The following is a 57671-nucleotide window of genomic DNA, read 5'->3' on the forward strand; positions in this document are numbered from 1 at the left end:
GCCATCACGAGGTAGCCCGGGTGGCCGCCGCCCACGCGCGTGGTCTTCATCCGCCGTGAGGCCGCGAGGTCGGCCGGGCCGAGCGAGATGCCCTGCATGCGCGGTGACGCGACGGCGATCTCCTCGACGTTCGCGACGCCCGCCGCGGTCTCCAGGATCGCGTGGACGAGAATCGGCCGCTGCAGCTCCGCGCGCGCCTCCAGCTGGGCGAGCAGCCGGTCGACGTAGGCGATGTCCCACGGACCCTCGACCTTCGGGATCATCACGACGTCGAGCACGTCGCCGATCTCGGTGACCAACGTCACGAGGTCGTCGAGCACCCACGGCGACTCCAGCGCGTTGACGCGCACCCACAGGGGCGTGCCACCCAGGTTGGCGGAGCGGCCCACCTCGACCAGCCCGGTGCGCGCCGCCTCCTTGCGGTCGGCCGCCACCGCGTCCTCCAGATTTGCCAGCAGGATGTCGGCCGAACGCGCCATCTCCGGTACGCGGGCGCGCAGCTTCTCGTTGGACGGATCGAAGAAGTGGATCATCCGCGACGGGGTCGTCGGGATCTCCCTGACCGGTGCGGGGGCGCCGACGGCGAGCGGCGCGAAGAACGACCGAGGGCTGCGCATCAGGGGCATCATGCCGTGCCATGAGCCCAGTCGACACCGATGGACCGACGCGCGAGGCCTCCGGCGCGCACCCGTACGGCCGCTACCTGGAGGAATTCGAGGTCGGCGCCGTCTACAAGCACTGGCCGGCGAAGACGGTCACCGAAGCCGATGACCACCTCTTCTGCCTGCTGACGATGAATCACCACCCGTTGCACATCAACGATGTCTACGCAGCCCAGTCCCAGCAGGGCCGCAACGTGGTCGTCGGCCCGTACGTCTACAGCCTCGCGCTCGGCATGAGCGTCTCCGACATCTCCGGCAAGGCGATCGCGAACCTCGCCACCGAAGCGCTCAGCCATCCGGCGCCGGTGTTCCACGGCGACACCCTGTTTGCCGAGACGGAAGTCCTGGAAATCACCCCCTCGAGGTCAAAGCCGGATCGCGGAACGGTGAAGGTCCACACCCGCGTCCTCAACCAGGACGGAACGCTTGTGGCGGAGTTCAAGCGCCTTGTGCTCGTGCCCAAGAAGCAAGTTTGAACGTCACTGGCAAAACCTCGCAGAGCGGGCCACCCAATTGTCTGGTGGTGTTCGCGGGTAGCTTCCCCTAAGCTGGAGAAGGCGGAGTGATCGTTTTGGCGCGTCGGCGTTCTCGGCGCGGCGAATCGGTCTTCGCATTCCGTGAAGGTTTGTACTGACCAAACAAACCCTAGAGAGGCTGATCTCACCAGTGGCCATCGAGACGTCCGTCCCCACCAAGCACGCAAAGCTCCTGGCATGGGTGGAGGAGGTGGCCGAGCTCGCGCAGCCGGCCGCCATCCACTGGTGCGACGGCTCGGCGCAGGAGTACGACAGCCTCTGCGCCGAGCTCGTGGAAGCGGGGACGTTCGAGAAGCTCTCGGAGGCCAAGCGGCCGAACTCCTACCTCTCTCGCAGCGACCCCAACGACGTCGCGCGCGTCGAGGACCGCACCTTCATCTGCAGCGAGAAGGAAGCGGACGCCGGCCCGACCAACAACTGGCGCGACCCGGCCGAGATGCGCGAGGTCCTCAAGGACAAGTTCGCCGGCGCCATGCGCGGCCGCACGATGTACGTGGTGCCCTTCAGCATGGGTCCGCTCGGCTCGCCGATCGCCGAGATCGGCATCCAGCTCACCGACAGCGCCTACGTGGCCGTCTCGATGCGGATCATGACCCGCATGGGCAAGGGCGCGCTGGAGGTGCTCGGCGACAGCGGCGACTTCGTCCCCTGCCTGCACACGACGGGCTCCCCGCTCGAGGAGGGCGAGACCTCGGGCCGCTGGCCGTGCAACGAGGAGAAGTACATCGTCCACTTCCCCGAGACGCGCGAGATCTGGTCCTACGGCTCGGGCTACGGCGGCAACGCGCTGCTGGGCAAGAAGTGCTTCGCGCTGCGTATCGCGAGCGTCATCGCGCGCGACGAGGGCTGGCTCGCCGAGCACATGCTCATCCTCAAGCTCACGAGCCCGGAGGGGAAGGTCAAGTACGTCGCGGGCGCGTTCCCGAGCGCGTGCGGCAAGACCAACCTGGCCATGCTCGTGCCGACGATCGAGGACTGGAAGGTCGAGACGATCGGCGACGACATCGCGTGGATGAAGTTCGGCGACGACGGCAAGCTGTACGCCGTCAACCCCGAGTACGGGTTCTTCGGCGTCGCGCCCAACACGGCGCGCAAGACGAACCCGAACGCGATGGACACGGTGGAGCGCAACACCATCTTCACCAACTGCGCGCTGACCGACGACGGCGACGTCTGGTGGGAGGGCATGTCCGGCGAGACGCCCGAGCACCTGATCGACTGGAAGGGCAACGACTGGACGCCCGAGCACAACGACGGCCCGGCGGCGCACCCGAACGCCCGCTTCACGACGCCCGCCGCGCAGTGCCCGAGCATCGCCGACGAGTGGGAGGACCCGAACGGCGTGCCGATCGACGCCTTCCTGTTCGGCGGCCGCCGCTCCTCCGGCGCGCCGCTCGTGCGCGAGGCCTTCGACTGGGAGCACGGCGTGTTCCTGGGCGCGACGATGGCGTCCGAGAAGACGGCCGCGGCGGCCGGCAAGGGCGTCGGCGAGCTGCGCTTCGACCCGTTCGCGATGCTGCCGTTCTGCGGCTACCACATGGCCGACTACTTCCAGCACTGGCTGGACATGGCCGACCATAAGAAGGCCCAGCTGCCGAAGATCTTCCACGTCAACTGGTTCCGCAAGGACGACGACGGCAAGTTCCTGTGGCCGGGCTTCGGCGAGAACTCGCGCGTGCTGGCCTGGATCTTCCGGCGCTGCGACGACGAGGCCGAGGCGTTCGAGACCCCGCTCGGCTACGTCCCCGAGCCCGAGCACCTCGAGCTCGGCGGTCTGGACCGCCGGCGCGTGGCCGACGCGCTGTCAGTCGACCTTGACGAGGCGCGCTCCGAGCTGGACCAGACGCAGGCCCATCTGGCCCAGTTCGGCGACAAATTGCCCGAGGAGATCACCGCGCAGTTCAACGCGTTGAAGGAGCGCCTGAGCTAGCGTGCAGGCATGAGCCTCGCGGAGGAGACCGAGGCCGGCCCCGACGATTACCGCGAACGTCTACTCGATCTCGCCGAGTCCAACGGCGGCGAGATCGCGCGCGCCTTCGCGGGCGCCTACGTCCGCCGGCTGTCCACCGATGGCAGCATCTCGCCCGAGCACCTGTGGGCGGAGATCCACGGTGTCCTGAAGTTCGCGGACACCCGCGGCCACAAGCCGGTCGCCGTGCGCGCGTTCAACCCGACGCTGGCCGACGACGGCTACGAGCCGCTCGGCAGCGTGCTGGAGACCAACAGCGACGACTGGCCGTTCCTGGTCGACAGCGTGAGCGCGGCGCTGGAGGCGCGCGGCGAGCACGTCGCGCGGCTCGTGCACCCGATCATCGGCATCGCGCGCGAGAACGGCGCGATCAGCTCCGTCAGCCACGCGCGCAACGCGGCGCACCGCGAGTCGGTGATGCACTTCGACCTGACCCGCCGCCTCACCGCGCACGAGTTGGAGGAGCTGCAGACCGACGTCGAGACCGTCCTGCACGCCGTTCGCAGCACCGTCACCGACTTCGGCGCGATGACCCAGCGCGTGGAGTCGATGATCTCGCTCGCGCGCAAGGCGTCAACGCGCTATGACAGCGACGAGATCCGCGAGGCGGTCGACTTTCTCGCCTGGCTGCTGCGCGGCAATTTCGTCCTGCTCGGCGCGCGCGAGTACGAGATCACGGGCGACGCCTACCGCTGCGTGCCCGGTTCCGGCCTCGGCATCCTCGCCGACGAGGAGCGCTCGGCCTACAGCACGCCCGTGCCCCTGTCGGAGCTGCCGGAGGCGCTGCGCGTGCTGGCGACCAGCGGCGAGCTGCTGATCGTCGACAAGGCCAACGCGCGCTCGCCCGTGCACCGGCACGAGCGCATGGACTACGTCGGCGTGCGCCGCATCACGCCGGACGGCGAGATCGCCGGCGAGGCGCGCCTGCTGGGCCTGTTCACGAGCAAGGCCTACACCGAGCCGGCGTCGGAGACCCCCGTCCTGCACCGCAAGCTGCGGCGCGTGCTCGAGGCCGAGGACCTGATCGAGGGCTCCCACGACTACAAGTCCGCCGTCTCGCTGTTCGACACCTTCCCCAAGGACGAGCTGTTCGCCGCGCCCGTGGACGACCTTCGCCGCGCGGTGGTCGCCCTGCTCGCGCTGGAGGGAACGGACCGCGTACGGCTGCTCGGCCGCCGCGCCCGCGACGGCCGCAGCGCCGCGTTCATCCTCGCCCTCCCGCGCGACCGCTACCGCGCGCTGCTGGTCGAGCGCGTCACGCGGCTGTTCAAGCGCCGCTTCAAAACGAAGGACGTCGAGGCCCAGCACATGCTCGGCGAGGGCGGCAGCCGCGTGCGCGTGCACTTCCTCGTGCACGCGCCGGACGGGCTGCCGGAGATCGCGAACGCCGAGCTCGAGCGCGAGGTGGTGCAGCTCGCGCGCACGTGGGACGACGCGCTGTCCGCGGCCCTGGCCGAGCGCTTCGGCCCGGCCCGCGGCCGGCTGCTGCGCTCCATCTGGGCCGCGCACCTGCCCGAGCACTACAAGGGCTACACGTCGCCGCAGGTCGGCGCGCTGGACATCGCGCTGCTCGAGCAACTGTCCGAGCAGGGTCCGTTCCTCGTGTCGCTGCAGCCGCTCGCCGCGCACACGCGCATCGCGCTCTACAAACGGGGCCCGAAGGTCGAGCTGGGCGAGGCGCTACCGATGCTCGAGGACCTCGGGCTGCGCGTGATCGAGGAGATCTCCACCCGGCTGACCGGCGAGGACGAGACGTGGGTGCAGGAGTTCCGCGTGCTCGGGCCGGACGGCTCCCCGCTCGACCTCGATGCCGTCGGGAACCGCGTCGCGGAGCTGCTCGCCGCCGTCCATCGCGGCGCCGCCGAGACCGACAACCTCAACCGGCTCGTGATCACGGCCGGGCTGGACCGGCGCCAGGTCGCGATCCTGCGCGCGTACCGCAAGTACCGTCAGCGCGTCGGCACGCGCTTCACCGAGAGCTACCAGAACGACGTGCTGGTGGCCAACAGCGCGCTCACGGCCAAGCTCGTGCGCTTCTTCGAGCTGCGCTTCGACCCCGAGCTGGAGACCGACGAGGAGGCCGAGGCCGCGCTACGCGAGGAGATCCTCGCCGATCTCGAGGAGGTCGCCTCGCTCGACCACGACCGCATCCTGCGCAACCAGCTGACCGTGATCGAGGCGACACTGCGCACCAACGCCTACAACAGCGACCGCGAGGCGCTGGCGTTCAAGATCCGGTCGGCCGACGTGCCGGCGGTCCCGCAGCCCGCGCCCTACCGCGAGATCTACGTCTACTCGCCGGACGTGGAGGGCATCCACCTGCGCGGCGGGCCGATCGCCCGCGGCGGGCTGCGCTGGTCGGACCGGCAGGACTACCGCACCGAGGTCTTCGGGCTGATGCGCGCGCAGCTGACCAAGAACGCCGTCATCGTGCCCGCGGGCGCGAAGGGCGGCTTCTACATCAAGCGCGGCGACGACGTGGAGCGCCACTACGTCACGTTCATCCGCTCACTGCTCTCTGTCACCGACAACCTCGTGGACGGGATGGTCGTGCCGCCGCCCGCGGTGCGCGTGCGTGACGGCGACGACACCTACCTGGTCGTCGCGGCCGACAAGGGCACCGCGACCTTCTCCGACACCGCGAACCGCGTCTCCCGGGAGTACGGGTTCTGGCTGGACGACGCGTTCGCGAGCGGCGGCTCGGCCGGCTACGACCACAAGGCGCTCGGCATCACGGCCAAGGGCGCGTGGGAGTCGGTCAAGCGCCACTTCAAGGAGCTCGGCGTCGACACCCAGCGCGACGAGTTCACCGTCGTCGGGATCGGCGACATGAGCGGTGACGTGTTCGGCAACGGCATGCTGCTCAGCGACCGCATACGGCTCGTGGCCGCGTACGACCATCGCCACGTCTTCATCGACCCGTCGCCGGACGCCGCGCGCGGCTTCGAGGAGCGCAAGCGGCTGTTCGAGACGCCGCGCTCCTCCTGGGACGACTACGCGCGCGAGTTGATCTCCGAGGGCGGTGGCGTCTACCCGCGCACGGCGAAGTCGATCACGTTGAGCCCGCAGGCGCGTGAAGCGCTGGGCGTCGAGGAGGAGCGCCTGGCGCCCACCGACGTCATCCGCGCGATCCTGCGCGCGCCGGTGGACCTGCTGTGGAACGGCGGGATCGGGACCGTGGTCAAGGCGAGCACCGAGACCGATGCCGACGCTGCGGACCGCTCCTCCGACGCCATCCGCGTCAACGCGGACGAGCTGCGCGCGAAGGTCGTGGGTGAGGGCGGCAATCTCGGCTTCACGCGCCGCGCGCGCGTCGAGTACGCGTCCGCCGGCGGGCGCATCAACGCCGACTTCATCGACAACTCGGCCGGCGTGGACTGCTCCGACCACGAGGTCAACCTGAAGATCCTGCTCGGCCTGGCCGAGCGCGCCGGCGAGCTCACGCGCGAGGAGCGCGACGAGCTGTTGTTCCAGGTCACCGACGACGTCGTCGCGCACGTCCTGTACGACTCCTTCCAGCAGGCGCAAATCATCGCCCAGGAAGTCGACCGGTCGGCGTCGCGGCTGTTCGCCTACGAGGACCTGATGGTCCAGCTCGAGGAGTTCGGCATGCTCTCGCGCGCGGCCGAGGACCTGCCGGGCTCGGAGGAGATCGGAGAGCGCCGGCGGGCCGGCCGCGGCATGGAGCGGCCCGAGCTCGCGACCCTGCTCGCCTACTCCAAGCGCCTGCTGGCCCGCGCGCTGGAGGAGTCCGACTTCGTCGACGAGCCGTGGCTGGAGCGCGACCTGCGCGCGTACTTCCCTGCGCCGGTCGTCAAGCGCTTCGGCCACTTGATCGCCGAGCACCCGCTGCGCACGCAGCTGATCTGCATGGTCAACGCCAACGCGATCGTCAACGCGCTCGGCCCGACCTTCATGTCCCAGCTGGTGGCCGAGCGCGGCGCCGTGCCGGCGGACGTGGTGCGCGCGTTCCGGATCGCGCGCGAGGTGACCGGCGCGGACGCGCGCTGGGAGGTTGTCGAGCGCCTGGACGCCGGCTCCCGCGACGCGCAGCTCGAGCTGATGGGCAGCATCGACTCCCTCGTGGAGGCCACGACCCGCTGGTATCTCACCTGGGAGCCCGAGGGCGAGATCGCCGCGACGATCGCCGCCGGCCGGGACGGCTTCGAGCGGCTCGCCGCCGCCCTCGGCGAGCTGGGGTCCGAGGAGCGCAGGCGCCGCCGCGAGCAGACGGTGGAGCGGCTGGTCGGCGCGGGTGTGCCCGAGCCGCTGGCCCAGGCCCACGCGCTGCGCCCCGAGCTGCGCTACGCGCCGGACATGGTGTGGGTCGCGGGCGCGACGGGGCAGCCGATCGAGCGGGTCGCCGAGGTCTTCTTCGACGTTGGCGCCGAGCTGCGCCTGGACTGGATCGAGGGCGAGCTGGACCGCATCCCGGCGCCCACCCGCATGCAGCGCTGGGCGCTCCAGGCCGTGCGTGAGGACGCCGCGCAGATGCGCCGCGAGCTGGCCGGCGCGGTGCTGGCCGAGTCCGACGGCGACGTCGACGCCTACCTGCAGGAGCGCGGCGCGGCCCTGCGCCGGTTCACGAGCTTCCTGCGCTCTCTGACCCGGGAGGGCGAGCCGGACCTGGCGGGCCTCACCCTCGCGGTCCGGCAGCTGCGCGCGCTCGCCGGTTGATCCCGTGGTCTGAGTCGTTGCCGGCGTTGCCCTGCGTGGAGACGTAGCGGCCGGCGCGCACGCCGGCGACGGCCTCGCGCATCGGCTCGTAGGCGTCCGGCTTGCCCTTGCAGACCTGCTGGACGCCGAGGAAGATGCTCGTCGCCGCGCGCAGGCGGCTCATGCGCTCGAAGCGCTCGGTGTCGGCGAGGGCGAAGTAGGCGCGCTTGCCGAAGCGGTTGACGTGGCGCTCGTCGCCGCACGTGAACTCGTACGGGTGCGCGGTGACGAGCTCCAGCCGCGCCTCGTAGTCGATCTGGGTGCGCGGCGGCTCGGCGGCGCCGCAGCCGGCGAGCACCAGCAGCGCGAGGCTAGTCGCGACCGTGCGCATCCATGAAGATCTCCACGGGCCCGCGCGCGGCTCTGGCGAAGTGCTGGTCGAGGAACTCCGTGTTGGGGATCATCGCGTCGAAGTCCTTCCAGATGCGATCGTCCTCGACGCAGCTGTACTTGCGGCAGACCGACGGGCGCTCCTCGTAGATCGTGCAGAAGTGGGTCTCCTCGTGGGACTTGTGGCAGTAGCCGCCGGAGCCCTGGCGGTTGAAGTACGGGCGGCCGAGGTCCCACTTGAGCGGCCCACCGCGCTCGATCTCGTCCACGGTGAGCGGGAAGCTGAAGCTGCAGCAGGCGCCGCGGCAGTAGGGGATCCGGGCCTCGCAGTCGACTTCCAGGCCGGGGTCGACCAGGTCCTCCGGCGTGTCCTTTCGGACCTTGATCCCGACATCGACGTTCCGGCCGCTCTTGTGGGTCTCCGTGCGGACCGTCTCCACCATCGCGAGGAGCTCCTGGCCGTCGAGCAGCCCGTTCTGGACGAGCAGCGCGGCGAGCCCGTTGGCGAGCGCGTTGGCGTCGTCGACGTGTTGCGCAGTCTGGGTTATGGCGCTGTGGACGAACTGGTTGCCCCGGTCGACCTGGCGTTCGAGCTCGTTCAGCGGTTCGGCCATGTGCACGACCCTAGTCCCGCCCGGCGCTAACGTCCACCGCCGTGTACGACATCGTCGTCTTCGGCGCGACCGGGTTCGTCGGCCGGCTGATCGCGGAGTACCTGGACTCCACGGACGCGGACGTGGCGCTCGCGGGCCGCTCGCGGGAGAAGCTCGAGGCGCTCGGGATCGACCGGCCGCTGATCGTCGCCGACGCCGACGACCCGGCCGCGCTGGCGCGCAGCGCGCGGGTGGTGGCGACGACCGTCGGGCCCTACCGCAAGGGCGGGCTCAAGCTCGTCGACGCGTGTGTGGAGGCGGGCACCGCATACTGCGACCTGACGGGCGAGATCCTGTTCGCGCACGAGGCGATCGCGCGCCACGAAGCGGCGCGGGCGTCGGGTGCGCGGATCGTCCTCTCGTGCGGGTTCGACTCGATCCCGTCGGACCTCGGCACGTTCCTGCTGCACCAGGCGGCGGGCGAGCTGGGCGAGACGACGCTGGTCGTGAAGGCGCTGCGCGGCGGCGCGTCCGGCGGAACGCTCGCGTCGATGAAGGGCCAGGTCGACGAGATGCGCGGTGACCGCGCCGCGCGCAAGGTGGTCCTCACGCCCAACTCCCTCGGCGGCACCGACCGCTCGCGCGACGTGCGCTCGGTCATGCGCGACCCCGAGCACGGCTGGGTCGGCCCGTTCGTGATGGCGTCCTACAACACGCGGATCGTGCGGCGGTCCTCGGAGCTGCTCGGCTACGGGCCCGCCTTCACCTACCGCGAGGTGTCCGCGTACGGGAACCCGCTGGTGGCCGCCGGCTTCACCGCCGGCCTCGGCGCACTGGCCGGCGGCCTGGCGTTCCCGCCGACCCGCTTCCTGCTCGACCGGGTCCTGCCCGGTCCGGGCGACGGACCGTCGGAGAAGGCCCGCGCCAACGGCCACTTCAAGGTCGAGGTCCACGGCGCCGGGCATGTCGCCACGGTCGCCGCCAAGGGCGATCCCGGCTACGCCGCGACGGCCGTGATGATGGGCGAGAGCGCGCTCACGCTGGCACGCACCGAGGGGGAAGGCGGGGTGCTGACGCCGGCCGCGGCGATGAGTGACGCGCTCGTCGAGCGGCTCCGTCGCGCCGGGATGACGCTCGCGGTCAAATCGTTCACATAATCCGCACGCTGCGGCGTAGGCTTGCGTTCCTGATTTCCAGACGATCAGGAGGGTTCATGGAGCGACGAGTGCCGATGGTCGCGGCAGTGGGAGCCGCGGCTGCGCTCGCGGTCGGGCTGGCAGCGCCGTGGAGCGGGGCCGACGCGAACGGGGGATGGCAGGACGGCCGCGACCAGAGTGGCAAGCTGCTCTTCTTCGCCGCTGACGGCCTGACGCAGGACCGGCTCGAGGACTTCGCCGACCAGGGCGTGACGCCGGGCTTCGCGAAGCTGCTGCGCCAGGGCGCGCGCGCCGACGGCCACGGCCTGCTCACGCAGGCGCCGCCGAACACCGGCGCGGGCTGGTTCACGCTGGCCACCGGCGCGTGGCCGGGCGTTCACGGATCGACGAACAACACCTTCCACACCAACAACACGGCGTACAACCCGGCCAGCCCGAACAACACCGGCTTCAGGGGGTCGCGCTCGTTCTCCAGCCCGGGCGTGCTCCAGGCCGAGACGCTCGCCCAGGCGGCCGAGCGCGGCGGCAAGAAGGTCGCCCAGATCGAGTGGGCCGGCGGGCGCAGCGGCGCCATCAACGGCCCGACGGTCGACTACCGCAGCTTCTTCTCCGGTCGCGGCGTGGCCACGAACTACATTGCGCCGTCCGACAGTGAGTCGTTCACGCGCCAGTTCGGCCTGCAGTTCGACCACCCGCAGGGCTTCGCCGGCAACGCGCCGTTCCCGGGCGCCGCGCCGGCCAGCGCGACCGGCTGGACCAGCGTCCCGCGCTCGTTCAGCGCCCCGAAGGAGATGCGCCTGCGCGTCATCGACTTCGGCACGGACAAGTACGGCCTCAACGCGTACATCTACGACTCCACCAACGACCGGCGCACGAACTACGACCGCGTCCTGTTCAGCCGCACCAAGAGCGGCGCGAAAGCCGACCGGGTCGCCGACCTGGCCGAGGGCGAACCGTTCGCGGACGTGAAGGTCAAGATCGTCGGCGGCGCCAACGAGGGCAAGACGGCCTCGTTCCTGGTCAAGGTCGAGCGGCTACGCAAGGACCTTTCGCAGGTGCGCCTGTTCCACACGTCGGTCACGCGCGCGCTGGCCACGTGGAACGGCTTCTCCGAGCCGGGCTTCACCGGCTCCTTCGAGGACTACATCGCCGAGAAGTTCCCCTCCTCGCAGGCCGGCGACTTCGCCGTGCTCGAGGCGGGCATCGTGTCCGAGGACACCTACATCGAGCAGAGCGAGTACTGGGCCGAGCTCTACCAACCGCTCGCCGAGTACGTGATCACCAAGTACCAGCCGGACCTCGCGCTCGTCGGCGACCCGCGCACGGACGAGATCCAGCACCAGTTCCTGGGCCTGGTCACGAAGAAGCTGCCCAACGGCGCGCGCAACCCGGCCTACGACGACACGAACGTCGACGGCTACAAGGACAACCGCGTCAAGCAGCGCGAGCGCTACATCCGCGACGCCTACAGGGGCGCGGACAAGACGATGCGCCTGGCGCAGAACCTCATGCGCGAGCGCAATCTGACGACGTTCGTCGCCTCCGACCACGGCTTCGCGCCGCAGTTCCTGGCCATCGACGCCAGCAAGGTGCTCGTGGACCTCGGTCTGCTGTCGACGCCGCAGACCGGCAATTGCACGCTGCCCGCGACCGAGACGATCGGCAAGGCGAAGGTCTGCTACGCCGGCGGGGCCGCGCAGATCTACCTCAACCGCGCGGAGCGCGACACGGCCACGCCCGGGCTCCAGCAGGTCCCGGCGGCCGAGGAGGCCGCGACGGTCGCCCGCATCCGCGCCGCCTTCGAGGCGCTCAAGGACGACAACGACTGGAACGGCGACGGCCGCCCCGAGCAGTGGGAGGTCATCGACCGCACGTACACCAAGGCCGAGGCGCGGGCCATCCCGAACGGCCCGAAGACGACGGCCGACATGGCGCACCCGACGCGCACGGGCGACCTGGTCGTGTTCGCGTCCCCGCCGTACCAGTTCGACGGCGCGACGCCGGGCACGCTGTTGGGCCTGTCGGCGTTCTTCGGCCAGCACGGGTACGTGCCCGACCTCCAGGACCGGCGCGCGAACGTGAACATGCGCGCGACGTTCCTGGCCGGCGGCAACGCGATCAAGAGCGGCAAGGTCCGTGACCTGCAGTCGATCGACCTCGCGCCGACGGCCGCGTACCTGCTCGGCGTCCCGGCGCCGCAGCACAGCCAGGGCGTCGTCCGGCGCGACCTGCTGGGCAACGGGCGTGACGTGACGCCGGTGAACATCATCGGCCTCAACGACTTCCACGGCCAGCTCACGCCGTCGACGTTCGGCTACGACACGCTGCAGGCCTCGGTCGGCGGCGCGGCACAGCTGGCGACGCTGTTCGACGAGGAGGCGTTCGCGCTGCCCGGCGACACGCTGCTGGTGTCCGGCGGCGACAACGTCGGCGCGTCCCCGCCGATCTCCTCGCTGCTCGAGGACATGCCGACGATCGACGTCATGAACGCGTGGGGCATGGACGCGACCGCGTTCGGCAACCACGAGTTCGACTTCGGTCCGACGCGCATCCTCAAGCAGCAGGCGGCGTCGAACTTCCCGTGGCTGTCGGCGAACATCGTCCAGACCTCGAACAACCAGCCGCCGTCGTACGTGAAGCCGTCGACGGTGATCCGCGTCAACGGCGTTCAGGTCGGCCTCATCGGCGCGACGGTCAAGAGCACGCCCGAGCTCGTCGCGGCGGGCAACACCGCCGGCCTCGCGTTCCTGGATGAGGCCGAGCGGATCGAGCGCGAGTCGAACATCCTGCGCGCGCGCGGGATCAAGGTCCAGGTCGTGGTCATCCACGAGGGCGCGACCGCCGGCGAGAACGCCGTCGACGGCCGCCCGGCCGCCCCGTGGGCGGGCCCGATCATGCAGATCGTCGAGAAGCTGCAGAACACGACGATCGACCTCGTGGTCGCAGGGCACACGCACCGCGCGGCCAACACCGTGGTCGGCAAGATCCCGGTGGTGGAGGGCTACAACGCCGGCGTCTCCTACTCGGTCGCCCAGATGATGGTCGACCGCACGGGCGACGTCGCCTGGACCGGCGCCGCAACGCGCACGGCCAAGAACCTCGGCGTCAACTCGCGCACGGACGTGAAGGCGATCGTCGACAAGGCCGACATCGACACCGCGCCGCTGCGCAACCAGGTCATCGGCCGCCAGTCGATCGACATCCTGCGCGACGATCCGGCGCGCTTGAAGGAGTCCGCGATGGGCAACATGGTCGCGGACGCCATGCGCGCGCGGTACCCGGGCGTGCAGGCGGCGCTGACCAACTCGGGCGGCCTGCGCCAGGATCTGCGGATGGCGCCGACCGGCGCCGAGGGGGTGGGCGAGATCACGTGGGGCGAGGTGTTCGGCGTGCTGCCGTTCGGCAACCGCACGACGATCCTCACCGTGGCCTACGAGGACCTCGTGGCCGCCTTCCAGAACGGGTTCCGCCCGCCGTGCGGCGACACGAGCGTGAGCACGGGTCGCACGCCGCAGTTCTCGGGCTTGCAGGTGCAGATGCACTGCACGGGCACCACCCCGGTGATCGACAACATCTGGCTCACGCCGGAGGGCGTCAACGGTCCCAAGAGCCTGCTGGCGCCGGGCAGCTCGGTGCGCATGGTCATCCCGGACTTCATGTACACCGGCGGTGACGGGTACACCTCGTTCGCCCGCGGCACGAACGTCCTGCAGCCGGGCGACGGCCTGCTCGAGGTGACGATCGACTACATCACGGCGAACTCGCCGGTCGCGCCGGTCGTCGACGGCCGCCGCATCGGTCCGTGATCCCTGAGCCGGGGCCATGAGACGATTGCGTCTCGTGGCCCCGGCATTGTTGGAACGTGACGCACCGCTCGGCGCGCTGTTGGGCGCGCTGAGCCGTGCACAGGCCGGGCACGGCTCGACCGCGCTGATCTCGGGCGAGGCGGGGATCGGCAAGACGTCGCTCGTGCGAGCGTTCGTCGGGGAGGCCCGGGCGCGCCTGCTGTGGGCCGCGTGCGACGACCTCGTCACGCCGCGGACGCTCGGCCCCCTGTGGGACGCGGCTCCGTCCGGCGGGCCGCTGGAGGCCGCGTTGCTCGAAGGTCGCGAGGTGTTCGGCGCGCTGATGGCCGAGCTCGCGGTCGAGCGGCCGACGGTGCTGGTGATCGAGGACGCGCACTGGGCCGACGACGCGACGATCGACGTGCTGGGCTACGCCGCGCGGCGAATGAGTTCGCTGGGCGCGCTGCTGGTGCTGACCGTGCGGGACGAGGGGCTGGTCGCCGGGCACCCGCTGCACCGGTTGCTGGGCGTGCTCGCGGGGGAGAGCGTGCACCGGCTCGAGCTCTCGCCGCTGTCGCGCGACGCGGTCGTGCGGCTCGTGAACGGCACGGGCCGCGACGCCGACGCGGTGCATTCGCTCACGCGCGGGAACCCGTTCTTCGTCGCGGAGGCGCTGGCGGCGGCGCCGGGCGAAGTGCCGGCGAGCGTCAAGGACGCGGTGCTCGCGCGGCTCGACGGCGTGTCGCCCGCGTGCCGGGAGGCGATCGAGCGGCTGAGCGTGATCCCGTCCGCGTTCCCCTCGACGCTGCTCGGCGTGCCGCTGGGCGTGCTGGCCGAGGCCGAGCGGGCCGGGCTGGTGGAGGCGCGCGAGGCCGGGATCGCGTTCCGGCACGAGCTCGCGCGGCGGGCGGTCGAGCAGTCGCTGCCCGAGCTGCGGCGGCGGCTGCTCAACGCGGAGGTGGTCGGCGCGTTGCGACTCGCCGGAGTGAGCGATCGCGCGCGGCTGCTGCACCACGCGGTCGCGGCGGGGGACGTCGCGACGCTGCTCGCCGAAGGGCCGGAGGCGGCGCGCGAGGCGGCGCGCGCCGGCTCGCACCGGCAGGCGCTGGCGCACTATGAGGCGGTCATCGAGCACCTGGCCGGGCTGGAGGAGCGGGCGCGGGCCGACGTGCTGCACGGCTACGCGTGGGAGCTTTACAACGCGGCGCGGTTCATCGAGGCCGTCGAGGCCGGTCGCGCGGCGCTGGGCCTGTACGAGACGTTGGGCGATCCCGAGGCGCTCGGGTTGTGCCTGGCGCGCCTGTCGCGGCTGCTGCTGATGGCGGGCGAGACCGACGAGGCGTTCGCGGCGGCCGAGCGGTCCGTCCGGCTGCTCGGCGACCACGCCGGGGCGGTCCTGTACCTGGGCGCGATCTACGCGCTGACCGCGCAGGCGTCGGAGGCGATGCCCGTGCTCGAGCGCGCGGACCGGCTCGCGGTGCAGAGCGGGCGGGCCGACCTGGCGGCGCTGTGCCTGAACTACCTCGCGATGGCGCGCGTGGAGGCGGGGGAGATCGACGCCGGCCTGGAGACGATGCGCTCCAGCATCGCGCTGGCCCGCGCGGGCGAGCACTTCGAGGCGCTCGCCCGCGGCTACGTGAACCACGTCGAGCTGCTCGCGCGCGTGGGCCGCTTCGACGAGCTGGTCGCGGAGATCGACGCCGGACTCGAGTTCACCCGCGACCACGGCTTCTGGTCGCACGCCTACAACCTCGACGTGCACCGCATGGTGCTGCTGCTGCGCCGGGGCGAGTGGGACGCGGCGGAGGCGGGCCTGCGCGAGCTGGTGTCCGCCGCCGGCGGGGACACGGGGTACCTGTACGCCTACTCCGTGCCCTGGCTCGGCCGGTTGCTGGCGCGGCGGGGCGACCCCTCGGCCGCGGCGCTGCTGAGGGAGGCATGGGAACGCGCGAAACGGGCGCGCACGCTGGTGGGCGTCGCCTACGCGGGCCTGGCCCGGGCCGAGTGGGCCTGGCTGGCCGAGGACGCCGCGGCCGCGCGCGAGGTCGCCGACGAGCTGCTCCCGCGCCTGTCGCACCCCGGTGGCGCCTGGTTCCGTGGCGAGCTCCTGCGCTACCTCACCCGGGCCGGCGTCCAGATCCCCAGCGCGACGGACGTGCCCGCGGCGTGGGCGGCCGGCCTCGCCGGGGAGTGGCGGACCGCCGCCTCGCTCTGGCGTCGCGCCGGCGATCCGTACGAGTGCGCGCTCGAGCTCGCGTTGAGCGGCGAACCGGACGCGATCGCGGAGGGTCTCGAAATCCTCGACCGGCTCGGCGCCACGCCGGCCGCCGAGCTCGCCCGCGCCGGCCTGCGCGAGCGCGGCGCGCGGGTCCCGCGCGGGCCCAACGCGGCCACGCGGGGCAACCCCGCCGGGCTCACCGAGCGCCAGCTGGCCGTGCTCGCGCTCGTGCGCGAAGGCCTCACCAACGCCGAGATCGCCGAGCAGCTCGTGCTCTCGGTGCGGACGGTCGACCACCACGTGGCGGCGATCCTGTCCAAGCTCGGGGTCAAGTCCCGCCACGAGGCCGCGGCGATCGAGCTCGACTAGCGGCGCTCGCGCGCGCCATGTCCGACGGCGCTCCTCGATCGTTGGGTAGGTCTTGACCATGCCCGTCTCACCTCAGCCCGTCCAGAAGCGTCGCCGCGACCGGGGCTCCGCCGCCGCCGACGGCCTCGGACAGCCGGCTGAAGTGCCGAAGGGCGGGTGGCGCGACCGCGTGCGCTCGAAGCCGGGCGTCGGTCAGGCCTACCGCGTCGGCGTGTTCGTGCTCGGGCTGCTGTGCATCATCGCGGGCTTCGCGCTGGCGGTCCTTCCGGGGCCGTTGACGATTCCGCCGGTGCTGCTCGGACTGTGGATCTGGTCGACCGAGTTTCGCTTCGCCCGGCGGTTCTTCGACTCCTTCAAGGACAAGGCCCAGAACGCATGGGACCACGCCAAACAGCACCCGGCCAGCTCGGCCGCGATCACCGTCGGCGGTCTCGCGGCGGCCGGCGTGGCGATGTGGGCCGTCGCGCACTTCGACCTGGTGGCCAAGGGCAAGGACACCATCGGTCTCTGACGGGCCCTCCGGTCGGCGGGCCACAGCGCGCCGGGGACCCCTCGGTGTGTCACACGGGCGCGGCTACCGCGAAGTCCTGAGTGATGCGTGAACCGAGAACCGACGAGGACCTGGTTCGCGGCGGTGCTGGTCGACATCGACCGGTATGACCCCGCGCGGGAGCACGCTGCACGAGTTCACGTTCACGCCTAACGCTCAACTCGAGCGTCAGGCATGACGGAGTGCGGGTAGAGGTACCCGCACCCCAACGGGTTCGGTGAGGCAATTACTGGGGTGGTCCTCCATTGCCCCGTCCGGCGGCGTGAGCGAGGTTGGCTGCAGACATGGCCAAGCTCCTTCGCTCACTCGCCGCCGGGCTCGTCCTGGCGGCTCTGATCCCGGCCGTCGCGCATGGTGCTGCGCGGCCTGGTCCATTGATCTACGCCACGGATGGCGGGCAACTCGTCTCACTGCCGCCGACGCCGAACGCCACCCCCTTCCCGATTCTCGAGACGGGCGCCTACAAGCACGCGACCCCCGACGTGTCGCCGGACGGCAAGACCGTCCTGTTCGTCGCGTCCGACTACCGCATCGCCCGCATCCCGATCGCGGGCGGCGAGCCCGAGACGCTCTACCGCCCGACGGGCGACGTCTCCTACACCGACACTCCGGTGTGGCGGCCGGACGGCAAGGCCTACGCCTTCGTCCGCTTCACCGGCACGCGCCACGAGATCGTGGTCCGCACGCTCAGCAACGAGCAGTCGGAGATCCCGTTCCCGAGCGGCGGTTACGGCGCGCGCCTCGCGTGGAACCCGAACGGCGCCGAGCTGGCCGTCTCCTGGACCCAGGGCTCGGACGAGCGCATGTCGCTGGTCGACGTCGACAGCGGTGTCTTCAGCCCGCTGCGCCCGCAGGACCAGAGCAACCAGTACATCACCAACACCGACCCGGACTTCTCCCCGGACGGCAAGTCGGTCGTGTTCCGCCAGTTCGAGTACCGGCCGGAGACCACGGACGGCATCTACCGCATCCGCACGATGCCGGTCGAGGCCGGCGGCCTGCCGGATCGCGTAGTCGCGGCGACTCAAGGCGAGTACCCGCGCGGCCCGGTGTTCTCGCCGGACGGCAAGCGGATCGCCTACCTGCAGTCCGGCAGCCGTCCGGGCGAGGGCACCCCGGGCACGGACACGATCGTCGTGGGCGTCGACGGCTCGGGCAGCACGGTCCTCCAGCGCACCTACAGCCCGGAGTCGCCGGCGACGGCGGCGCTGGACTGGGCGAGCGCCTCCGAGCCGTCCAGCGAGGGCCGCGTCTTCTTCCAGCGTGGAGGCCAGATCTTCCGTGTCAACGCCGACGGCAGCGGGGAGACGCCGCTCGCCGCCGGCGACGAGGTGTCCGTGTCGGCCGACGGCACGCGCATCGCCTACGTCGTCGACGGCGACGTCTACACGGCCACGCCGAGCGGCCTGGGCACGCGCCGCGTGACCACGACCGGCGCGCAGGAGTGGTACCCGGCGATGAGCCCGGACGGCACCAAGGTCGCGTTCTCGCGCGTCGACGAGTTCGGCAGCTGGAACCTGTGGACCGCGAACGCCGACGGCTCCGGCGGCGAGCAGCTGGTCGCCATGACCGGCGGACGCAACCAGGACGCCGCGTGGTCGCCGGACGGCACGCGGATCGCGTTCGCGTCGGTCGGCCGCGGTGCCCCGGCCCTGCGGATCGTCAACGCGGACGGCACCGACGAGACCGACCTGCGCACTCCCGGCCGCTACCCCGCATGGTCGCCCGACGGCGAGCAGCTGCTCTACACGGACGCGGCCAGCGACTACACGGCGCAGATCTTCGCGACGACGCCGTCGATCGGAGGTCTGCGCCGGCAGCTGACCACGGATCCCCGCGGCGCCCGCCGCGCGTCCTTCGCGCCGGACGGCAGCGCGTTCGTCTACCAGAGCGACGGCGGCGGCCTGTTCAAGGCCTTCGTGGACGGCACCGGCGTGACCCGGCTCACGAGCGACAGCGACCAGGAGCCCGCCTGGGGCCCGCTGCCGCAGCCGCCCAAGGCCACGCTCGCTCACCTGACCGTCGGCGAGGGCGCCTCGGCGACCGCCACGGTCACGCTCAACAAGGTCTCCGAGGAGGACGCCGTCGTCCGCGTCGTCTCCACGCCCGGGACCGCGACGGCGGACGACTTCCCGGCGATCGACCGTGAGGTCACCGTCCCGGCGGGCCAGCTGACCGCGACCTTCACCGTCGCCACCACGCAGGACACCACGGACGAGCCGGACGAGACGTTCCAGCTCGCGCTGACCGCCGTGAGCAACGCCACCGCCGGTCCCGCGGCGACCGTGACGGTCACCGACGACGACGCACCGCCGGCCCTCACCGTCACCGACGTGGGGATGGACGAGGGCGACCTCGGCTTCACCGATGCGACCTTCACCGTGCGGCTCAGCGCGCCGTCGGGCTGGACCGTGATCGCGCGCGCCGCGACCGTGAACGGCACCGCCGCCGCGCCGGGCGACTTCACCGCGGTCGACCAGACGCTGGTGTTCGAGCCGGGCGAGATCGTCAAGGAGGTCCGCGTCCGGGTCTTCGGCGACACCCAGCGCGAGCCCGACGAGGCGTTCGAACTCGCGTTCGACCAGCTCGAGCACGTGACCGGCCCGGCCCGCGCCGCCCGCGGCACGCTGCGCAACGACGACACCGACGGCGAGCTGCCCGACACCCGGATCGAGCGCGGCCCGGACGGCCTGGGCAACGAGCCGGCGCCGACGTTCACGTTCATCGGTTCGGTCCCGAACGGAAGCTTCGAGTGCCGGATCGACGGCGGCGCCTGGTACGCGTGCACGACCCCGCACCGCACCCGCACGGTGATCGACGGTGAGCACCGCTTCGAGGTGCGCGCGCTCGACGGCGCCCTGGTCGACCCGGAGCCGGCGCGGCGGACGTTCACGGTCGACACCGCCGCGCCGTCGACCATGATCGTGTCCGGCCCCAACGCGCTGACCAGCGATCGCAACCCGGTGTTCGTGCTCGCGTCCGACGACGGCGACGCGACTTTCGAGTGCCGCCTCGACAGCAACGACTGGGGGCCGTGCGCCCCCTACGCGAACCTCGCGGACGGTGCGTATCGCTTCGCCGCCCGCGCCCGCGACCGCGCCGGCAACGTCGACGACACGCCCGCTACGCGGGCGTTCACGATCGACACGCTCGCGCCGGACACGGTGTTCACCGCGACACTGGCGTCCGCGCCGGTGCCGCCGGCCGGCATGGGCACGTCGACGTTCGCGGTCAGCGCGACCGGCGTCGCGTCGATGGGCGTCTCCTGCCCGGCGGACGCGCCGAGCGCGTGCGAGGGCCAGCTGGCGATCGACCGCGAGAGCGGGCGCGCGATGGCGGCGGCCGCGATCCCGCTCGCGTCCACGCGCTACTCGGTGGCACCCGGCCAGACCAAGCAGGTCGCGGTCACGCTGCCGGACGCCGCGCGCTGGGTGATCGAGCGCGAGGGCAAGATGGCCGCGGTCGTGCGGCTGGAGCCGCGCCGCGGCACCGCGACGCGACGCCCCGTCACGTTCAGGGCGTCGGCCAACCAGCCACGCTTCCTTGACGCGGGGCTCGACGTGAAGGTGTCCAAGGGCGTCGCGAAGCTGCGCGTGCGCTGCGCGAAGCCGTGCAAGGGGACGCTCACCGTCTCCGTCAAGGGCAAGCGGGTCGGCAAGGCCGCCATCCGCAACGGCGCCGTCAAGGTCCGCGTGAGCAAGCGCGGCACCGCGGTCGTCAAGTTCAAGACCAAGCGGGTCCCCGTGACCCTGATCTCCGGAGGGAACCGATGATCGTGGCCATGCTGGCCGCCCTGGCGCTCGCTGGGCCGAGCGGCCCGACGAACGACAACACGCCCACGTTCACGTGGGAAGGCACCGGCGCGACCTGTGCGGTCGACGGCGCCGACCCCACCCCGTGCAGCTCGCCGGTGACCCTCCCGCCGCTCGTCGACGGCCCGCACAGCTTCGAGGTGACCGCGGGTGGCGAGCGCGAGGCGCGCACGTTCCGGGTCGACACCGTCGCCCCGGAGCTCACGGTCGACGGCCCGAGCTTCACCGCCGAGGACGGCGCGGACACCACGTGCGCGGTCGGTGACGCGCCCGCCACGCCGTGCACGTCGCCGTGGAGCCCGAACCTCCCGAACGGCTCGCACGCGCTGCACGTGACCGCCACCGACGCGGCCGGCAACGCGACCACCCGCACGCGGATGGTGCAGGTCAGCGTCAGCGACCCGGAGACGACGATCACCGCCGGGCCGAGCGGCGACACCGAGGACGCCCAGCCGCTGTTCGCGTTCGCGGGCGGCGCGTCCTACGTCTGCACGCTCGACGGCGTCGCGGTGGAGTGCGGCCCGAGCTTCCAGACGCCCGCGCTGAACGCCGGCGAGCACACGCTCACGGTCGCCGCGCGCGACGCCGCCGGCAACGTCGACCCGACGCCCGCGCAGCGCACGTTCCGCGTGGTCGCGTGCCAGACCGGCGTGACGCTCGGCGCGGTCAAGATCGCCGCCAAGTGCCTGGCCGACGACGGCACAGGCACGCTCGTCACCTCCGGCGCCATCAAGCTCAACGGCATCACGCTCAACCCGGAGCGCCAGGTGCGGATCACGCCCGAGACGCGCCGCATCCGCATCCCGGGCGTGCAGCTCAAGCTCGGCACGATCGTGCTCTTCCGCGGCAACCTGGACTTCACCGTCCCCGCGGAGGCCAAGTTCCGCCTGGCCACGATCGACCTCACCAACCACACGCGCACGGACGAAGGCGGCGACTCCGAGGCCGCGCTCGACCTCGAGGGCTCCGACGACTCCAACGTCGCCGGCTTCCCGCTCAAGGGCCTGGCCACGCTCGACCTCGACAACGGCGCCACCGTCCTGGACGCGAACATCGAGCTGCCGGAGGTCTTCACCGACGCCGAGGGCAAGGGCCTGACCGGCCACCTGAAGCTGAGCGCGGACAACGAGCAGGGCGTGCGGCTGGACGAGGCCAAGGTCACGGCGCCGCTGGCATTCATCGGCAAGCTGGAGCTGCACGACCTGTTCGTGTCCTTCACCGACAAGGGCACCGGCCCGGTCTCGTCGACCTGCAACACCGAGACGCCAGGCCTGCGCTGGGAGGGCGGCGCGTCGGCGATCGTCGTCCCGGTCCCGGGCAACCTGCGCCTGGAGGACGTCGGCGTGGGCTTCGCCGACGGCGCGCTCTCGCACGCCGAGGCGACCTGGAAGCCGAGCGGCGACGGCGCCGCGCTGGGCGGCGGCGTGAAGGTCCAGAAGCTGTCCGTGTCGCTGTGCACGGGCCCGCCGCTGGTGCTCGCCGGCCGCGCGGCGCTGACCGCGCTCCCCGGCGCCGACGGCAAGCCGCGCCTGACGATCCCGGACGCCGGCCTGAAGTTCACGGCCGGTGACCCGTGGACCATTCGCGCCGAGGCGCCGCTGGCCAACCTCAACCTCGGCACCCCGATGGAGTTCAAGGACCTGTACGTGGCGGTCAACTCCGCGGGCGGCGTCGACTTCGGCGGCGGCGTGAGCTTCGCGCTCGATCTGAAGGGCAACGTCGTCGTCGGTGACCTCGAGGCCGCGCTCAGGGTCGACGCGTCGCTGAAGGGCTTCTTCGAGGGCTCGAAGTTCAATGCGGACCTGAAGGCGACCGGCTGCTTCGGCGGCACGCTGACGGTCGGCGCGCCGATCCCGTTCTCCGACATCTGCCCGCAGGTGGACGGCGTGATCTCGTCCACCGGCATCGCGGTCTGCGGCGGGCTGGTCGTCGGCGGCCACAACCTCGGGCGCATCGGCGCCGGCCTCAAGTGGGGCGGCCCGCTGGAGTTCATGGGCTCCGCGTGCGACGTCGGTCGCTGGCGCGTCGAGAAGAGTGCCGGCGCGGCCGCGATGGGTGAGCGCACGGTGCGCGTGCCGGCCGGCGAGCGCGCGGTGCTCGTGGCGGTCGAGGGCGCCGACCGCGCGCCGCAGGTGACGCTGAGCGGCCGCGGCACGTCGGTGACGACCGCGGCACAGCCGACCGGCACGACGAAGACCGCGACGGCGGCGTCGTTCTCGAGCACCGCGCAGCGCACGACGTACATCGCGCTGCGCGCGCCGCGCGGTGGGCGCTACACGGTGCGCTCGAGCGAGCCGATCCGCAGCGTGAGCGCGGCGCCGCTGCTGGCGCCCGCGAAGGTGCGCGGGGCGCTGCGCGACGGCGTGCTCCGCTACCGCACCGACCAGCCCGTGAAGCTGATCGAGCGCGGGCGCGGCGTCAACCGCGTGCTCGGCACGGTCACCGGCAAGGGCCTGATGCGCTTCACACCGGCGACCGGCCGCGGCGGGACCCGCCGCATCGAGGCGATCGTCGAGCGCAACGGCGAGCGCCGCACGCTCGCGACCTACACCGCGAAGGGCCGCGCCAAGCCGGCGAAGCCGTCGAAGGTGTCCGTCAAGCACAACGTCATCCGCTGGAGCGGCAAGTCCCAGCGCTACGGCGTCCGCGTCTCGGTCTCGGACGGCCGCGACCTCTTCTTCCTCACCCGCGGGCGCACGCTGCGCGTCCCCGGGATCGACCGCCGCGCGGTGAGCGTGCGCGTCGTCGGCCTGCGCGCCGACAACACGCACGGCCCGGCCGGCACGGCACGGAGCCCGAAGCGATGAAGCGCCTTTCCATCCTCCCCATCATCCTCACCTGCGTTGTCCTGACCTTGCTCGTGTTCGTCGGCACGGCCTTGGCCGCCGATACGACGCTGTCCGGCAACGGCCCGACGTTCACGTTCGCCTCCACCGAGCCCGGCGCGACGTTCGAGTGCGCGGTCGACGGCGGCGCCTGGGCGGCGTGCGCCTCGCCGCACACGGTGCGCGTGGCCGACGGCCCGCACACGTTCAGCGTGCGCGCCCTCGACGCCGCGGGCAACGCCGACGCGACGCCCGCGACCAAGGCGTTCGACGTCGACACCTCCGGCCTCGAGACCGTCATCAACGCCGGCCCCGAAGGGCTGACCAACGACCCGACGCCCAGCTACGGCTTCGGCTCCGAGAGCACCGGCGCGACGTTCGAGTGCCGGGTGAGCAGCGAGTGGGCGCCGTGCGTGTCCCCGTTCAAGCTGCCCCGCCTGGCGAGCGGCAGCTACGTGTTCGAGGTCCGCGCCGTCGTGGGCGCGCGCAAGGACGGCTCGCCCGCCCGCCGCGCGTTCACGGTCGACGCCGACGCGCCGGAGACCACGCTCACCGGCGGCCCCGCCGAAGGCGAGACCACGAACCTGCGCTCGCCCGTGTTCACCTACGCGAGCGAGCCGGGCGCGAGCTTCGAGTGCCGCGTAGACCCGGTCACCAAGGCCGACGTCGAGCTCGTCGCCTGGGGCGCGTGCGGCGCGATCGCCCCGCTCAAGGGCGGCCCGCACACGTTCCAGGTCCGCGCCGTGGATGCCGCCGGCAACCCCGATCCCACGCCCGCCACGCGCGCGTTCAAGGTCCGCGCGTGCGAGCAGATCGTGCGCATCGGCCTCGCCGAGGTGCGCGGAACGTGCGTCGAGGGCGACGGCGAGACGTACACCTCGACCGCGGCCGTCACGGTCAACGGCCTGCCGATCCCCGTGCCCGCGGGTGCGAGGTTCACGATCACCGAGGACAAGCTCTCGGTCACCAACGTCACGCTCGCCGTCGCGGGCATCGAGCTCTACAAGGGCAACCTGAACCTGGCGCTGCCCAAGGGCAAGCAGGGCGAGGAGAAGGACGTCACGTCCTTCCCGGTCGCCGGCAAGAAGCTGTTCGGCATGCAGATCGGCGGCAAGGCCACGCTGCGCTTCGGCTGGCGGGCGAACTCCGACCAGCGCTACGCGGTACTCGCACTGAACGTCGCGCTGCCGGACATCTTCAAGACCGGCACGGCCGCCAACGCGACCGCGGTCACGGGTGACGTCGCGATCCGCATGGACGCCGTCAACGGCGTCCAGCTCGACGGCCTGAAGGTCGACGTCGGCAACGCGTACATCGGCCCGCTCGTGGTCGAGAAGCTGTGCCTCTCCTACCTAAAGGCGGGCGCGACGTTCGTCGCCGGCTGCCAGGCGCCGACCGTCGGCGGCAAGGCCGGCGAGCCGTTCATCCAGTGCGCCGTCGACACCCAGGTGGACCGCTGGGACGGCTCGCTGGCGATCGTACTGCCGACCGCGTCCAAGACCCGCATCGGCATGTGGGGCGGGCTCTCCGGCGGCCAGTTCGGTCACGCGGGCGCGTTCGTAGATCGGCTCGGCACCGCGGTGCCGCTCGCGCCGGGCGTCTTCCTGGACCGCGTCGCGCTGGGCGTGTGCGTGAACCCGCCGCCGCTGAAGGTCAAGGGCGAGGTCGGCATCGGCTTCGGCCCCGACTTCAACGGCGCCAAGGCGATCGGTCTCAACGGCTGGTTCCAGTACACGGGCGGCACGCCGTGGCTGATCGAGGCGGGCGGGTCGCTGAGCGTGTTCGGCACCCAGATGGCCGACGCGACCTTCGCCTACGAGTCCTCCGGGATGGTCAAGTTCGGCTTCCACGCGGGCTTCAACTTCGGCAAGGCCGCGACGTTCGACGGCCGCGTCGACGGGTGGGTCCAGACGGGCACGCCGAACTTCAACGTCGAGGGCACCGTGGCGGTCTGCAACAAGACGCTCGGCTGCTTGAACGCCAACGCGGTCGTCTCGAACATCGGCGTCGCGGGCTGCGCGGGCATCGACACGTGGCTCGGCAAGATCAACGTGGGAGCGGGCTACACGTTCCGCACCAAGGAGGTCTCCGTGATGCTCGCGGGCTGCGACATCGGCCCGTTCCGTGCGCGCGCCGCGCAGGTGTCCGGCACCACGTTCGAGGTCCGGCGCAAGTCCCCCGCGGTGGTCGTGCGCGTGCGCGGTGAGGGCGGCGTGCCGAAGGTCGCGCTCGTCGGCCCGGACGGGCGCCGCGTCACCAGCGACGTGCCCGACGGGCAGGGCTTCAAGAACGGCGAGTACATGATCATGAGCGACGAGGACCGCGGCGCGGTGTCCGTGCTGGTCGCGAGCCCCGCCGCGGGTGAGTGGACGGTCGAGCCGCTGCCGGGCTCGGTGCCCGTGGCGGGCGTCGACGTCGCCGACACGCGGCCCGAGACCAAGGTCAAGGCGAAGGTCGTCGGCAAGCGCGAGCTGCGGTACGAGTACACGCCGCAGCCGGGCGAGCGCGTCACGTTCGTCGAGCGCGGTCTGCACACCGCCCGCGCCCTCGGCACGGCGCGGGCCGGCAAGCACACGCTGCGCTTCACGCCGGGCGCCGGCGGTGCCGGCGTGCGCAACGTGATCGCGCAGGTCACGCAGGACGGCCGGCCGCGCGAGAACGTCAAGGTCGCGTCCTTCGTCGCTCCCGCCGACCGCCTGCCGGCGCGGCCGAAGGTCAAGGTCAAGCGGCGCGGCCAGTTCGTCCGCATCAGCTGGACGAGCACCGCCGACCGCGTCGACATCACCTACCGGACGGCAGCCGGAGCGTCCAAGCTCGTCGCCGGCCGCAAGCCGCGCGGGGCGATCCGCGTCCGCGCGACCCAGATGACCGTCAGCGTCCGCGGCCTGCGCGCCGACGGGCGCAGCGGCAAGCCCACGACCCGGAAGGTCAAGTGATGAAGCGCGCACTGATGCTCGCGTTGACGGCGTTCGCGGTCGCCGCCCCGGCGGCGCACGCCCGGACGGACGACTTCGCCAAGCCCGTGCTGATGGTGCCCGGGCCGGAGAAGCCCTCCTGCAGCCAGTTCGACGACATGAAGAAGATCTTCCGGGCGTTCTCGACGACCGTGAAGGGCCAGACGGTCAAGCTGGAGGGCAAGCTGATCGTGCTCGGCCTCACCGCGGGCCAGGCGGGGTGCGACCGGTCGATCGCCGCGCCGTCCGGCGCCTCGATCGAAACGCTCGGCGACGAGCTGGCGGCGTGGATCACCAAGAACCACGGCAGCGAGTCCGTCGACGTGGTCGGGTACGGCCAGGGCGGCCTGATCGTGCGGGCGGCGCTCTCGCGCCACCCGGAGCTCAAGATCGAGGACGCGGTCACGCTCGGCACGCCGCACGCCGGCTCGACCCTGCACCGCAACCCGCAGGGCGACGGCGGCACGGACTGGTCCGTGATCGGCTCGCGGACGGACACCGAGGTGCCGGCCGAGTCCGCCGTCGACATGGACGCCGCGCACAAGACGCTCTACGTGCGCGACCAGTCACACGCCCAGCTCCTCATCGACGGCTACAAGGTCCGGAACGCGTGGATCGACTACGCGCACGACGGGGGCGAGTTCAAGCGCTCGACGGGCGCGCCGCGCCCGGTGCTGCGGGTGGCCGAGGACCTCGTCTTCGGCAGCGACGCGGCGACCGGCCGCACGTGCGGGTACGCCGCCACCAACCCGGAGGAGTGCGGCGTCACCCCGATCATCCTGCTGCCCGGCTTCGGGGCGTCCGAGCTGGTCTGCGGGCCGGCGGACAACCCGACCGACCTGTGGCCGGGCGCCATCACGCCGAGCAACGGCGACCGCTTCGTGACCATGGCGCTCAACGAGCGCGGCGACGGGCCGGAGACGCACAACGCGTGCACGGACAGCATCCGCCCGACCGGCAACGCGCTGGGACACATCTTCGGCTTCAAGAACATCCACTTCCTCTCAGCCGGGTGGATCCAGGAGATGGGCGGCAAGCACGGCTACGTCTTCGGCTGGGACTTCCGCCTCGGCCCGGACAAGACCATCGCGCGCCTGGACAAGTACATCGACGAGGTGCTCGCGCGCCACGCCGCGACGAAGGTCGCCATCGTCAGCCACTCCTACGGCGGCCTGCTCACGCGCTGGTACGTCGACGACGCCGACCGGGCCAAGAAGATCGCGCGCGTCGCCAACTTCGGCTCCCCGTACTGGGGCGCGCCCAAGGCCTGGTTCGCGGTCGCCTACGGCTACGAGACGCCGCTGCACGAGATCTCCGACGACATCGTCGCCAACGACAACTTCCGCCACTGGACGCGCAACCTGACCGGCATGTACTACCTGATCCCGCCGCAGGCGTGGTTCGACCATGTCCCAGGCCGGGCGAGCACGTGGCTGGAGGTCAACGACTGGGCGATGCCGGACGCCAAGGGGGCGGCGCGGGCGTTCGGCGAGGCGGGCGGCAACCAGAAGCTCGCGCTGGAGGTCGCCGCCAAGCACGCCAAGCACATCGACGGCTTCAAGACGCACAACGGCGCCATCGACTGGCGCATCTTCGTGGGCTCGGGCAAGCCGACGATGGGGCACGTGCGGGCGTTCACGTCGACCGGCGTGGACCCGCAGTACTCGTGGGTCAACGGCGACGGCACCGTGCCGCTGATCTCCCAGCGCCAGGCGTACAAGACCGGCAGCAAGCAGATGGGTGACCAGGTCAAGACCTACAACTTCTGCGGCGTCGGGCACATGGGCGAGATGGAGGACCGGGCGATCCAGAACGCCGTCGCCCCGTTCGTGACCACGGGCGCGGATCCGATCAAGGACCAGCAGACGCTCCGTGACCAGCCGTGCGACCTCGACGCGAGCGAGTTCAAGCTCGAAGGCGAGGAGGACGAGACGTCGGTGAAGATCTCGGAGGCCTTCGAGGCCGGCGCGAAGGCGAGCCGCGTGCGCGCCCGAGCGGCGGCGGCCACGGAGATGACGCTGGTCGAGGCCGAGCAGGCGGGTCTGGTGGACGTGATCCGCGGCCCGCGCACGCTGCAGTTCGTGACGACCACGTCCAAGCCGCTGTCGGTGAGCCTGGCCGGCGCGGGCGCCGTGACCGTCACGCCGATCACGGGCGACGGCCAGGAGGGCAAGGCGCGCGTGTACGACCTGGGCGCGACGCCGATCGCGATCGACGCCGACGGGGCGAAGACGGCCTCGGCCGCTCCGTCACGCCCGGCGGACACTCGCGCCCCGAAGACCACCGCGACGATCAAGCGCGGCAAGCTGCGCGTGAAAACCAAGGACGCCTCGGGCGTGCAGGTCACCCTCGTGCAGGTCGGCAAGGCGCGGCCGAAGGTCTACAAGCGCGCGCTGCGCGTAGGCGCACGGGCGAAGGTCCGCGTGTGGTCGGTCGACACGGCCGGCAACACCGAGCGCAAACGGCTCGTCCGGCGGTGACGCTCAGTTGAGGCCGGCGCGGAGCGCGACCAGTTCGGCGTGAACCCGGTCGCGCTCGCCGGCCTCCGCCGGCAGCGCGAGCCGCATCTCGGCGGCGCGCAGCGCGCGCGTGAGGTCTCCGCGCCGCCGGAACGCGGGGACCAGGTTGTTGAGCATGCGCATGGCGGTCTCGTGCGGGGACCACGGGCGCACGAGCGCGGCGGGCGCATCAGTGATCGCGCTGCCGCCGTTGAACGGGTCGAGCACCTGCGGCGGCTCCCCGCCGAAGTGCGCGACCACGTAGTGGCCGGGCAGGCCGACCCCGGCGAGCGGCACCTCCGCCCGCCGCGCGACTTCCACGTACACCGTGGAGAGCAGGATCGGCAGCCCGCGCCGCCGCTCGAGCACGCGGTCGAGCAACGAGTTCTCGGGCCGGTCGTACTCCTCGGTGTCCCCGGCGAAGCCGTGGAGGCTCCCGAGCACGTGCGTCAGCGCCTGTGCCTCGGCGCGCGGCGTGCGCTCCGAGGCGCTCAAGGTGCGGCCGACCTCCGCGCCCAGCGCGTCCAGGGTGGCTAGCGCGCGGGTGGCGTCGACCGGCTTCAACGCCGCCGCGATCGACAGTGCGAGCAGGTCCAGCGTCGCGTCGGTCGACGCCGCGAGGTCCTCGAAGCGGGGCAGCTCCATTCGCCTCATGCTTCCCCGCGTCGTCCGCCCGTCAGCGTGAACCCGTCCTGGCGGTGACGGTCGCCCTGTCGGCCATCGTCCTGAATCGTCGGACCGCCGCGCGTTGGAGCGATCCGTTCGGCGACCGCTGCAGCTTGCGCCGAGCGCCGCGTTGCGCATCCCGCGAGGACCGCCCACAATGCGTCCGATGGCGCCGGTCACCCTCTACACGAAGCCGATGTGCCCGCACTGTTTCCGCGCCCGCCGGCGCCTGCGGCGCCACGGCGCGGTGATCCACGAGATCGGCGCGGCGGATGATGTCGCGGGTATGCGGGCTCAGCTCCGCGATCGCTTCGGCGCGGACACGTTTCCGCAGATCGTCATCGGCGAACACCACATCGGCGGTGCGGACGACCTCGTCAGGCTCGACAGGTCGGGCGAGTTGGCGCGGCGGCTCGCCGCCTGACACGGCCCCGAGCCGTGCGTACGATGCCGCCCGTGGGATTGACGTTCGAGACCCGTCTGTCGGATTCGCCGTGGATCGCGTCGGTGTGGACGTGCCGCAGCGAGCAGGTCGCGGAGATGACGTCCGTGGCGACGGAGACGTGGGGCCTGGTGTTCTGGGAGCAGGACGGGACGGCGCACGCGACCGTGACCGGGCCGGAACGGCGCAGCGGCACGGCGCCCGTGCCCGAGGACGCGAGCTTCGTCGGTATCCAGTTCGCGGTCGGCACGTCGCTGCGCGCGGTCGCCACGCCGGCGCTGGTGGACAGCGGGATTCTCCTGCCCGGCGTGACGCGCCGCGCGTTCTGGCTGGACGGGCGCCGCTGGGAGACGCCGCACCCGGACGATGCCGAGGCGCTCGTCGCGCGCATGGTCCGGCGCGGCGCGGTGGTCCGTGACCCCGTGGTCACGGACGTGTTGCGCGGCGCCCGGCCCGCCTATTCGGACCGCACGCTCGAGCGCCGCTTCCGGGCGGCGACGGGTCTGAGCCGGGGCGCGGTGCGGCAGATCGAGCGGGTCCGCGCCGCGGCGCAGCGGCTGATCGCCGGTGAGGGCGTCGACGACGTCGTCGCCGAGCTCGGGTACTACGACCAGCCGCATCTCGCGCGCGCGTTGCGGCGTTACGTCGGGCGGACCGCGCTCGAGCTGCGCGACGGGGTCGGCGGTGCGCTCGCGCTCGACCCCGAGCACGTCTGGCGGGAGCTCCCGCTCAGCGCTTGACGTCGTAGCAGAGCTTGACGACGCCGTTGGAGTACGTCGCGGACTCCCGCACGGAGAGGTTGAGCTTGTCGCGGTCGGCGCGGCTGAACGCGCTCTTGCCCGCGCCGAGCAGAACGGGGAACACGAGCAGGTTGTACCGGTCGATGAGATCGGCGTCGGAGAGGGTGCGGGCGAGCTCCGAGCTGCCGTGGATGAAGATCGCGCCGCCGTCCTGCGCCTTCAGCGCGGCGACGTCCTCGGTGGACCGCAGGATCGTGATCGGGCCCCAGCCGTCGATCACCGCGTCCTCGCCGAGCGTGCTCGAGACGACGTACTTGGGAAGCTCCTTGTACCCGACGTGATCCGCCGAGTCGCGCCACACCGGCGCGAACGCCTCGTAGCTGCGGCGGCCGAACATCAGCGCCGTCGTCTCCTCGAGCTCCTCCGCCTTGAGCGAGTAGGCCTCCGGCACGAACTCGGTCTCGAAGACCCAGCCGCCGCTGCGGTGGCCCTCGACCGTGCCCCCGGGCGAGTCCATGACGCCGTCGAGCGACATGAATCCGGTGTAGACAAGTTCACGCATCGTTTCTCCAGCTGGTCGGGTCGGACAGGAGAAGACCGTACGCGCTCGACGCTCGCGCCGTCTTGGACGAAACCGACAGTCAGCTCATCGCGCAGGCGAGCCGGCGACGGCCGCGGGAGAGGCGGCTCATCACGGTGCCCTGCGGGATCCGCAGCGTCCCGGCCGCCTGCGCGTAGCTCAGGCCGAGCACGTCGACGGCCTTCACGACGTCGCGGAACTCGTTCGGGAGCCGCTCGACGTGCGCGTACACCTCCTGCGCGACGACCTCGTGGTGCGGCTCGCGGTCGTGGCGCAGGCGCGGGTCCTCGGGGTCGAGATCGCCGATGACCTGCGGGCGGCGCTGCTCGGCGCGCCAGTGGTCCTTGGCGACGTTGCGCAGCGCGCGGACCAGGTAGGGGAAGACGGCGCCCTCGCGCAGCGGCCGCGGCTTGGTCAGCACGCGGGCGTACGTCTCCTGCACGAGGTCCTCGGCGAGGGCGCGGGAGCCGCAGATCGAGGAGGCGACGTCGACGAGGCGGGAGCGGTGTTCAGCGGCGGTTTCTGGGTCCAGGAGCACGTGCTCACTGTCCCGCGCGCGCCCCGTCCAGTCATCGGCACCCGGTGCCTATATCTCGCCGCCTACCTACCTATGCGCGCAGCCGGTACCCGCGGTTGAACAGCCGCAGGTTGACCGTGAACAGGATCCCCGCCGCGACGGTGAGAAACAGCAGGGACAGCGCGATGTTGGTCTCGCTGTAGCCGATGAACCCGTAGCGGACGAGCCCGATCATGTAGTAGACCGGGTTGAACTGCGTGAGCGTCTCGAACGGCTCGGGCAGCAGCGTCGCCGAGTAGAAGACGCCGCCGAGGAAGATCAGCGGCTGCAGGATGAACGTCTGGTAGAAGCTCACGTCGTCGAACTGCTCCGCGCGCAGGCCGACGAGCACGCCCAGCTGGGAGAAGAAGAAGCCGACCAGGAACAGCGCGGGGATCAGGACGAGCACGTGCTCGACCGGCACGCCGACCAGGATCGACGAGGCGATGAACGTGAGCGTCGCGACGATCCCGCCGCGCAGGAAGCCGCCCAGCGAGAACGCGAGCAGCAGCTCGACGGGGGACGCGGGGGAGGACAGCTGGTCGTCGATCGAGCGCTGGAACTTCTGCTGGAGCAGCGAGGACGAGTTGTTTGAGAACGCGTTCGTCGCCCAGGCCATCATGATCAGGCCCGGGATGATGAAGACGACGTAGTCGACCCCGTGCAGCTGGTCGATGCGCGTCCCGAGCGCCGCGCCGAACACGGAGATGTAGAGGAACGTCTCCAGCAGCGGCGCGCCGACCGTCTGGCGCTTGATCTTGAAGAAGCGGTTGACCTCGCGCCGGACGAGCGTGAGGAAGCGGATCTGGGCGGGGCTCATGCTTCGCTGCCGATGTGCGCGCGCGACAGCTCACCGCGGCCGACGAGCTTCAGATACGCGTCCTCGAGGTTGGTGACGCCGTACTCGCGGGCGAGGTCGGCGCTGGTCCCGGTCGCGACGATCTCACCGCCGTTGATGAAGCCGATCTTGTTGCACAGCTGCTCGGCTTCCTCGAGGTAGTGCGTCGTGAGCAGGATCGTGGTCCCCTCGGCGTTGATGCGCTGCACGTAGTGCCAGAGCTCGAGCCGCAGCTCGACGTCCACGCCCGCGGTCGGCTCGTCGAGGATCAGCAGCTTGGGCCGGTGCATCAACGCCCGCGCGAGGATCAGCCGGCGCTTCATGCCGCCCGACAGCGTGCGCGTACGCTGGTCCTTCTTGTCGCTGAGGCTGAACGTCTCCAGCAGCTCCTGCGCGCGCTCGCGACGGTCCTTGCGGGTCATCCCGAAGTAGCCGCCGTGGAAGTCCAGCGACTCCTCGAGCGTGAGGAACCAGTCGAGGTTCGGCTCCTGCGGTGCGAGCCCGACCGCCAGCCGCGCGTCCCCGTAGTGGTGGATCGCGTCATGGCCGAAGACCTCGATCGCGCCCGAGGTCGGCTGCGCGAGGCCCGTCGTGCAGTGGATGAGCGTCGACTTGCCGGCGCCGTTGGGCCCGAGCAGGCCGTAGAACTCGCCCTCCTCGATCTCGAGCGAGACGCCCTTGAGCGCCTCCGTGCCCGTCGGGTAACGCTTGACGAGGTCTTTTATTGCAAGTGCATACATCTGGCGCGGGACGTTCTAGCAGGGTGATGAGTTTTCCGGCAGAACCCCGTCAGAGAGGTATGACAGTTGCGGAACTGAAGGACGAGCGCGCGTTCGCCGGCGTGGTGGAGCGCCACCGTCGCGAGCTGCACGTCCACTGCTACCGGATGCTCGGGTCCTACGAGGAGGCGGAGGATCTCACGCAGGAGACGTTCCTGCGCGCGTGGCGCAAGCGTGAGACGTACGCGCAGCGGGCTTCGCTGCGCGCCTGGCTGTACCGGATCGCGACCAACGCGTGCCTGGACGCGCTCGAGAAGCGGCCGAAGACGCCTTCGCCGAACGGGGAGATCACCTGGCTGCAGCCGTACCCGGACACGGCCGCGCCGGCCGATGAGGACGTGTTCGCGCGCGAGACGATCGAGCTCGCGTTCATGGTCGCGATCCAGCATCTGCCGCCGCAGTCGCGGGCCGTGCTGATCCTGCGCGACGTGCTGGGTTGGCGGGCGCGCGACGTGGCCGAGTTGCTGGAGACGACCGAGGCCGCGGTCAACAGCGCGCTGCAGCGGGCCCGCGCGGTGCTCAAGGAGCACCTGCCCAAAGAACGCGGCGAGTGGGCGGCGGCGGGCAGCGCCCAGGAGCGGGAGCTGCTCGAGCGCTACATGGCGCTGACCGAGTCCGGCGACGCGCGCGGGCTCAAGGCGCTCATGCGCGAGGACGTGCGCTTCTCGATGCCGCCGGAGGACGAGGTCCTCGTCGGGCGCGAGGTCGTCGTCGAGGGCTGGATCAGTGGCGGGTTCGGCTCGCCCGAGCTCGGCGCATTCAAGTGCGCGCTGGGGCGCGCGAACCAGCAGCCGGGGGTCGTCAACTACCTGCGCAAGCCGGGCATGGACACGTACGAGCTGACGTCGATCGACGTGCTCCGGATCGAGGACGGCCTCGTCGCCGAGATCGTCACCTTCTACGGGCCGGCGCTGAAGCCGTTCGAGCTGCCGCGTACGCTGCCGGGGTGAGCACGGATGAACTGCGGGCCGCGGCGCACGCGGCGGTCGACGAAGCGGTCACGGTCCTGCGCGACGGGCGCGGGGAGCCGCTGGCGCGGATCGGAAAGGCGGCCAAGGACTTCCTGACCGAGGTGGACCTCGCGTCGGAGGCGGCGCTGAAGGCGGCGCTCGCGAAGTCCACGCCAGAGATCGGCTTCTACGGCGAGGAGGGCGGCGGCGCGGACCTGCACCGCGGGCGCGTGTGGGTCGCCGACCCGCTCGACGGCACGATCAACTACGCCACCGGCAGCCCGCTGTGCGGCGTGATGCTCGGGCTGCTCGAGGACGGCGAGCCGGTGCTGGGCGTGATCGACCTCCCGTTCCTGGGCGTGCGCACCGACGGCGGCGCGGTGGTGGACGTCGACGGCTTCGACGAGGCGATCGTCGGCATGGGTGACGCGTTCCACCAGGGCGGTGGCGAGCGTCTCGACGCCTACCTGCGCCTGACGATGGACGTGCACCGGCGCGCGCTGCGCTTCCGTTGCGTCGGCTCGGCCGCCGTGCTGTGGACGTGGCTGGCGACCGGCTCGATCCAGGGCATGCTGCTCGCCCACAACAACCCGTACGACGTCGTCGCGGGCCACGCGATCGCGCGCGCGTCCGGCGCCGTGGTCACCGACTACGCGGGCGCGCCGCTGACGCTCGACGCGCCGGGCGCGCTGGCCGCCGCGCCGTCGGTGCACGGCGAGCTGGTCGCGGCCGCCCGAGAGCTCGCTTCGTCAACTCCTGGTTGACAAATCGAGCGCTCGCCGCAGGTACTGCCTCCCGGGCCGCCGCGAACGTGCTCACCCCGGGCTCGCGCACCAGCGCCTCGACCGCCTCCGGCTCGACGCGCACGAGCAGCCCGCCCGTGCTCATCTCGCACACCGCCACGTTGCCCTGCAGCATCCACGCCAGCCCGCCGAACATCTTCTTCTCCACCACGGCGGGGTGAGCGGCGATCACCTCGCGAACGCGGTCGGCCAGGTCCATGCGCGGCATCGTACGCGGGGCGCGGCGTCACAACACTCGTCCAAAGCATCAAGTTTCACGGCGTCCCGGCCGATTCGGGGTCCAGTGGTCCTCGTGCTCGTAGCCGGATTGCCGGTCCTCGCCGCCGCCCTGGCGGTGCTCGTGCGCGCGCTGCGGCGGCCGGACGACCGTGGCGCGTGGCTGGCGCTCGGGATCGCGGTGGCCGTCCAGGCCGTCGGCGCGGTCTGGCTCGCATGGCCGGGCGGCGGCTCGAACTTCCCCGCGCCCGCCGACGGCGTCCTGCTCGCGTTCTTCCCCGCCGTGTTCGCCGCCGCGCTGCTGTTCGCGCGCCGGCGGCTCGTGCGGATCAACGCCGCGCTCTGGCTGGACGCCGCGATCGGCGCGCTCGGTGCCGCGGCGATCGTCACGCAGGTGCTCGGGGAGGCGGCCGACCGGGCGACCGGCGGCGGCTGGCCGAGCGTGGTCGCGCTGCTGTACCCGATGTTCGACGTGATGCTGGTGGTCATGGTGCTCGTCGCCGTGACGCTGCGCGGGTGGCGCGTGAGCCCGGTGTGGCTGCTGCTCGGCGTGGGGCTGCTCGCGCACGTCGCCGCCGACGTCGGCTACGCGTCGGCCGGGTTCGCCGGCCAGCAGCGCCCGCTGTGGGTGCCGGTGCTCGGCCTGCTGTCGCCGCTGCTGATCGCGGCCGCCGCGCTGCTGCCCGCGCTCCAGCCGCGCCGGGTCGCGCTGGTGGGCTGGCGCACGCTGATCACCCCGAGCGTGCTGACGCTCGTCGCCGGCGGCCTGCTCGTCGCCGACCACTTCAACAACGCGAGCACGGCCGCGGTGCTGCTCGCCGCCGCGACGCTCGTCGCCGCGCTGCTGCGGATGGCGCTCACGTTCGTGGAGAACACGGCGCTGCACCACTCACGCGCGCTGGCGCTGACCGACGAGCTGACCGGGCTCGCGAACCGGCGCGCGTTCCACGAGCGGCTGCGCGCGGAGCTCACCGGCGAGGGCCGGCTCGCGGTCGCGATGGTCGACCTGGACCGCTTCAAGGACCTCAACGACACGCTCGGCCATCACGCGGGCGACGCGCTGCTGGTCAAGCTGGGCGAGCGCCTGAACCACACCGTCGGCGACGCCGGCCTGGTGGCCCGGCTGGGCGGTGACGAGTTCGCGCTCCTGCTCCCGGGGGCGAACCTCGCGCACGCCGCGGACATCGGACGCCAGATCGGCGCCGCCCTGCAGGCGCCGTTCGAGGTCGACGGCCTCGAGGTCGTGATGGACGCGAGCGTCGGCGCGGCGCTCTACCCCGAGCACGGCACCACCGCGAGCGAGCTGCTGCAGCGCGCGGACGTCGCCATGTACCAGGCCAAGGACGCGCGCACCGGCTTCCAGGGCTACGATCCGTCGCGCGACCGCCACTCGCGCGAGCGCCTGCAGCTGATCGCGGAGCTGCGCCACGCGCTCGAGCGCGACGAGCTCGTCTTACACTACCAGCCGAAGGTCAACCTCAGCACCGGCCTGGTGGACGGCGTCGAGGCGCTCGTGCGCTGGCAGCACCCCGTGCACGGCCTGCGCGGCCCGGGCGCGTTCCTGCCGCACGCCGAGCACACCGCGCTCATGCGCCCGCTCACGCTGCACGTGCTCGAGACCGCTCTCAGCCAGCTCGCCGCGTGGCGCGCGGACGGCCTGGAGCTGCACATGGCGGTCAACCTCGCCGTCCAGAACCTGCTGGACCTGCGCACGCCGGGCCAGATCGCGCGGGCGCTGGACAAGCACGGCGTGCCGCCGCACTCGCTCACCCTCGAGGTCACCGAGTCGCTGATGCTCCACGACCCGCAGCGCGCCGGCGAGGTGCTCGCGGACCTGTCGCAGCTCGGCGTCGGGCTGGCGCTCGACGACTTCGGCACGGGCTATTCCTCGCTCGAGCACCTCAAGCGGCTGCCGGTGAACGAGCTCAAGATCGACAAGTCGTTCGTGATGGCGATGGACCGCGACCCGGCGGACCGCGCGATCGTCGCCTCCACCGCCGCGCTCGGCCGCTCGCTCGGGCTGCGCGTCGTGGCCGAGGGCGTCGAGTCGCACGCCTCGGCGTCCGTGCTGGCCGCGATCGGCTGCGACCTCGCCCAGGGCTTCCACTACTCTCCGCCGGTGCCCGCCGACCAGCTTCCCGCGCTCGTACGCGCGGCCCGCGACGCGCAGCTGGGCGTCGCTCGCCTGACTTGACCGACGAGCTCGTCGCGCTGCTGATGCGCAACGGGTTCGTGGCTCCGGAGGAGGAGGCCGCGGAGCTGCGCGCGGCCTCCCGCGGGAATCTCGACGAGCTCGTGGCGCGGCGCCTGACCGGCGAGCCGTTGGCGTGGATCACCGGCAGCGTCGAGTTCTGCGGGCGCACGCTCCGCATCGCGCCCGGCGTCTACGTGCCGCGCTGGCACACCGAGTCGGTCGCGTGGCGGGCCGTGGAGCGGATGCCGCGCGGCGGCCGCGGCCTGGACCTGTGCACGGGCTCGGGCGCGATCGCCGCCGTGCTGATGGCCGAGCGCGACGCGCGCATGGTCGCGACCGACCTGGACCCGAAGTGCGTCGCGTGCGCGCGGGTCAACGGCGTCGACGCGCACGTGGCCGATCTGTTCGAAGGCGTCGAAGGCCCGTTCGACGTCGTGACCGCCGTCGTGCCCTACGTGCCCACCGCCGACCTGCCGCTGCTGCAGCGCGACACGTTCACGTTCGAGACGCCGCTGGCCTACGACGGCGGCGCGGACGGGCTCGACCTCGCCCGCCGCGCGGTCGAAGGCGCGCGACGCGTGCTGCGCCCCGGCGGCGCGCTGGTGCTCGAGCTCGGCGGCCGCCAGCCCGAGACGCTTGCGCTCGACGGCTTCACCGACATCAGGACCATCCGGGACGAGGAGGGGGATCCGAGAGGGCTGGAGGCGACAGCGTCGACTCCGTCACCGACGCGGCAGTGAGGTGCTCGCCGCCGGACCGCTGCGCGTACTCCATCCGCGTCAACCGCAGCGCCTGCGCGTGGCCCTGGTTGCGTTCGAGCGCGCGCTCGAAGTGCTGGGCGGCGAGCGCGCGGTTCCCGCGCACCGCCGCGAGCGACCCGAGGTGACGCTCGACCGAGCCCGCGTTGGCCGCCAGCGCGTGTTGGACCATCCGCTCGCGGTGCGGCAGCAGCAGCGCGTACAGGCGCTCGGCGCGCGGTGCGTCGGCGAGCAGCGTGGCCGCCGTCGCGAGCAGGCTGATCGTCGTCAACCACACCATGTCGCGCGGGATCGTGGCCTCGTCGAGCGTGGCGTACAGCGCCGCGCCGCGCTCACGTTCCCCGCAGACGAGCAGGCCGACGGCGAAGGCCGCGCGCCACACGGGCAGGTCGAGCGGCTCCACGGCGTCCAGGAACTCGGGAAGCCGCCCCTGCTGGAGGCGCAGCGTCATCAGCTGCGCGAGCCGGATCAGCTCCGCGTCCGGCGCGGCGGCGCGCACGCCGAGCGCGTGGGCGCGATCGATGAGGCGCTCGACGTCGCCGGTGCGGTCGGCCATCTGCGCCCAGATCGCGTCCCAGACCGCGGCGAGGTGCCGGAACAGCGGCTGGTGCAGCTCGTCCGCGAGCTGGACGAGGGCGTCGTGCTGCTCGCGCGCCTCCACGACGCGCCCCGCCTCCATCAGGTCGAACACGAACCAGAAGCGCCCGAGCGCGAGCAGCTCCGGGTCCTCGAGCGCGATCAGCTCCTCGGCGAGCTCCAGGCGTTCGTCGAGGTGGGTGATGTCCAGCAGCGCCCCGTGGCGGGCGAGCAGCGTCTCGCCGCTGCGCTCGAGCGCGAGCGCGTCGGCGGAGAGCTGGAGCGTGCGCTCGGCCTGGCCGGCGAAGTGCAGGGCGGTCGCGAGGCGCGCCTTCACGCGGGCGCGCAGCGGGGAGTCGGCGAGGTGCGCGTCGGCCTCCTCGAGCAGCGCGATGCCGGCCGGGTCGAGCACGGCGGACGCGGCCTGGCGTGCGTTGAAGCCGAGCGCGGCGCGCGCGAGCGCCTCGCGGTCGCCGGTCTCGCGGGCGCGGGCGGCCGCTTCCTGGAAGGTCGCGCGGAACGCGGGGTCGCCCGTGCGCAGCTCGGCGGTGCCGAGGGCGAGCAGGACATCCAGCCGCTCCGGGCGCAGCTCGCGCGCGTGCCGGTAGTGGAGGACCGCGGCCTCGTGCTCGGCCTCGTGCGCCGCGCGCAGCTCGTACGTGAACGCGCGCTGCGGGTCCAGGTGGCGCGCGGCGAAGAAGTGACGCGCGAGCTCGGCGGCGGTGATGCCGGGTGTGCGTTCGAGGGCCTCGCCGATGCTGCGGTGCAGGCGCGTGCGGCGCGCGTTGCTCATGTCACCGGCGAGCGTCTCGCGCACGAGCGCGTGCGCGAAGCGGAAGTGGTCGACGGCCTCGCCGTCGCGCACGAGCCCCTGCGCGGACGCCTCCTCGACCGCTTCCAGCGCGTGTTCGGCCAGGGTCTCCAGCACGTCCAGGCGGAAGTCGTGCCCGATCACGGCGGCGACCGTGAGCGCGGCGCGCGTGGGTTCGGAGAGCGAAGCGAGCCGGCGCGAGACGACGTCGCGGATGCTGACGGGCAGGCCGTCGGCGCGCAGCGTCTCACGCGCGAAGAACGGGTTGCCGCCCGTGCGCTCGTGCAGGTTCTCCGGCTCGCGCTCGCCGAGCGCCTCCACGAACGCGGACAGCTCGCGGCGCTCGAGGCCGCCCAACGTCAGGCGCTCGGCCGCGGGCAGCCGGTGGCCGGGTGTCGCGGTGGCGAGGATCAGCAGCTCGCCCGGCTCCTCCAGCACGTGCGCGAGCAGCTGGAGCGTGGACGGCGCCGCCCAGTGCAGATCGTCGAGGATGAGCACGGTGGGGCGCTCGGCGAGCCGGCGCGCGACCGCGTCGAAGTAGGCGAAGCGGTCGCTCTCGCTGATGTCGGGCAGGGCCATCGCGAACGGCTGGTACGGCAGCAGGGACTCGGGGTCGCAGCGGCCGTAGAGGACGGTCGCGCCGGCGGCGTGCGCGTCGCGGGCGGCCTCGGCGGCCAGGCGCGTCTTGCCGATCCCCGGCTCGCCCTCGATCACGACGAAGCGCCGCTTCCCGCGCAGCGCCGCGATCCGCTCGCGCAGCTCGGCGCGGCCGACGAACGGCTCGGAGCCCGTCTCGTTGAGCAGCGCGCGCGGCAGCGGGGCGGCCGCGGGAGCGACGCGCGTACGCCCGCCTCCGAGGGCGGCGAGCGCCGCCTGGCCGAACGCGCCGGCGCTCGGGAAGCGGTCCTCCGGGCGCTTGGCCAGCGCCTGGCGGATGACCGGGCCGAGCGGGCCCTCGACATGCGGCACCGGCGCGCCCAGGTGCGCGTACAGCTTGGCCGCGGGCGTGTCCCGAGGAAACGGCACCTCGCCCGTGACGGCCTCATAGAGCACGCAGCCGAGCGCGTAGACGTCCGCGCGCGCGTCGATCTCGCCATCCTCGAGCTGCTCGGGCGCCGTGTAGTCGAACGTGCCGATCAGCGTGCCCGGCTCGGTGATGCGGGTGGTGGCGCGCAGGTCGCGCTGGAGGCCGAAGTCGGTCAGCAGCGCGTGCTCGCCGTCGAGCAGGACGTTGGCGGGCTTGACGTCGCGGTGCACGACGCCGAAGTGGTGCGCGGCGTCGAGGGCGCGCGCGACCTGGACGATGATGTGCGTCGCGTGCGTCGGGGAGAGCCGGCGGTGGCGCTCGATCAGGTGCGCGAGGTCGACACCGTCGACGAAGCGCATCGTCACGTACAGGTGCCCGTCCTCCTCGCCGGCCGTGTAGACGGGGATCAGGTTCGGGTGGTGCAGGCTCGCCGCCACCTCACACTCGCGCTGGAAGCGGATCCGGAACTCGCCGTCCTTGGATTGCTCGGGCGCGATCACCTTCAGCGCGACCTCACGCTTGAGGCGCGCGTCGAACGCGCGGTAGACGATCCCCATGCCGCCCCGGCCGGCGACGCCCCGGATCTCATGGCCGGCGAAGCTCGTGCCGGCGGCCAGTTCCGCCATGCGTGCGTCTCTATCACATAAGGTCCGGGCCATGGTTGAGGTGACGCCCGGCGGGGGCGAGATCATCGGCGACTCGGCGGATCGCACCGTCGAGCTGTTGGCGGAGCTGGACGCGGTGCACGCGACGATCGCGCGCTTCGCGGGCGGGCGCGACGGGGCTGACCTGCACGTGCACCGCGAGCACGCGGACATGTTCGTCGTCCTCGAGGGCACGCTGACGGTCAAGACCGCGGACGGCGATCTCGAGGTGTCGGGGCCGAACGTGGTCGTCGTGCCGCCGATGGTCGTGCACGGGTTCGCGAACACGAGCGCCGACGACGTCTGGTACGTGAACCTGCACGTGCCCGGCTGCGGGTTCGGCGACTACATGCGCGGGCTGCGCGACGGTGTGAAGGTGCCGTTCGACCAGCACGAGCCGCCCGCGGACGGGGCCGGCGTGCGGCCGGCGTCCGAGATCGCGATGGGCGACGAGCGCGTGACGCTGGCACCCGACGGCACGGTGACCGTCGGCGAGTGGCTGCGGATCCACCCGCGTCCGGCTGCGTGATCGGCGCGATCCTCAAGACGGTCCTCGGGTCGGCGCTGGTCCTGCTCGGGCAGTTCGCCATGTTCGACGGCGACCTCGCGGGCACGGGCGCCGTCATCACCGCTCTCGGCCTGCTGCTCATGAGCAGCGGCATCCTTCCCTTCCATTTGCCGGGCCTGAGCGACCGCAAGCCGTTCCTGTCGCGCGCGAGCGCCTTCCGGGTGCGGGTCGTCGTCAACGGGTTTCGCGCCGATCCGGTCGTGTGCCGTGTCGCCCTCGGCGCCCTCGTGCTGTGCTGGGCGGGCGGCGTCTACGCGGATTCCGAGGGCCAGCGGGGCGTGGCCGTGACCGCCTATCTCGCCTTCTGGCCGATCTTCGCCTGGCTCGTGGTCGGGGCGGGAGGGCTGTACCGGATCGAAGCGCGGCGCTTCGGCCTGCAGTGGAACGCGGGCGGCTCGCGAAGGCTGCTGCCGTGGGGCGAGGCGAAGATCGCGCGGGTGGACGGCGACACGATCGAGTTCACCTCGGGCGACCGGCTGCCGCTGCGGCACTTCGCCGTCGACCCCCAGCGCTTCGCGAGCGCCGTGCGCACGTTCACCGATCGCCCGCGCCTGCGCGAGACCACGCTGGACGGCGCGGAGTTCATGCGCCGGCTGGGCGCTCCGCGATAGCGCCGCGCCCGGTTCACTGAGGGCGCAGGCCGGCGAGCGCGGTCTCCAGGATCGGCTCCACGTACGCGGCGTCGCCGTCGATGCGCGCGATCGCGATCACCATGTCCAGGATCTGCTCGAGCGTGAGGTCGGGGCGGACCTCGCCCGCGCGCTGGGCGGCTTCCAGCAGCGGCCGGCCGGCGGCGAGCACGCGCGTGCGGCTGGCGTTGAACAGCGGGTCGCCCGGCGTGTCCCTGAGGAGCTCGTGCGCGATCGGGTGCTTGTTGTGCGCGAACGTGACGAAGCGGTGCGCCCAGGCGGCGAGGTCGTGCGTCTCGGCCGCCTGCACCATCGCGTCGACCTCGTCGATGTAGAGCGCCTCCAGCAGCTCGCGGCGGCCGGGGAAGTTGCGGTACAGCGTGGCCATGCCCACCTCGGCGCGGCGGGCGATCTCGGCCATCGAGGGGTCGCCCTCCGCGAACGCGGCGCGGGCGGCTTCGAGGATCTTCTCGCGGTTGCGCTGGGCGTCGGCGCGGCGGGTCGTCATCGCGAGCGGATAGGTTATCCGCTACTGTAAGTGGACAGCCTGTCCGCTTCACCTGAGGAGCTGCATATGGAGTACCGACCCCTGGGACGCACCGGCGTCTCGGTCAGTCCGCTGTGCCTGGGCGCGATGATGTTCGGCGCCTTCGGCAACCCCGACCACGACGACTCGATCCGGATCATCCAGCGCGCGCTGGACGCCGGCATCAACTTCGTCGACACCGCCGACTTCTACTCGCAGGGCGAGTCGGAGGAGATCGTCGGCAAGGCGCTGCGCGGGCGCCGCGAACACGTCGTGCTGGCGACCAAGTTCGGCCTCCCGTTCGGCGAGGACCCCAACCAGCGCGGGGCGTCGCGGCGCTGGATCACGACCGCGGTGGAGAACTCGCTGCGGCGGCTCGGCACCGACTGGATCGACCTCTACCAGGTGCACCGCCTGGACCCGGGCACCGACTTCGACGAGACGCTCGGCGCGCTGTCGGACCTCGTGCACGCGGGCAAGATCCGCGCCTTCGGCGTCTCCAACGTCTCCGGCTCGGAGATCGTCGAGCTCCAGGGGTTGGCCGAGCGCCGCGGGCGCGAGCGCGTGCGCACCAACCAGCCGATCTACAACCTGCTGACCCGCGCGATCGAGTACGACGTGCTGCCGACCGGGTTGCGCCACGGGATGGGCGTGCTCACCTACAGCCCGCTGGCCGGCGGCTGGCTCACGGGCAACTACCGCAAGAGCGCGGCGATCAGCGCGCCCGGCTCAGCCGCGCGGCGCGAGCGGTTCGCCGCGCACTACGACGCCACCTCGCCGCAGAACGCCGCCAAGCTCGAAGCTGCCGACGCGCTCGGCGCGCTGGCCGACGAGGCCGGCATTCCGCTGATCCAGATGGCCCTCGCGTTCATCGTCCGCCACCCGGCCGTGACCTCCGCGATCATCGGCCCGCGCACCATGGAGCACCTCGAGGGCTACCTCGCGGCCGACGGCGTCGCGCTCTCCGACGACGTGCTCGACCGCATCGACGCGATCGTCCCGCCCGGCCACTCGGTCAACGTGAGCGACAACATGTGGCACACGAGCACGTCAGCGCTGGACGCCGCGGCCCGGCGGCGCTAGCGGCGTCGTGTTCAGGACGTCCGCCGCGGTGGCGCCGCCGCGGCGGGCGGTGTGGACCGACAGCGTCATGTGGGCGAGCCCGCGGATCGAGTGCGCGTCGGTGGAGCAGACGATCTGCACGCCGGCGGCGATCGCGCGCTGCACGTGCTCGCCCGACAGGTCGAGTCGGGACGGCAGCCCGTTGACCTCGACCGCGACGCCGTGCACCCGCGCCAGCTCGAACACCGCGTCGAGGTCGAGCGCGTTCTCGGGGCGGCTGCCGATGATGCGGCCCTTCGGGTGGCTGAGGCAGCGCACGGCGGGATGCTGGAGCGCCTCGCTCACTCGGGCGGTCATGGCCTCGCGCGAGGCGCGCTGCCCCGCGTGGACGCTGGCCTGCACCCAGTCGAGCTCGGCCAGGACGTCGTCGGGGAGGTCGAGCCGGCCGTCGGGCAGGATGTCGCACTCGATCCCGCGCAGCACGCGGAATGGCGCGAGCCGCTCGTTGGCGGCGGCGATCTCCTCGCCCTGGCGGCGGACGTCGTCGGCCGTGAGGCCCTGGACGGCGCCGACGGCCGGCGTGTGGTCGCAGATCGCGATGTAGTCGTAGCCGCGGTCGCGCGCGGCGCGGCCCATCTCCTCGACGCTGAAGCGACCGTCGGTCCAGGTCGTGTGGCAGTGCAGGTCGCCGCGGATGTCGGCCTCGGTGACGAGCTCGGTCGGCCCGGGGCTCCAGGCCTCGCGCAGCTCGGGGGCGACGAACGGGACGCCGAGCGCGGCGAAGACGGCCTCCTCGGTCGGCGCGTCGGGCAGCGGCCCGAGCGCGGCGACGAACGCGGGCGAGCCGGTCGCGCGCAGCAGCGCGGTGCCGTAGCGCTCGGGCGGCGCGACGTGCAGCTCGATCGGCACGCCCTCGATCGTCAGGCCGCGGGTCTCGTCGATCATCGCGACGATCTGAGGGAGGGCGGCGAAGCGCTCGGCCACCGGCTCCGAGCACACGACCGCGAGGTGCTCGCACGAGTCGCGCCAGCGGCGCACGTCGCCCGCGGGCTCGCCGCCGAGCGCGTCCGCGATGGCGCCGACCAGTGCGCGGGCGCGGTCGAGCAGCAGGCCCGGGCGGGGCTCGCGCTCGCGCGTGAGCGCGTCCCGCACGCGCGCCTCGATCTTCGGGCCGACGCCCGGCACGGACCGCAGCTCACCCGCGGCCACCGCCGCGCGGAACTCCTCCGGCGTGCGCACGCCCAACGCCCGCGCGATCTCGACCGAGCGCTTGGTCGTCAGCCCCAGGAAGCGGCCGAGCCCGACCAGCCCGGGCACCAGCTCGCGCTCGAGCTCGCGCAGCTCGGCGATCTCGCCCGTCTCGACCAGCTCCCGTAGGCGCGCCTCGATGCCCGGGCCGATCCCGCGCAGGTCCCGCACGCGGCGGGTGCGCACGAGGTCGGACACCGGCACCGGCGCCGCGCGGACCGTCTCCGCCGCGCGCCGGTACGCGCGCGGCTGGTACGGGTTGGCCTCGGCGAGGTCGAGCAGGGCCGCGAACGCGTCGAGCCGGTCGGCGATGGCGGCGTTGTCCACGCCTACAGTCTGGAACGTGCCGTTCACGTTCAGCCATCCGGCGGCGGTGGTCCCGCTGCTGCGGGTCGGGCTCGTGCCGTCGGCGCTGGTGATCGGCAGCATGGCGCCGGACGTCCCGTACTACCTCCCGGGGAGCCCGATCTCCTCCGCGCACACCCATTCGCTGCTCGGGGTCGTCGCGGCGGACCTCGCGCTCGGGGCGATCCTGTTCGTGGTGTGGCACGCGCTGCTGGCGCCGGCCGCGGTGGCGCTCGCGCCGACCGCGCTGCGGGACCGGCTGGCGCCCGACCTGCCGGTGCCGCTGCGCCGCCACACCGCCTGGCTGGTGCTGGTGTCGCTGGCGGTCGGCGCGCTCACGCACGTGGTCTGGGACGCGTTCACGCACCCCGGCCGCTGGGGCAGCGAGCGGATCGGGTGGCTCAACGAAGAACACGGGCCGCTGCTCGGCACGACCTGGCTGCAGCACGGCAGCGGCGGGCTGGGCCTGCTCGTGCTGCTGGGGGTGCTCGCGCGCTGGTGGTGGCGGACGCCGCCGCAGCCGGGCCGCCAGCGCGTGCCGGCGCTCGACCGGCCCACGGCGCTGCGGGTGATCGCGGCCGTGCTGGCGGCGGGCGCGCTCGGCGGGCTCGCCGGCCTGCTGACCGCGGACGGCACGCTGTTCGGGCTCCTGTTCCGCTCCTTCACCTGGGGGTGCGGCGCCGCCGCGGCAGCCTGGGTCGTGCTCGCGGCGATGGTGAGAACGCGGGCGGCGCCCTCCTAAGCTGGTCACGCCCTGACCGCCGCACTCACCCGATCCCGCTCCGGCTTTCTCGCCGGGCTCGCGGCGTACCTGCTGTGGGGGCTGTTCCCGCTCTACTGGCCGCTGCTCAAGCCGGCGGGCGCGATCGAGATCCTCGCGCACCGGATCGTGTGGTCGGTCGTGCTGCTGGTCGCGATCCTCGCGCTCACGCACGGGTTCCGCTGGGCGCGCGAGCTGGACCGCAAGCGCGTGCTGCTGCTCGGGCTGGCCGCCGTGCTGATCACGGTCAACTGGGGTGCGTTCATCTACGGCGTGAACTCCGACCACGTGGTGGAGACGTCGCTGGGCTACTTCATCAACCCGCTCGTGACGGTCGCGCTGGCGGTGTCGGTCGTGGGCGAGAAGCTGCGGCGCGCGCAGTGGGCGGCGGTCGTGATCGCGGGCGTGGCCGTCGCGGTGCTCACGGTGGCGTACGGGCGCCCGCCGTGGATCGCGCTCACGCTGGCGTTCTCGTTCGGCTTCTACGGGCTGGTGAAGAAACAGGTCGGGCTCGAGGGCACGCAGAGCCTGGCCGTCGAGACCGCGTTCCTCACCGTGCCGGCGCTGCTGGTGGTGCTGTGGTTCGCCGGCAGCGGCGAGGGGACGTTCGGGCACGAGGGCGTCGGGCACGCGCTGCTGATGATCGGCGGTGGCGTGGCGACCGCCGTGCCGCTGATGCTCTTCGGCGCGGCCGCGATCCGGGTGCCGCTGACGACGATCGGCCTGCTCCAGTACCTGGCGCCGATCATGCAGTTCCTGATCGGCGTGCTGGTCTACGGCGAGCACATGCCGCTGGAGCGCTGGCTCGGCTTCACGCTCGTCTGGCTGGCGGTGATCGTCTTCACCGCGGACAGCGTGCGCGCCCGTGCGCGGCGCCCCGCCATGACCTAGAGCGTGTGGTCGTACTTGTCGTGCCAGCCGCCCCAGGTGTAGGGCGGGGTCTGCGGCCAGCCCTCCGGTGAGTCCTCCCACGCCTCCTGGCGGCCGTAGGGCGTGATGTCGAGGAAGCTCCAGGTCGACCCGAGCGCCTCGTCGCCGCGGGCGTCGATGAAGTAGGTGCGGAAGACCTCGTCGCCGTCGCGCAGGAAGACGTTGGTGCCGTGCCACCCGGCGACGTCGTGGTCGGCGTCGAAGTCGTCGCGCAGCGTGTACCAGGGGAACGCCCAGCCCATGTGCTCGCGGTAGCGCTGCAGGTGCTCCTGCTCACCGCGGCTGACGGCGACGAAGCGCGTGTCGCGCTCGCGCAGGTGCAGCAGGTTGCCCAGCTGATCGGCGTACATCGAGCAGCCGGGGCAGCCGCGCTCGGGATAGACGTCCATGTCCGGGTCCATGAAGAACCGGTAGACGATCAGCTGGCGGCTGCCGTCGAAGAGGTCGAGCAGGGTCGCGTCCGCGCCGCCGGGCGCGGTGAAGCGGTAGTCCTTGTCGACGCGGATCATCGGCATGCGTCGGCGCTCGGCGGCCATCGCGTCGCGGGCGCGCGTGTGCGCCTTCTCCTTGACCAGCAGCGCCTCGCGCGCGGCGCGCCACTGCTCGGGGGTGACGATCTCGGGTCTGGCGGTGCTCATGGTGCCTCCGGGTGGTCGCGGTCTTCACCTGGTGAGCGGAGCCGCTTACGCGTTCTCGACGCCGGGTCTCGACGCCGAGCGCGTGGACACGGACGACGAGCTCGACGGCGACGACGAGCTCGATGAATTCTCCGAGCGCTCCCCGTCTAACGGCCATGAGCTTCCAGTCCGCCTCGATCACCGTCACGCCGATCTTCGTCGCCGACCTGCTCGCCGAGGGCGAGCGGTTGCCGATCTACGTGCACGTGATCGAGCATCCTGACGCCCGCGTGCTGGTCGACACCGGCATCAAGGAGCTGCATCCGGCGGCCGCGGACATGCAGCCGCGCCTGCGGCCGCTGAGCGAGCAGGACCTCGACCTCGACGCCATCGACATCGTCGTCAACACCCACCTGCACTTCGACCACTGCGGCGGCAACCACCTGTTCGCGGGCAAGCCGATCTACGTCCAGCGCCAGGAGCTCGAGGACGCCCGCACCTTGGAGGGCCACACCATCCGCGAGTGGGTCGACCCGCCCGGCGTGACGTACATCCCGGTCGACGGCGAGCTCGAGCTGCTGCCCGGCGTCCGGCTCGTCCCGGCCCCTGGCCACACGCGCGGCCTGCAGATGGTCGTGATCGAGACGGGCGGACGCCCGGTCATCGTCGGCGGCGACGTCGCCGTCTGGTTCGGCGAGCTCGAGGAGCCGGAGAGCGAAGGCCAGCGGCGCGCGCTCGCCCTGGAACCCGAGCTCGTGTGGCTCACGCACGAGCACGAGCCCTGGCGCCCCGGAGCCGCCTGAGTAGTCGCGCGGCCGGCGGGGTACCCGGCTGGCGTGCTCGAGTTCGCCGTCGCGATCGCCCTCGCCCTGCCCTCAGCGCAGACGCCCGACCGCGAGCTGGTCCCCGTTCCCGCCGAGAACATGGTCCCGCGCTTGAACATCAACCAGCGCCTCGAGTTCGACCTGGCCGCGTACCGCGAGCGGCCGCCGCGCGTCGGGGACATCGTGCTGCTGCACCCGCCGACGGGCGCGCGCGAGGAGCGCTGCGGGCAGCCGCGCAACCGTGCGCCCGAGCAGCTGTGCGCGAAGCCCCGCGGCGGCGCGGACACCGAGCGGCGCTTCATCATGCGCGTGGTGGCCACGGCGGGTGACCGGGTCACGTTCCGGCGCGGGCTGGTGGTCCGCAACGGGAAGCTCGAGCGCCGCAAGGTGCGGCGCTGCACGGCCGGCTGCCCGTCGCGCGGGATCGTCACCGTCCCCGCGGGGCACGTGTACGTGGCCGGGGACAACCGGCCGAACTCGGACGACAGCCGCTTCTGGGGCGCGCTGCCGGTCGACCAGCTGCTCGGCCGCTACGTCAGGACGTGCAAGGAGTTCGCTGAGGACCCGTCGCCGACGTGCACGTCACCCTGAGCGGATGCGACTGTTCGGGAAGCGGCAACGAGACGACGGGCCGGAGGGCCTGCCCGCGGACGGAGACATCGAGATCGCGGGCGTGAAGCTGCGCGGCGCTCGGATGCGGGCGGAGCTCGACGGGACGGGTCCTGCCGTGCTGTGGCGGACGGAAGGTGAGCCGGAGCGCGTGTTCAGCGCCTGGAGACGCCTCGCGGGCGCACACGCCGAAACGGGGCTGTGGCCGGTGCTCATCACGCACGAACGGTTGGACCTCGGGCATTTCGATCCTGCGTGGGAGGACACGGTCGCGGCCGTCGACTACCCGGCGATGGTCGCCGAGCGGTGGGTCGAGCACGGCTCCTACGACGAGGAGCTGCGGGAGCTGATGGGCGACTTCCCGGGGCTGGCGGCGCCCGGGACGACGCCCGCCGACGACCCGCTCGAGCACGTGTTCGCGACGGTGGAGGTGCACTCGCTCGGCCTGGTGCCGGTGCGCCGGCCGGCGGACGTGCTCGCCGCGATCGGCTGGACGGGCGCGATCAACTCGTTCGAGCCCGTCGAGCTCGTGCCCTACCTGCGCTCGTTCGAGGAGCGCTTCGACGCCCGGCTGGTCGCGCTCGGGTTCGACACGGTCCAGCTCGCGGTCGGGCGCCCGCCCGCATCGGCCGAGGCGATCAAGGCCGCCTCCGAGCTCTACCTGTTCAACCCCGACGTCGTCGACCAGGGCGTGGGCACGATCGAGGCGCTCGCCGAGGAGATGGTGCAGGACCCGCACTGGGCCTTCTGGTGGGATTAGTACTCGCCCTTGATCACGAAGTAGGAGCCGCGGATCGTGCCCGCCAGCTTGGACCGCTGGCGCGCGAACTTGAAGCGCGACTCGAGCTCGGCGGGCACCTCCATGCCGTCCGCGAGCTTGAAGCCGACGGCGCGCTTCTCGGGCCCGTACATGACGTTGATCGACAGGCCGCTCTCGTAGAACACGTAGGCGAAGCGGGTGCCGTCGACCTCGAAGTCCGTCGCCTCGAGCGGGCGCGAGTCGATCACGAGGTCCCGCTCCTGCGCGAGGATGCCGTGCACCCACGCGACGATCGCCTCGGCCTCCTCGGCCGGCTCCACCGTGAACACGTGGTCGTACTTGGTCTTGAAGTAGCGGGCCTCGTTGGCCCGCAGGCCGGCGAGCGCCTCGGCGTGCGGCGAGGACTCCAGGCCGACGGTCGAGACGTCCTTGAAGTCCACGGCGTAGGACATGACGGCGCCTCCTGACACGGTCGGAGCGGCGGGGGTGAGGGTGTCGGTGAAGGCCATGCGGCGAAGGTACGCTCGCCCCGCCGATTGCGCTTCTCGATTCCTGCTCGCCTGCTGAGCGGACATATCGTCCGCGTATCGAAAACCGCATACGCGCCCGCAACACCCTGCTTCCGATGCTGTAGGCATGGCCTACAGCCAACCCGTACGAACGGCAACCCGTCGCGCCCGATCGACGCTTCTCCTCGCGCTGATCGTCGTGTGCGCGGTGCCCAGCAGTGTCCTCGTCTATCAGTCGCTGACGTCGTATGAGCCGTCGCCGGCGTACTCGTCCGAGACGCCGGCGCCTCCGATCGCGACGCCCCCCGCGATCGTCGACCAGCGGCCGGAGGCGCGCACCGTCGACCCGGACCGGGTGACCGTCTTCGACGACGTGCCGGGCGTGACCCGGCTCGACCCGGACCTGCTCGGCGCGCTGCGCGCAGCGGCGGCGGACGCCGAGACCGCGGGCGTCGAGTTCGTGGTCAACAGCGGCTGGCGGCCCGCCGAGTACCAGGAGCACCTGCGCCGCGAGGCGATCGCGCAGTACGGCTCGGAGGCAGAAGCGGCGCGCTGGGTCGCGACGCCCGAGACCTCCCCGCACGTGTCGGGGGACGCGGTCGACATCGGTCCGTCGGCGTCCGCGGCGTGGCTGTCCGCGCACGGCGCGCAGTACGGGCTCTGCCAGATCTACCGCAACGAGCCGTGGCACTTCGAGCTGCGCCCCGAGGCCGTCGACGGCGGCTGCCCCGCCATGTACGCCGACCCCACCCAAGACCCGAGGATGCAGCCGTGAGCAGCATGAGCACGAAACTGGCGACCGTCGCGGCGGTGGCCCTGATCTTCGCGGGCTGCTCGAACGAGCCGTCCCCCGAGGCGCCCGCCGACACCGGCACCAGCGCGAGCGCCACGACCGACAGCGAGACCAGCGGCCAGAGCCAGGCGATGCGGTTCTCCGCGTGCATGCGCGAGAACGGCGTCGCCGACTTCCCCGACCCGGACGCGTCGGGCGAGCTGACGATCGACGGCGTGCTCAACGGCTCCTCGCTGGATGCGAGCGACCCGGCGTGGAAGCAGGCGCTCGCCGCGTGCAAGGCGCTGCAGCCGTCCGGCTTCACGGGCCGTAAGCGCACCCCCTCCGAGCAGGAGCCCGCGCTCCGATTCGCCCAGTGCATCCGCGAGAACGGTGTCGAGGACTTCCCGGACCCGACGCCCGACAGCCCGCTGATCGACACCAACCGGATTCCGTCCGCCAACCGGGAAGGCGGCATGGCCGCCCTCAACGCGGCCATGGACCAGTGCCGCGACCTGGGGGACAAGGCAAGGCAGGGTCGGTGAAGCGCGGTGCAGTGCTGCTGGCCGCCGCGCTGACCGCGTGCGGCGGCGCCCCGGCACCGGACACCGCGCGGCAGGCGCCCGCGAGCACCGCGCGGGTGGAGCAGGGCGCGCTGTTCTCGACCGTCTCGCTGAACGGGACCCTGACCCGGCGTGCGCGCTCGGACGGCTCGCCGTACACGGCGATCAACCAGGCGCGCGGGATCTACACCCGGCTGCCCGAGGTCGGCGCGAAGGTCGACTGCGGCGACGTGCTCTACCGCGTCGACGACAACCCGGTGCGGCTGCTGTGCGGCACCGTCCCGGCCTACCGCGACCTCAACACCGGCGACAGGGGCAAGGACGTGCGGCAGCTCAACCGCAACCTGCGCGTGCGCGGCAACGTCTTCACCGTCAAGACGAAGGCCGCGCTGAAGCGGCTCCAGCGCGGCAAAGGCAGGCTCGACCTCGACGACGCGGTCTTCCTGCCGAGCCCGATCCGCATCACCAAGCTGAGCGGCAAGCTCGGCGCGCCCGCCCGGCCGGGTGCGCCCGTCGCACAGGCCACCTCCGACACGCTCGAGGTGCAGGTGGAGCTCGAGCCGTCCCAGCAGCGCCAGGTCAAGCGCGGCGACAGCGCCCGCATCACGCTGCCCGACAACACGTCGGTGGACGGCACCGTGGACCGTCTCGGGCGCGTCGCCCGCACCCCCGAGGGGGCCGACCACGCCACGATCCCGGCGTCCATCCGCCTCGACGAGCCCGAGCAGGCGCGCGGGCTCGACGAGGCGCCGGTCCGCGTCGAGGTCACGACCACCGGCGTGAAGGACGCGCTGAGCGTCCCGGTGACCGCGCTCGTCGGCCGGTCCGGCGGCGGGTTCGCCGTCGAGGTCGTGCGCGACCGCCGGAGGCGGGAGCTGGTCGCGGTGCAGCTGGGCCTGTTCGACACCGCCAGTGGACGCGTCGAGGTGGAGGGTGCGTTGAAGGCCGGCGACGAAGTCGTGGTGCCGTCGCTGTGAGCGCCGTCCTCGAGCTGGACGGCGTGACCAAGGTCTACGGCGAGCAGCCGCCCGTGCCCGCGCTTCGGGGCGTGTCGTGCGCGGTGGACCAGGGCGAGCTCGTCGGCATCGTCGGCCCGTCCGGGTCCGGCAAGTCCACGCTGCTGCACGTGATGGGGACGCTGGAGCGGCCCACCGCCGGCGTCCTGCGGATCGGCGGCGTCGACGCCGCGCAGCTCGACGACCGCGCGCTCTCGCGGCTGCGGGCGCGCGAGATCGGCTTCGTGTTCCAGCAGTTCTTCCTGGCCGAGCACGCCACCGTCCGCGAGAACGTCGCCGACGGGCTGCTGTACGCCGGCGTGCCCGCCGCCGAGCGTCGCGAGCGCGCGGACGAGGCGCTCGAACGCGTCGGCCTCTCGCACCGCGCCACCTTCAAGCCGACCAAGCTGTCCGGCGGTGAGCGCCAGCGGGTCGCGATCGCCCGCGCCCTCGTCGGACGCCCCGCGATCGTGCTCGCCGACGAGCCGACCGGCAACCTCGACAGCGCCACCGGCGCGTCGATCATGGCCCTCATCCACGAGCTCAACGCCGAAGGCGCGACGATCGTGATGATCACCCACGACACCGACCTCGCCGAGCGGCTGCCGCGCCGGCTGCGGATCCTCGACGGCCGGCTCGTCCCATGAGCGTCAAAGACGCGCTGCGGGTGATGAGCGTCGGCCTGCGCGCCCGCCCGACGCGCGCGGCGCTGTCCGCGCTCGGGATCGCGATCGGCACGGCCGCGATCGTCGCCGTGCTCGGGCTCTCGGCCTCCTCCCAGGCCGGGCTGCTGGCCGAGATCGACCGGCTCGGCACCAACCTGCTGACCGTCCAGGCCGGTCAGAGCCTCACCGGGGAGGACGCGACGCTGCCGCTGGAGGCTCCGGCGCGGATCACCCATCTCGACCACGTGCAGACGCTCGCCCACACCGGCCTGATGGAGGACGCGCACGTCTACCGCAACCCGCTGCTGCCGGAGGGCAACACCGGCGGCGTGCAGGTGCGTGCCACCAGCTTGAACCTGCCGTCCGTGCTCACCACCCGCGTCGCGCGCGGCCGCTGGCTGAACGCGGGCACCGCGCAGGTGCCGGTCGTGGTGCTCGGGGCGGTCGCCGCGCAGCGGCTCGGCGTCGACCGGCTGCACCCCGACCTGCGGGTCTGGCTCGGCGGCCAGTGGTTCAGCGTCGCGGGCATCCTGCGGCCGTCGCCGCTGGAGCCGGACATCGACGCCAGCGCCCTGGTCGGCTACCCGGCCGCCCAGAAGTACCTCGGCTACGTGAGCCTGGTCGGCGGCGGCGAACGCTCCGGCCCGCCGAGCAGCATCTACGTGCGGACCGCCACGGGGCAGGAGGCGGCGGTCCAGGCGCGGCTCGGGCAGACCGCCAACCCCGCGGCGCCGAACGAGGTGGACGTCAGCCAGCCCTCCGACGTGCTGACCGCCCGCGCGGCCGCGGCCGGCGCGTTCGACAGCCTCTTCCTCGGGCTCGGCGTCGTGGCGCTGATCGTCGGCGCCGTCGGCGTCGCCAACATCATGATCATCTCGGTGCTGGAGCGCCGTTCGGAGATCGGCCTGCGGCGCGCGCTCGGGGCGACGAAGGGTCAGATTCGCGCGCAGTTCCTCGGCGAGTCGATCCTGCTCGCGGTGATCGGCGGGGTCGTCGGCGTGCTGAGCGGGATCGTGGCCACCGCCGTTTACGCGGGCACAAAGGGGTGGGCGGTCGTGATCCCGCTCGAGGCGTGGGCGGGCGGGATCGCGTCGGCGCTGCTGATCGGCGCGTTCGCCGGGCTGGCGCCGGCCGTCAGGGCGTCTCGCCTGCCGCCGACGGTGGCGCTGCGGACGGCTTGAGCCGGACCGTCACCAGCAGGCCGCCGCCCGGGCGGGGCGCGAGCTCGAGTGTCCCGTCGTGGGCGCCGACGATGCTCTTGACGATCGCGAGGCCGAGCCCGACGCCCGCGTGATCGGTGCGCGTGCGTTCGGACCCGCGCTGGAACGGCTCGGCCAGCGTGGCGACCAGCGCCGCGGTCAGCGGCTCACCCGTGTTCTCGACCGTCAGCCGGACTTCACCCGGGTCCGCGCTGGTCGTGACCCACACGCGGCCGTGCTCACGCCGGTTGTGGACGATCGCGTTGTGCACCAGGTTCGTCGTCATCTGCAGCAGCAGCGCGGGCGAGCCGAGCGCGGGCGCGATGTCCCCCGACGTCTCGATCGTCACGCCGCGCTTCTCCGCCACCGGCAGCAGCACCTCGGTCGCCTCCTCGGCGATCAGGGACAGGTCGACGTGCTCGGGGACGAACGAGCGCTGGTCGGCACGGCTGAGCGCGAGCAGCGCCTCGGTCAGGTCGATCGCGCGGGTGTTGACGAAATGCAGGCGGTCGACCAGCTCGTCGGGCCCGCGGGCCTGGTCGTTGCGCGCGACCTCGAGCAGCGTCTGCGTGATCGCGAGCGGCGTGCGCAGCTCGTGGGACGCGTTGGCGGCGAACCGCTGCTGCTCGGCGACGTGCGCCTCCAGCCGCGCGAGCATGGCGTCGAAGGCGTCGGCGAGCTCGCGGAACTCGTCGCTGCGCCCCGGGAGCGCGACCCGGTGCGAGAGCGAGCCGGTCTCGGCCAGCCGCGTGGCGGCGGTGATGCTGTCCAGCGGCGCGAGCATCCGGCCGGCGAGGATCCAACCGCCCACCAGCCCGAATACCAGCAGGAACACGAGCATGACCGCCGCGGGCAGGCTGAAGCCGTTCAGCGGGTCCGAGCGCATGGTCGGGAACAACGGGAACCCGAAGGTCACCTCGTCGGGGATGTAGCGCAGGATCGACACCCACACGACCGCGAGCAGCAGCACGCTGGCGAGCATCAGAAACCCTGCGTAGCTGAGGGTGAGCTTGAGGCGGACGCTCAGGCCAGGCGCTCTGTTCACGGTCGCTCCGAGGCTAGGCGCCGGTACGTATCGTCGGCGTATCGAAAAGCCCATACGTGCCGGCAACACCGTGCGCACTTGACTGCGCGGCATGACCAGCATCGGCTCGCTCGAGTCATCGCCTGACCCGGTCGCCGGCACGGTAGGGCTCACCGTCTACGGATGCGGCCAGGACGAGGCCGTCCTGTTCCGGGAGCTGGCACCGCGCTTCGGTGTCGTGCCGGCGATCACCGAGGCCGCGGTCTCCGACGCCACGATCGCCCTGGCGCTCGGCAACCGCTGCATCAGCGTCGGCCACAAGACCCGCATCACGAACTCGACCCTGCTGGCGCTCAGCCATGCCGGGGTCAAGTACATCAGCACCCGCAGCGTCGGCTACGACCACATCGACGTCGAGTACGCGGCAGGCGTCGGCATCACCGTCGGGACCGTCGCGTACTCCCCGGACAGCGTCGCCGACTACACGCTGATGCTGATGCTGATGGCGGTGCGTCACGCGCGGTCGGTCATCCGCCGCGCGGACGTCCATGACTACCGGCTCACCGCGGCGCGCGGGAGAGAGCTGCGCGACCTGACGGTCGGCGTGGTCGGGACAGGCCGCATCGGCTCCGCGGTGGTGGACCGGCTGCGCGGGTTCGGCGGGCGGGTCCTCACGCACGACCCGCGCCGCGGCGCCGACTCCGTCCCGCTCGAGGATCTGCTGCGGCGCAGCGACATCGTCACGCTCCACACGCCGCTGACCGCGGACACCCACCATCTCCTCGATCGGCGGCGGCTCGCGCGCATGAAGGACGACGCGATCGTCGTCAACACGGGGCGCGGCGCGCTGATCGACACCGAGGCGCTCGTCGTCGCGCTGGAGCGCGGCCGTCTGGGCGGAGCGGCGCTCGACGTGCTCGAGGGCGAGGAAGGGATCTTCTACGCCGACCACCGCTCGCGTCCCGTCGAGCACGAGCTGCTGCTGCGCCTGCACCGGCTGCCGAACGTGCTCATCAGCCCACACGTCGCCTACTACACCGACCATGCGCTGCGCGACATCGTCGAGCACAGCCTGCTGCACTGCGCGAGCTTCGGGGAGCGGCATGGCTAGGTTGAAGGTGGGCATCCTCTTCGGCGGCGCCGGCGAGGAGCACCCGATCTCCGTCAAGTCCGCGCGGGAGGTCGCCAGGCACCTGGACCGCGCGAAATACGAGCCGGTCTGGATCGGGATCACCACGGACGGTGCGTGGCGGCTGTGCGACGGTCCCCAGGTGGGGTGGGAGGCGCGCGGGCGCCCGGCCTCGCTGTCGCCCGACCGCGGCGTCCGCGGGCTGCTCGTCCGCGGACAGGACGCGGTGGCGCTCGACCTCGTGTTCCCGGTCCTGCACGGCCGGCTCGGCGAGGACGGCGCGGTGCAAGGGCTCCTGGAGCTGTCCGGCCTCCCGTACGTCGGCTGCGACGTCCAGAGCTCCGCGCTGTGCATGGACAAGTCGCTCACCTACCTCGTCGCGC

At 72.3% G+C, this 57671-nt stretch carries 47 protein-coding genes (2 of these 47 only partly in view); 33 read left to right on the forward strand and 14 right to left on the reverse strand.

Annotated features, from left to right (window positions below; genetic code table 11):
- Positions 1-617: the 5' portion of an HpcH/HpaI aldolase/citrate lyase family protein gene (locus OJ962_RS08995; protein ID WP_202957250.1), read on the reverse strand. It extends 424 nt beyond the left edge of the window; the window shows 617 of its 1041 coding nt (coding positions 1-617); it begins with the start codon at positions 615-617; its stop codon lies beyond the left edge, outside the window.
- A gap of 20 nt (positions 618-637) precedes the next feature.
- On the opposite strand from OJ962_RS08995, the gene OJ962_RS09000 reads away from it, so the two are divergent.
- From OJ962_RS09000 to OJ962_RS09010, 3 genes are all read left to right on the forward strand, one after another.
- Positions 638-1138 carry a MaoC family dehydratase gene (locus OJ962_RS09000; protein ID WP_202957249.1) on the forward strand — a complete coding sequence of 167 codons (501 nt, stop codon included), beginning with the start codon at positions 638-640 and terminating at the stop codon, positions 1136-1138.
- A gap of 190 nt (positions 1139-1328) precedes the next feature.
- Positions 1329-3128, forward strand: a complete 1800-nt coding sequence (locus OJ962_RS09005) for a phosphoenolpyruvate carboxykinase (GTP) (protein WP_270006297.1) — start codon at positions 1329-1331, stop codon at positions 3126-3128.
- A gap of 9 nt (positions 3129-3137) precedes the next feature.
- The gene (locus tag OJ962_RS09010; RefSeq protein WP_202957248.1) at positions 3138-7844 is read left to right on the forward strand and encodes an NAD-glutamate dehydrogenase; all 4707 of its coding nucleotides are present in this window, start codon (positions 3138-3140) and stop codon (positions 7842-7844) included.
- On the opposite strand, the gene OJ962_RS09015 is transcribed toward OJ962_RS09010, so the two are convergent.
- Together OJ962_RS09015 and OJ962_RS09020 are read right to left on the reverse strand one after the other, a co-directional pair.
- Positions 7804-8214, reverse strand: a complete 411-nt coding sequence (locus tag OJ962_RS09015) for a hypothetical protein (protein ID WP_202957247.1) — start codon at positions 8212-8214, stop codon at positions 7804-7806. The genes OJ962_RS09010 and OJ962_RS09015 overlap by 41 nt on opposite strands.
- Positions 8195-8827 (reverse strand): YkgJ family cysteine cluster protein, encoded by a 633-nt coding sequence (locus OJ962_RS09020; RefSeq protein WP_202957246.1) that lies wholly within the window; start codon positions 8825-8827, stop codon positions 8195-8197. Before OJ962_RS09020 ends, OJ962_RS09015 begins: the two co-directional genes overlap by 20 nt.
- Before the next feature lie 41 nt (positions 8828-8868).
- On the opposite strand from OJ962_RS09020, the gene OJ962_RS09025 reads away from it, so the two are divergent.
- The 8 genes from OJ962_RS09025 (at position 8869) to OJ962_RS09060 (ending at position 28956) form a co-directional block, all read left to right on the forward strand.
- Positions 8869-9963, forward strand: coding sequence for a saccharopine dehydrogenase family protein (locus OJ962_RS09025; protein ID WP_202957245.1), 1095 nt, complete (start codon positions 8869-8871; stop codon positions 9961-9963).
- Between the two features lie 56 nt (positions 9964-10019).
- Complete coding sequence (locus OJ962_RS09030; RefSeq protein ID WP_202957244.1) at positions 10020-13769, forward strand: alkaline phosphatase family protein; 3750 nt, start codon at positions 10020-10022, stop codon at positions 13767-13769.
- Between the two features lie 34 nt (positions 13770-13803).
- On the forward strand, positions 13804-16335 hold the full coding sequence (locus tag OJ962_RS09035; RefSeq protein ID WP_270006298.1) for an ATP-binding protein: 2532 nt from the start codon (positions 13804-13806) through the stop codon (positions 16333-16335).
- Positions 16336-16393: 58 nt separating this feature from the next.
- Positions 16394-16846, forward strand: a complete 453-nt coding sequence (locus OJ962_RS09040; protein WP_202957242.1) for a PGPGW domain-containing protein — start codon at positions 16394-16396, stop codon at positions 16844-16846.
- A 323-nt stretch (positions 16847-17169) separates the two neighbouring features.
- Positions 17170-20658, forward strand: coding sequence for a Calx-beta domain-containing protein (locus OJ962_RS09045; protein ID WP_202957241.1), 3489 nt, complete (start codon positions 17170-17172; stop codon positions 20656-20658).
- An 8-nt stretch (positions 20659-20666) separates the two neighbouring features.
- On the forward strand, positions 20667-23504 hold the full coding sequence (locus OJ962_RS09050) for a hypothetical protein (protein ID WP_202957240.1): 2838 nt from the start codon (positions 20667-20669) through the stop codon (positions 23502-23504).
- A complete protein-coding gene (locus OJ962_RS09055; RefSeq protein ID WP_202957239.1) occupies positions 23501-26458 on the forward strand; it encodes a hypothetical protein in 2958 nt (985 codons plus the stop codon). The genes OJ962_RS09050 and OJ962_RS09055 overlap by 4 nt, the downstream gene beginning before the upstream one ends.
- Positions 26458-28956 carry an esterase/lipase family protein gene (locus OJ962_RS09060; protein ID WP_202957238.1) on the forward strand — a complete coding sequence of 833 codons (2499 nt, stop codon included), beginning with the start codon at positions 26458-26460 and terminating at the stop codon, positions 28954-28956. Before OJ962_RS09055 ends, OJ962_RS09060 begins: the two co-directional genes overlap by 1 nt.
- 3 nt (positions 28957-28959) lie before the next feature.
- Here OJ962_RS09060 and OJ962_RS09065 read toward each other — a convergent pair whose 3' ends face one another.
- Positions 28960-29619 carry a transglutaminase-like domain-containing protein gene (locus OJ962_RS09065; RefSeq protein ID WP_270006299.1) on the reverse strand — a complete coding sequence of 220 codons (660 nt, stop codon included), beginning with the start codon at positions 29617-29619 and terminating at the stop codon, positions 28960-28962.
- Between the two features lie 187 nt (positions 29620-29806).
- On the opposite strand from OJ962_RS09065, the gene OJ962_RS09070 reads away from it, so the two are divergent.
- Together OJ962_RS09070 and OJ962_RS09075 are read left to right on the forward strand one after the other, a co-directional pair.
- Positions 29807-30064: a glutaredoxin domain-containing protein gene (locus OJ962_RS09070; protein ID WP_270006300.1), complete on the forward strand. Its 258-nt coding sequence runs from the start codon at positions 29807-29809 to the stop codon at positions 30062-30064.
- A 32-nt stretch (positions 30065-30096) separates the two neighbouring features.
- A complete protein-coding gene (locus OJ962_RS09075) occupies positions 30097-30822 on the forward strand; it encodes a helix-turn-helix domain-containing protein (RefSeq protein WP_202957235.1) in 726 nt (241 codons plus the stop codon).
- Here the strand turns inward: OJ962_RS09075 and OJ962_RS09080 are convergent.
- From OJ962_RS09080 to OJ962_RS09095, 4 genes are all read right to left on the reverse strand, one after another.
- A complete protein-coding gene (locus tag OJ962_RS09080) occupies positions 30812-31384 on the reverse strand; it encodes a dihydrofolate reductase family protein (protein ID WP_202957234.1) in 573 nt (190 codons plus the stop codon). The two genes, OJ962_RS09075 and OJ962_RS09080, sit on opposite strands and share 11 nt — an antisense overlap.
- A gap of 79 nt (positions 31385-31463) precedes the next feature.
- Positions 31464-31940 (reverse strand): RNA polymerase sigma factor, encoded by a 477-nt coding sequence (locus OJ962_RS09085; RefSeq protein ID WP_202957233.1) that lies wholly within the window; start codon positions 31938-31940, stop codon positions 31464-31466.
- A gap of 70 nt (positions 31941-32010) precedes the next feature.
- Positions 32011-32778 (reverse strand): ABC transporter permease, encoded by a 768-nt coding sequence (locus OJ962_RS09090; RefSeq protein WP_202957232.1) that lies wholly within the window; start codon positions 32776-32778, stop codon positions 32011-32013.
- Complete coding sequence (locus OJ962_RS09095; RefSeq protein ID WP_202957231.1) at positions 32775-33536, reverse strand: ABC transporter ATP-binding protein; 762 nt, start codon at positions 33534-33536, stop codon at positions 32775-32777. Before OJ962_RS09095 ends, OJ962_RS09090 begins: the two co-directional genes overlap by 4 nt.
- 59 nt (positions 33537-33595) lie before the next feature.
- Between OJ962_RS09095 and OJ962_RS09100 the strand changes: the two genes are divergently transcribed.
- The 5 genes from OJ962_RS09100 to OJ962_RS09120 all read left to right on the forward strand — a co-directional run bounded on the left by OJ962_RS09100 (position 33596) and on the right by OJ962_RS09120 (position 38478).
- Positions 33596-34525, forward strand: coding sequence for an RNA polymerase subunit sigma-70 (locus OJ962_RS09100; protein ID WP_202957230.1), 930 nt, complete (start codon positions 33596-33598; stop codon positions 34523-34525).
- The gene (locus OJ962_RS09105) at positions 34522-35289 is read left to right on the forward strand and encodes an inositol monophosphatase family protein (protein WP_202957229.1); all 768 of its coding nucleotides are present in this window, start codon (positions 34522-34524) and stop codon (positions 35287-35289) included. The genes OJ962_RS09100 and OJ962_RS09105 overlap by 4 nt, the downstream gene beginning before the upstream one ends.
- Complete coding sequence (locus tag OJ962_RS09110; RefSeq protein ID WP_202957228.1) at positions 35286-35489, forward strand: hypothetical protein; 204 nt, start codon at positions 35286-35288, stop codon at positions 35487-35489. Before OJ962_RS09105 ends, OJ962_RS09110 begins: the two co-directional genes overlap by 4 nt.
- A gap of 131 nt (positions 35490-35620) precedes the next feature.
- Positions 35621-37738 (forward strand): putative bifunctional diguanylate cyclase/phosphodiesterase, encoded by a 2118-nt coding sequence (locus tag OJ962_RS09115; RefSeq protein WP_202957227.1) that lies wholly within the window; start codon positions 35621-35623, stop codon positions 37736-37738.
- Positions 37735-38478, forward strand: a complete 744-nt coding sequence (locus OJ962_RS09120; protein ID WP_202957226.1) for a N5-glutamine methyltransferase family protein — start codon at positions 37735-37737, stop codon at positions 38476-38478. Before OJ962_RS09115 ends, OJ962_RS09120 begins: the two co-directional genes overlap by 4 nt.
- Here the strand turns inward: OJ962_RS09120 and OJ962_RS09125 are convergent.
- Positions 38399-41536, reverse strand: a complete 3138-nt coding sequence (locus OJ962_RS09125) for a serine/threonine-protein kinase (RefSeq protein WP_202957225.1) — start codon at positions 41534-41536, stop codon at positions 38399-38401. The two genes, OJ962_RS09120 and OJ962_RS09125, sit on opposite strands and share 80 nt — an antisense overlap.
- Positions 41537-41567: 31 nt before the next feature.
- On the opposite strand from OJ962_RS09125, the gene OJ962_RS09130 reads away from it, so the two are divergent.
- Complete coding sequence (locus OJ962_RS09130) at positions 41568-42083, forward strand: cupin domain-containing protein (RefSeq protein ID WP_202957224.1); 516 nt, start codon at positions 41568-41570, stop codon at positions 42081-42083.
- Entirely contained in the window at positions 42050-42733 is a 684-nt protein-coding gene (locus OJ962_RS09135; RefSeq protein WP_202957223.1) for a hypothetical protein, read from the forward strand. The genes OJ962_RS09130 and OJ962_RS09135 overlap by 34 nt, the downstream gene beginning before the upstream one ends.
- Before the next feature lie 13 nt (positions 42734-42746).
- On the opposite strand, the gene OJ962_RS09140 is transcribed toward OJ962_RS09135, so the two are convergent.
- Positions 42747-43259 carry a TetR/AcrR family transcriptional regulator gene (locus OJ962_RS09140; RefSeq protein WP_202957222.1) on the reverse strand — a complete coding sequence of 171 codons (513 nt, stop codon included), beginning with the start codon at positions 43257-43259 and terminating at the stop codon, positions 42747-42749.
- A 66-nt stretch (positions 43260-43325) separates the two neighbouring features.
- Between OJ962_RS09140 and OJ962_RS09145 the strand changes: the two genes are divergently transcribed.
- Entirely contained in the window at positions 43326-44360 is a 1035-nt protein-coding gene (locus OJ962_RS09145) for an aldo/keto reductase (protein ID WP_202957221.1), read from the forward strand.
- Here the strand turns inward: OJ962_RS09145 and OJ962_RS09150 are convergent.
- A complete protein-coding gene (locus tag OJ962_RS09150; protein ID WP_270006301.1) occupies positions 44328-45914 on the reverse strand; it encodes a PHP domain-containing protein in 1587 nt (528 codons plus the stop codon). The two genes, OJ962_RS09145 and OJ962_RS09150, sit on opposite strands and share 33 nt — an antisense overlap.
- 16 nt (positions 45915-45930) lie before the next feature.
- Here OJ962_RS09150 and OJ962_RS09155 point away from each other — a divergent pair, with 16 nt between their 5' ends.
- Positions 45931-46674 (forward strand): DUF4184 family protein, encoded by a 744-nt coding sequence (locus tag OJ962_RS09155; RefSeq protein ID WP_202957219.1) that lies wholly within the window; start codon positions 45931-45933, stop codon positions 46672-46674.
- Between the two features lie 12 nt (positions 46675-46686).
- On the forward strand, positions 46687-47583 hold the full coding sequence (rarD, locus tag OJ962_RS09160) for an EamA family transporter RarD (protein WP_202957660.1): 897 nt from the start codon (positions 46687-46689) through the stop codon (positions 47581-47583).
- Here the strand turns inward: rarD and OJ962_RS09165 are convergent.
- The gene (locus tag OJ962_RS09165; protein ID WP_202957218.1) at positions 47580-48260 is read right to left on the reverse strand and encodes a DUF899 domain-containing protein; all 681 of its coding nucleotides are present in this window, start codon (positions 48258-48260) and stop codon (positions 47580-47582) included. The genes rarD and OJ962_RS09165 overlap by 4 nt on opposite strands.
- A 155-nt stretch (positions 48261-48415) precedes the next feature.
- On the opposite strand from OJ962_RS09165, the gene OJ962_RS09170 reads away from it, so the two are divergent.
- From OJ962_RS09170 to OJ962_RS09180, 3 genes are read left to right on the forward strand one after another with little or no spacing between them, the layout of a single operon-like run.
- Positions 48416-49042, forward strand: a complete 627-nt coding sequence (locus OJ962_RS09170; protein ID WP_202957217.1) for an MBL fold metallo-hydrolase — start codon at positions 48416-48418, stop codon at positions 49040-49042.
- Between the two features lie 33 nt (positions 49043-49075).
- A complete protein-coding gene (lepB, locus tag OJ962_RS09175; RefSeq protein WP_202957216.1) occupies positions 49076-49654 on the forward strand; it encodes a signal peptidase I in 579 nt (192 codons plus the stop codon).
- A 4-nt stretch (positions 49655-49658) separates the two neighbouring features.
- On the forward strand, positions 49659-50432 hold the full coding sequence (locus tag OJ962_RS09180) for a DUF4253 domain-containing protein (protein ID WP_202957215.1): 774 nt from the start codon (positions 49659-49661) through the stop codon (positions 50430-50432).
- Here the strand turns inward: OJ962_RS09180 and OJ962_RS09185 are convergent.
- The gene (locus OJ962_RS09185; protein WP_407697504.1) at positions 50429-50884 is read right to left on the reverse strand and encodes a phage tail protein; all 456 of its coding nucleotides are present in this window, start codon (positions 50882-50884) and stop codon (positions 50429-50431) included. The two genes, OJ962_RS09180 and OJ962_RS09185, sit on opposite strands and share 4 nt — an antisense overlap.
- A 184-nt stretch (positions 50885-51068) precedes the next feature.
- Here OJ962_RS09185 and OJ962_RS09190 point away from each other — a divergent pair, with 184 nt between their 5' ends.
- From OJ962_RS09190 to OJ962_RS09210, 5 genes are read left to right on the forward strand one after another with little or no spacing between them, the layout of a single operon-like run.
- Positions 51069-51716 carry a M15 family metallopeptidase gene (locus tag OJ962_RS09190; protein ID WP_202957213.1) on the forward strand — a complete coding sequence of 216 codons (648 nt, stop codon included), beginning with the start codon at positions 51069-51071 and terminating at the stop codon, positions 51714-51716.
- A gap of 5 nt (positions 51717-51721) precedes the next feature.
- Positions 51722-52258, forward strand: a complete 537-nt coding sequence (locus tag OJ962_RS09195) for a hypothetical protein (protein ID WP_202957212.1) — start codon at positions 51722-51724, stop codon at positions 52256-52258.
- Complete coding sequence (locus OJ962_RS09200) at positions 52255-53253, forward strand: efflux RND transporter periplasmic adaptor subunit (RefSeq protein ID WP_202957211.1); 999 nt, start codon at positions 52255-52257, stop codon at positions 53251-53253. The genes OJ962_RS09195 and OJ962_RS09200 overlap by 4 nt, the downstream gene beginning before the upstream one ends.
- The gene (locus tag OJ962_RS09205; RefSeq protein WP_202957210.1) at positions 53250-53918 is read left to right on the forward strand and encodes an ABC transporter ATP-binding protein; all 669 of its coding nucleotides are present in this window, start codon (positions 53250-53252) and stop codon (positions 53916-53918) included. The genes OJ962_RS09200 and OJ962_RS09205 overlap by 4 nt, the downstream gene beginning before the upstream one ends.
- Positions 53915-55117, forward strand: coding sequence for an ABC transporter permease (locus tag OJ962_RS09210; RefSeq protein WP_202957209.1), 1203 nt, complete (start codon positions 53915-53917; stop codon positions 55115-55117). Before OJ962_RS09205 ends, OJ962_RS09210 begins: the two co-directional genes overlap by 4 nt.
- Here OJ962_RS09210 and OJ962_RS09215 read toward each other — a convergent pair.
- Positions 55071-56180: a sensor histidine kinase gene (locus tag OJ962_RS09215; RefSeq protein ID WP_202957208.1), complete on the reverse strand. Its 1110-nt coding sequence runs from the start codon at positions 56178-56180 to the stop codon at positions 55071-55073. The genes OJ962_RS09210 and OJ962_RS09215 overlap by 47 nt on opposite strands.
- A gap of 91 nt (positions 56181-56271) precedes the next feature.
- Between OJ962_RS09215 and OJ962_RS09220 the strand changes: the two genes are divergently transcribed.
- Both OJ962_RS09220 and OJ962_RS09225 read left to right on the forward strand, forming a co-directional pair.
- Complete coding sequence (locus OJ962_RS09220; RefSeq protein ID WP_202957207.1) at positions 56272-57270, forward strand: NAD(P)-dependent oxidoreductase; 999 nt, start codon at positions 56272-56274, stop codon at positions 57268-57270.
- Positions 57263-57671, forward strand: the 5' end (the start) of a protein-coding gene (locus OJ962_RS09225) for a D-alanine--D-alanine ligase family protein (protein WP_202957206.1). The gene runs 596 nt beyond the window's last position; the window shows 409 of its 1005 coding nt (coding positions 1-409); it begins with the start codon at positions 57263-57265; the stop codon falls past the right edge of the window. The genes OJ962_RS09220 and OJ962_RS09225 overlap by 8 nt, the downstream gene beginning before the upstream one ends.

Origin of the sequence: Solirubrobacter deserti, from assembly GCF_027587175.1 — a bacterium.
In the GTDB taxonomy this organism is placed as follows: domain Bacteria; phylum Actinomycetota; class Thermoleophilia; order Solirubrobacterales; family Solirubrobacteraceae; genus Solirubrobacter; species Solirubrobacter deserti.

Excerpts from the sequence above, each read along its gene's own strand:
- OJ962_RS09210 (WP_202957209.1), top strand. The coding sequence starts at position 53,915 with ATGAGCGTCAAAGACGCGCTGCGGGTGATGAGCGTCGGCCTGCGCGCC.
- OJ962_RS09015 (WP_202957247.1), bottom strand. The coding sequence starts at position 8,214 with ATGCGCACGGTCGCGACTAGCCTCGCGCTGCTGGTGCTCGCCGGCTGC.
- OJ962_RS09130 (WP_202957224.1), top strand. The coding sequence starts at position 41,568 with ATGGTTGAGGTGACGCCCGGCGGGGGCGAGATCATCGGCGACTCGGCG.
- OJ962_RS09190 (WP_202957213.1), top strand. The coding sequence starts at position 51,069 with ATGGCCTACAGCCAACCCGTACGAACGGCAACCCGTCGCGCCCGATCG.
- OJ962_RS09045 (WP_202957241.1), top strand. The coding sequence starts at position 17,170 with ATGGCCAAGCTCCTTCGCTCACTCGCCGCCGGGCTCGTCCTGGCGGCT.
- OJ962_RS09220 (WP_202957207.1), top strand. The coding sequence starts at position 56,272 with ATGACCAGCATCGGCTCGCTCGAGTCATCGCCTGACCCGGTCGCCGGC.
- OJ962_RS09050 (WP_202957240.1), top strand. The coding sequence starts at position 20,667 with ATGCTGGCCGCCCTGGCGCTCGCTGGGCCGAGCGGCCCGACGAACGAC.
- OJ962_RS09170 (WP_202957217.1), top strand. The coding sequence starts at position 48,416 with ATGAGCTTCCAGTCCGCCTCGATCACCGTCACGCCGATCTTCGTCGCC.
- OJ962_RS09010 (WP_202957248.1), top strand. The coding sequence starts at position 3,138 with ATGAGCCTCGCGGAGGAGACCGAGGCCGGCCCCGACGATTACCGCGAA.
- OJ962_RS09055 (WP_202957239.1), top strand. The coding sequence starts at position 23,501 with ATGAAGCGCCTTTCCATCCTCCCCATCATCCTCACCTGCGTTGTCCTG.
- OJ962_RS09030 (WP_202957244.1), top strand. The coding sequence starts at position 10,020 with ATGGAGCGACGAGTGCCGATGGTCGCGGCAGTGGGAGCCGCGGCTGCG.
- OJ962_RS09125 (WP_202957225.1), bottom strand. The coding sequence starts at position 41,536 with ATGGCGGAACTGGCCGCCGGCACGAGCTTCGCCGGCCATGAGATCCGG.
- OJ962_RS09185 (WP_407697504.1), bottom strand. The coding sequence starts at position 50,884 with ATGTCCTACGCCGTGGACTTCAAGGACGTCTCGACCGTCGGCCTGGAG.
- OJ962_RS09020 (WP_202957246.1), bottom strand. The coding sequence starts at position 8,827 with ATGGCCGAACCGCTGAACGAGCTCGAACGCCAGGTCGACCGGGGCAAC.
- OJ962_RS09095 (WP_202957231.1), bottom strand. The coding sequence starts at position 33,536 with ATGTATGCACTTGCAATAAAAGACCTCGTCAAGCGTTACCCGACGGGC.
- OJ962_RS09080 (WP_202957234.1), bottom strand. The coding sequence starts at position 31,384 with ATGCGTGAACTTGTCTACACCGGATTCATGTCGCTCGACGGCGTCATG.
- OJ962_RS09180 (WP_202957215.1), top strand. The coding sequence starts at position 49,659 with ATGCGACTGTTCGGGAAGCGGCAACGAGACGACGGGCCGGAGGGCCTG.
- OJ962_RS09140 (WP_202957222.1), bottom strand. The coding sequence starts at position 43,259 with ATGACGACCCGCCGCGCCGACGCCCAGCGCAACCGCGAGAAGATCCTC.
- OJ962_RS09065 (WP_270006299.1), bottom strand. The coding sequence starts at position 29,619 with ATGGAGCTGCCCCGCTTCGAGGACCTCGCGGCGTCGACCGACGCGACG.
- OJ962_RS09000 (WP_202957249.1), top strand. The coding sequence starts at position 638 with ATGAGCCCAGTCGACACCGATGGACCGACGCGCGAGGCCTCCGGCGCG.
- OJ962_RS09195 (WP_202957212.1), top strand. The coding sequence starts at position 51,722 with ATGAGCACGAAACTGGCGACCGTCGCGGCGGTGGCCCTGATCTTCGCG.
- OJ962_RS09165 (WP_202957218.1), bottom strand. The coding sequence starts at position 48,260 with ATGAGCACCGCCAGACCCGAGATCGTCACCCCCGAGCAGTGGCGCGCC.
- OJ962_RS09090 (WP_202957232.1), bottom strand. The coding sequence starts at position 32,778 with ATGAGCCCCGCCCAGATCCGCTTCCTCACGCTCGTCCGGCGCGAGGTC.
- OJ962_RS09060 (WP_202957238.1), top strand. The coding sequence starts at position 26,458 with ATGAAGCGCGCACTGATGCTCGCGTTGACGGCGTTCGCGGTCGCCGCC.
- OJ962_RS09145 (WP_202957221.1), top strand. The coding sequence starts at position 43,326 with ATGGAGTACCGACCCCTGGGACGCACCGGCGTCTCGGTCAGTCCGCTG.
- OJ962_RS09100 (WP_202957230.1), top strand. The coding sequence starts at position 33,596 with ATGACAGTTGCGGAACTGAAGGACGAGCGCGCGTTCGCCGGCGTGGTG.
- OJ962_RS09070 (WP_270006300.1), top strand. The coding sequence starts at position 29,807 with ATGGCGCCGGTCACCCTCTACACGAAGCCGATGTGCCCGCACTGTTTC.
- OJ962_RS09040 (WP_202957242.1), top strand. The coding sequence starts at position 16,394 with ATGCCCGTCTCACCTCAGCCCGTCCAGAAGCGTCGCCGCGACCGGGGC.